The 57,671-nt window shown below is 53.3% G+C and carries 52 protein-coding genes (2 of these 52 cut by a window edge); 12 read left to right on the top strand and 40 right to left on the bottom strand.

What is annotated here, in order from left to right; genetic code table 11:
* Nucleotides 1-182 carry the start of an alpha-glucosidase gene (locus tag KP806_RS19180; RefSeq protein WP_224725353.1) on the bottom strand. 1,489 nt of this gene lie to the left of the window's left edge, so the window shows 182 of its 1,671 coding nt (coding positions 1-182); the start codon lies at nt 180-182; its stop codon lies beyond the left edge, outside the window.
* Nucleotides 183-222: 40 nt separating this feature from the next.
* Nucleotides 223-792, bottom strand: a complete 570-nt coding sequence (locus tag KP806_RS19175) for a carbohydrate ABC transporter permease (RefSeq protein WP_224725405.1) — start codon at nt 790-792, stop codon at nt 223-225.
* Here KP806_RS19175 and KP806_RS19170 point away from each other — a divergent pair.
* Nucleotides 703-1,035, top strand: a complete 333-nt coding sequence (locus KP806_RS19170) for a hypothetical protein (protein ID WP_224725411.1) — start codon at nt 703-705, stop codon at nt 1,033-1,035. The two genes, KP806_RS19175 and KP806_RS19170, sit on opposite strands and share 90 nt — an antisense overlap.
* A 23-nt stretch (nt 1,036-1,058) precedes the next feature.
* Here the strand turns inward: KP806_RS19170 and KP806_RS19165 are convergent, their stop codons facing one another.
* From KP806_RS19165 to KP806_RS19150, 4 genes are all read right to left on the bottom strand, one after another.
* Nucleotides 1,059-1,943, bottom strand: coding sequence for a carbohydrate ABC transporter permease (locus tag KP806_RS19165; protein WP_224725352.1), 885 nt, complete (start codon nt 1,941-1,943; stop codon nt 1,059-1,061).
* A 77-nt stretch (nt 1,944-2,020) separates the two neighbouring features.
* Nucleotides 2,021-3,328 (bottom strand): ABC transporter substrate-binding protein, encoded by a 1,308-nt coding sequence (locus tag KP806_RS19160; protein ID WP_224725351.1) that lies wholly within the window; start codon nt 3,326-3,328, stop codon nt 2,021-2,023.
* A gap of 329 nt (nt 3,329-3,657) precedes the next feature.
* Complete coding sequence (locus KP806_RS19155; RefSeq protein WP_224725350.1) at nt 3,658-4,650, bottom strand: LacI family DNA-binding transcriptional regulator; 993 nt, start codon at nt 4,648-4,650, stop codon at nt 3,658-3,660.
* Between the two features lie 143 nt (nt 4,651-4,793).
* Entirely contained in the window at nt 4,794-5,921 is a 1,128-nt protein-coding gene (locus KP806_RS19150; protein ID WP_224725349.1) for a glycoside hydrolase family 88/105 protein, read from the bottom strand.
* Between the two features lie 152 nt (nt 5,922-6,073).
* Here KP806_RS19150 and KP806_RS19145 point away from each other — a divergent pair, with 152 nt between their 5' ends.
* Nucleotides 6,074-6,919: an AraC family transcriptional regulator gene (locus KP806_RS19145; protein WP_224725348.1), complete on the top strand. Its 846-nt coding sequence runs from the start codon at nt 6,074-6,076 to the stop codon at nt 6,917-6,919.
* Nucleotides 6,920-6,980: 61 nt separating this feature from the next.
* On the opposite strand, the gene KP806_RS19140 is transcribed toward KP806_RS19145, so the two are convergent.
* From KP806_RS19140 to KP806_RS19105, 8 genes are all read right to left on the bottom strand, one after another.
* Entirely contained in the window at nt 6,981-7,472 is a 492-nt protein-coding gene (locus KP806_RS19140) for a hypothetical protein (protein WP_224725347.1), read from the bottom strand.
* Nucleotides 7,473-7,589: 117 nt separating this feature from the next.
* Nucleotides 7,590-8,783, bottom strand: a complete 1,194-nt coding sequence (locus KP806_RS19135) for an MFS transporter (protein ID WP_224725346.1) — start codon at nt 8,781-8,783, stop codon at nt 7,590-7,592.
* Between the two features lie 57 nt (nt 8,784-8,840).
* The gene (locus KP806_RS19130; protein ID WP_224725345.1) at nt 8,841-9,491 is read right to left on the bottom strand and encodes a TetR/AcrR family transcriptional regulator; all 651 of its coding nucleotides are present in this window, start codon (nt 9,489-9,491) and stop codon (nt 8,841-8,843) included.
* A gap of 46 nt (nt 9,492-9,537) precedes the next feature.
* Nucleotides 9,538-10,347, bottom strand: a complete 810-nt coding sequence (locus KP806_RS19125; RefSeq protein ID WP_224725404.1) for a squalene/phytoene synthase family protein — start codon at nt 10,345-10,347, stop codon at nt 9,538-9,540.
* Between the two features lie 170 nt (nt 10,348-10,517).
* Nucleotides 10,518-11,579 (bottom strand): M42 family metallopeptidase, encoded by a 1,062-nt coding sequence (locus KP806_RS19120; protein ID WP_224725344.1) that lies wholly within the window; start codon nt 11,577-11,579, stop codon nt 10,518-10,520.
* Between the two features lie 393 nt (nt 11,580-11,972).
* Nucleotides 11,973-13,520: an L-glutamate gamma-semialdehyde dehydrogenase gene (gene pruA / locus KP806_RS19115; RefSeq protein ID WP_224725343.1), complete on the bottom strand. Its 1,548-nt coding sequence runs from the start codon at nt 13,518-13,520 to the stop codon at nt 11,973-11,975.
* Nucleotides 13,521-13,582: 62 nt separating this feature from the next.
* Nucleotides 13,583-14,485 carry an arginase gene (gene rocF, locus KP806_RS19110; RefSeq protein WP_224725342.1) on the bottom strand — a complete coding sequence of 301 codons (903 nt, stop codon included), beginning with the start codon at nt 14,483-14,485 and terminating at the stop codon, nt 13,583-13,585.
* 5 nt (nt 14,486-14,490) lie between these two features.
* Nucleotides 14,491-15,702, bottom strand: a complete 1,212-nt coding sequence (locus tag KP806_RS19105; RefSeq protein ID WP_224725341.1) for an ornithine--oxo-acid transaminase — start codon at nt 15,700-15,702, stop codon at nt 14,491-14,493.
* Between the two features lie 164 nt (nt 15,703-15,866).
* Between KP806_RS19105 and KP806_RS19100 the strand changes: the two genes are divergently transcribed.
* The 4 genes from KP806_RS19100 (at nt 15,867) to KP806_RS19085 (ending at nt 18,228) form a co-directional block, all read left to right on the top strand.
* The gene (locus KP806_RS19100) at nt 15,867-16,178 is read left to right on the top strand and encodes a hypothetical protein (RefSeq protein WP_224725340.1); all 312 of its coding nucleotides are present in this window, start codon (nt 15,867-15,869) and stop codon (nt 16,176-16,178) included.
* Nucleotides 16,179-16,395: 217 nt separating this feature from the next.
* Nucleotides 16,396-16,878: a DUF2975 domain-containing protein gene (locus KP806_RS19095; RefSeq protein ID WP_224725339.1), complete on the top strand. Its 483-nt coding sequence runs from the start codon at nt 16,396-16,398 to the stop codon at nt 16,876-16,878.
* Between the two features lie 10 nt (nt 16,879-16,888).
* The gene (locus KP806_RS19090) at nt 16,889-17,110 is read left to right on the top strand and encodes a helix-turn-helix domain-containing protein (protein WP_224725338.1); all 222 of its coding nucleotides are present in this window, start codon (nt 16,889-16,891) and stop codon (nt 17,108-17,110) included.
* A gap of 209 nt (nt 17,111-17,319) precedes the next feature.
* Nucleotides 17,320-18,228 (top strand): NAD(P)/FAD-dependent oxidoreductase, encoded by a 909-nt coding sequence (locus KP806_RS19085; protein ID WP_224725337.1) that lies wholly within the window; start codon nt 17,320-17,322, stop codon nt 18,226-18,228.
* A gap of 71 nt (nt 18,229-18,299) precedes the next feature.
* On the opposite strand, the gene KP806_RS19080 is transcribed toward KP806_RS19085, so the two are convergent.
* The 11 genes from KP806_RS19080 to KP806_RS19030 all read right to left on the bottom strand — a co-directional run bounded on the left by KP806_RS19080 (nt 18,300) and on the right by KP806_RS19030 (nt 27,751).
* Nucleotides 18,300-18,467 (bottom strand): DUF1963 domain-containing protein, encoded by a 168-nt coding sequence (locus KP806_RS19080; protein WP_224725403.1) that lies wholly within the window; start codon nt 18,465-18,467, stop codon nt 18,300-18,302.
* A 112-nt stretch (nt 18,468-18,579) separates the two neighbouring features.
* On the bottom strand, nt 18,580-18,981 hold the full coding sequence (locus tag KP806_RS19075) for a DUF1963 domain-containing protein (protein WP_224725336.1): 402 nt from the start codon (nt 18,979-18,981) through the stop codon (nt 18,580-18,582).
* 11 nt (nt 18,982-18,992) lie between these two features.
* The gene (locus tag KP806_RS19070) at nt 18,993-19,787 is read right to left on the bottom strand and encodes a class I SAM-dependent methyltransferase (RefSeq protein WP_224725335.1); all 795 of its coding nucleotides are present in this window, start codon (nt 19,785-19,787) and stop codon (nt 18,993-18,995) included.
* Nucleotides 19,788-20,056: 269 nt separating this feature from the next.
* The gene (locus tag KP806_RS19065; protein ID WP_224725334.1) at nt 20,057-20,356 is read right to left on the bottom strand and encodes a DUF6509 family protein; all 300 of its coding nucleotides are present in this window, start codon (nt 20,354-20,356) and stop codon (nt 20,057-20,059) included.
* 87 nt (nt 20,357-20,443) lie between these two features.
* Nucleotides 20,444-21,376, bottom strand: a complete 933-nt coding sequence (locus KP806_RS19060) for a manganese-dependent inorganic pyrophosphatase (RefSeq protein ID WP_224725333.1) — start codon at nt 21,374-21,376, stop codon at nt 20,444-20,446.
* Nucleotides 21,377-21,516: 140 nt separating this feature from the next.
* Nucleotides 21,517-23,238 carry a methyl-accepting chemotaxis protein gene (locus tag KP806_RS19055; protein WP_224725332.1) on the bottom strand — a complete coding sequence of 574 codons (1,722 nt, stop codon included), beginning with the start codon at nt 23,236-23,238 and terminating at the stop codon, nt 21,517-21,519.
* Between the two features lie 393 nt (nt 23,239-23,631).
* Complete coding sequence (locus KP806_RS19050) at nt 23,632-24,024, bottom strand: type II toxin-antitoxin system VapC family toxin (RefSeq protein ID WP_224725331.1); 393 nt, start codon at nt 24,022-24,024, stop codon at nt 23,632-23,634.
* The gene (locus tag KP806_RS19045; protein ID WP_224725330.1) at nt 24,024-24,251 is read right to left on the bottom strand and encodes a hypothetical protein; all 228 of its coding nucleotides are present in this window, start codon (nt 24,249-24,251) and stop codon (nt 24,024-24,026) included. Before KP806_RS19045 ends, KP806_RS19050 begins: the two co-directional genes overlap by 1 nt.
* A 677-nt stretch (nt 24,252-24,928) precedes the next feature.
* Nucleotides 24,929-25,819, bottom strand: a complete 891-nt coding sequence (locus KP806_RS19040) for a sugar phosphate isomerase/epimerase family protein (RefSeq protein ID WP_224725329.1) — start codon at nt 25,817-25,819, stop codon at nt 24,929-24,931.
* Between the two features lie 19 nt (nt 25,820-25,838).
* Complete coding sequence (locus KP806_RS19035) at nt 25,839-26,696, bottom strand: sugar phosphate isomerase/epimerase family protein (RefSeq protein WP_224725328.1); 858 nt, start codon at nt 26,694-26,696, stop codon at nt 25,839-25,841.
* Nucleotides 26,693-27,751 (bottom strand): Gfo/Idh/MocA family protein, encoded by a 1,059-nt coding sequence (locus tag KP806_RS19030; protein ID WP_224725327.1) that lies wholly within the window; start codon nt 27,749-27,751, stop codon nt 26,693-26,695. Before KP806_RS19030 ends, KP806_RS19035 begins: the two co-directional genes overlap by 4 nt.
* A 134-nt stretch (nt 27,752-27,885) precedes the next feature.
* On the opposite strand from KP806_RS19030, the gene KP806_RS19025 reads away from it, so the two are divergent.
* On the top strand, nt 27,886-28,755 hold the full coding sequence (locus KP806_RS19025) for an AraC family transcriptional regulator (protein WP_318153701.1): 870 nt from the start codon (nt 27,886-27,888) through the stop codon (nt 28,753-28,755).
* A 37-nt stretch (nt 28,756-28,792) separates the two neighbouring features.
* Here the strand turns inward: KP806_RS19025 and KP806_RS19020 are convergent, their stop codons facing one another.
* The 5 genes from KP806_RS19020 to KP806_RS19000 all read right to left on the bottom strand — a co-directional run bounded on the left by KP806_RS19020 (nt 28,793) and on the right by KP806_RS19000 (nt 35,755).
* Nucleotides 28,793-29,545, bottom strand: coding sequence for a C40 family peptidase (locus KP806_RS19020; RefSeq protein WP_224725326.1), 753 nt, complete (start codon nt 29,543-29,545; stop codon nt 28,793-28,795).
* Nucleotides 29,546-29,739: 194 nt separating this feature from the next.
* Nucleotides 29,740-30,783 carry a glycoside hydrolase family 18 protein gene (locus KP806_RS19015; protein WP_224725323.1) on the bottom strand — a complete coding sequence of 348 codons (1,044 nt, stop codon included), beginning with the start codon at nt 30,781-30,783 and terminating at the stop codon, nt 29,740-29,742.
* On the bottom strand, nt 30,783-33,422 hold the full coding sequence (locus KP806_RS19010; protein ID WP_224725322.1) for a transglutaminase domain-containing protein: 2,640 nt from the start codon (nt 33,420-33,422) through the stop codon (nt 30,783-30,785). The genes KP806_RS19015 and KP806_RS19010 overlap by 1 nt, the downstream gene beginning before the upstream one ends.
* 6 nt (nt 33,423-33,428) lie before the next feature.
* Nucleotides 33,429-34,454, bottom strand: a complete 1,026-nt coding sequence (locus KP806_RS19005; protein WP_224725321.1) for a carbohydrate-binding family 9-like protein — start codon at nt 34,452-34,454, stop codon at nt 33,429-33,431.
* 14 nt (nt 34,455-34,468) lie between these two features.
* Nucleotides 34,469-35,755 (bottom strand): alpha-L-fucosidase, encoded by a 1,287-nt coding sequence (locus tag KP806_RS19000; protein ID WP_224725320.1) that lies wholly within the window; start codon nt 35,753-35,755, stop codon nt 34,469-34,471.
* A 101-nt stretch (nt 35,756-35,856) separates the two neighbouring features.
* On the opposite strand from KP806_RS19000, the gene KP806_RS18995 reads away from it, so the two are divergent.
* Entirely contained in the window at nt 35,857-38,163 is a 2,307-nt protein-coding gene (locus KP806_RS18995) for a helix-turn-helix domain-containing protein (protein ID WP_224725319.1), read from the top strand.
* Nucleotides 38,164-38,292: 129 nt separating this feature from the next.
* Here KP806_RS18995 and KP806_RS18990 read toward each other — a convergent pair whose 3' ends face one another.
* The 7 genes from KP806_RS18990 to KP806_RS18960 form a co-directional block, all read right to left on the bottom strand.
* Nucleotides 38,293-39,924, bottom strand: coding sequence for an extracellular solute-binding protein (locus KP806_RS18990; RefSeq protein WP_224725318.1), 1,632 nt, complete (start codon nt 39,922-39,924; stop codon nt 38,293-38,295).
* 41 nt (nt 39,925-39,965) lie between these two features.
* Entirely contained in the window at nt 39,966-40,874 is a 909-nt protein-coding gene (locus KP806_RS18985; protein ID WP_224725317.1) for a carbohydrate ABC transporter permease, read from the bottom strand.
* Nucleotides 40,875-40,889: 15 nt separating this feature from the next.
* A complete protein-coding gene (locus tag KP806_RS18980) occupies nt 40,890-41,852 on the bottom strand; it encodes an ABC transporter permease (protein ID WP_224725315.1) in 963 nt (320 codons plus the stop codon).
* Between the two features lie 700 nt (nt 41,853-42,552).
* Nucleotides 42,553-43,743, bottom strand: coding sequence for a M14 family metallopeptidase (locus KP806_RS18975; protein ID WP_224725314.1), 1,191 nt, complete (start codon nt 43,741-43,743; stop codon nt 42,553-42,555).
* A gap of 169 nt (nt 43,744-43,912) precedes the next feature.
* The gene (locus KP806_RS18970) at nt 43,913-44,665 is read right to left on the bottom strand and encodes a methylenetetrahydrofolate reductase (RefSeq protein WP_224725313.1); all 753 of its coding nucleotides are present in this window, start codon (nt 44,663-44,665) and stop codon (nt 43,913-43,915) included.
* 99 nt (nt 44,666-44,764) lie between these two features.
* Entirely contained in the window at nt 44,765-46,132 is a 1,368-nt protein-coding gene (locus tag KP806_RS18965; protein WP_224725312.1) for a serine hydrolase domain-containing protein, read from the bottom strand.
* A 121-nt stretch (nt 46,133-46,253) separates the two neighbouring features.
* Nucleotides 46,254-47,150 (bottom strand): LysR family transcriptional regulator, encoded by an 897-nt coding sequence (locus KP806_RS18960; RefSeq protein ID WP_224725401.1) that lies wholly within the window; start codon nt 47,148-47,150, stop codon nt 46,254-46,256.
* 119 nt (nt 47,151-47,269) lie between these two features.
* Between KP806_RS18960 and KP806_RS18955 the strand changes: the two genes are divergently transcribed.
* Nucleotides 47,270-48,352 carry a branched-chain amino acid aminotransferase gene (locus tag KP806_RS18955; protein ID WP_224725311.1) on the top strand — a complete coding sequence of 361 codons (1,083 nt, stop codon included), beginning with the start codon at nt 47,270-47,272 and terminating at the stop codon, nt 48,350-48,352.
* A gap of 528 nt (nt 48,353-48,880) precedes the next feature.
* Here the strand turns inward: KP806_RS18955 and KP806_RS18950 are convergent.
* The gene (locus tag KP806_RS18950; protein ID WP_224725310.1) at nt 48,881-49,717 is read right to left on the bottom strand and encodes a hypothetical protein; all 837 of its coding nucleotides are present in this window, start codon (nt 49,715-49,717) and stop codon (nt 48,881-48,883) included.
* A 143-nt stretch (nt 49,718-49,860) separates the two neighbouring features.
* Between KP806_RS18950 and KP806_RS18945 the strand changes: the two genes are divergently transcribed.
* From KP806_RS18945 to KP806_RS18935, 3 genes are all read left to right on the top strand, one after another.
* The gene (locus KP806_RS18945) at nt 49,861-51,720 is read left to right on the top strand and encodes a GH32 C-terminal domain-containing protein (RefSeq protein WP_224725309.1); all 1,860 of its coding nucleotides are present in this window, start codon (nt 49,861-49,863) and stop codon (nt 51,718-51,720) included.
* A gap of 122 nt (nt 51,721-51,842) precedes the next feature.
* Nucleotides 51,843-52,073, top strand: a complete 231-nt coding sequence (locus KP806_RS18940) for a hypothetical protein (RefSeq protein ID WP_224725308.1) — start codon at nt 51,843-51,845, stop codon at nt 52,071-52,073.
* 59 nt (nt 52,074-52,132) lie between these two features.
* Entirely contained in the window at nt 52,133-52,951 is an 819-nt protein-coding gene (locus tag KP806_RS18935) for an SDR family oxidoreductase (RefSeq protein WP_224725307.1), read from the top strand.
* Nucleotides 52,952-53,055: 104 nt separating this feature from the next.
* Here the strand turns inward: KP806_RS18935 and thrC are convergent, their stop codons facing one another.
* Both thrC and KP806_RS18925 read right to left on the bottom strand, forming a co-directional pair.
* Nucleotides 53,056-54,447: a threonine synthase gene (gene thrC, locus KP806_RS18930; RefSeq protein ID WP_224725306.1), complete on the bottom strand. Its 1,392-nt coding sequence runs from the start codon at nt 54,445-54,447 to the stop codon at nt 53,056-53,058.
* 167 nt (nt 54,448-54,614) lie between these two features.
* Nucleotides 54,615-57,671: the 3' portion of an S-layer homology domain-containing protein gene (locus KP806_RS18925; RefSeq protein WP_224725400.1), read on the bottom strand. 306 nt of this gene lie beyond the right edge of the window; the window shows 3,057 of its 3,363 coding nt (coding positions 307-3,363); the start codon falls outside the window, past its right edge — the gene reads right to left on this strand; its stop codon occupies nt 54,615-54,617.

The raw sequence follows: 57,671 nt of genomic DNA, 5'->3' as shown, positions 1-57,671 counted from the left end.
TTGTCGTCATTCGGGGAATCATAAACCGGACAGATCCAAATGACATCGATTCCGAGGTATTGCAAATAATCAAGACGCTGTATAATTCCCTTTAAATCCCCCACTCCGTCACCGTTCGTATCCTGAAAGCTGCGCGGATAAATTTGATAAACGATGCTTTCCTTCCACCACGTGCTTGCCATCCTACGTTCTCCTTTGCGGACTCCCATCCGTATTTTCTTGTTATTTAATGGCTCCTTGCATTAAACCTTTTATGATAAACCTTTGACCGAACAAATAGACTATGAGAATAGGCAGCACCGTCATCAAAATCGCCGGCACCAGCAGCTCCCAATTGTTCATATAGGTTCCGTTAAACACTTTCATTTTGATTGGCATCGTGAAATTTTTCTCTTCGGTTAGAATAAGCGACGGAAGCAGGTAATCGTTCCAGATCCAAAGCACGTTCAAGATAGCAATGGTCATGGATGTCGGCGCCAGCATCGGCAGTACGATCTTGAAAAAGGTTTGCCTTCGGTTGCAGCCGTCCATTAACGCGGCTTCCTCCAATTCGAGAGGAATGGATTTGATGAAACCGTGATAAATAAAAACCGAAAAAGCGCTGCCGAACCCGATATATAAAACAATCAGCAAAGATACAGGCGCCGTATCGATGAAGTGCAGCTTTGCCCCGTAAATATAAATAAGAGGGATCATAATGGATTGGAATGGAATGATCATGGAAGCGACCAATACGGCAAAAAACGCGTTATTAAATGTTGTGCCGTTTCTAACGATGTAGTAGGCCGTCATGGCCGAAAAGACCAAGATCAAAATCACGCTTACCGCAGTAATAAGGAATGTATTTTTAAACGTGACCAGAAAATTCATTTTTTCAATGACATCCCCAAAATGGATGAAATTGACGCTTCCGGGCAACGAAAATGGATTTTCAAGAATTTCGCCATTGGTTTTAAACGAATTTACGATAAGAAGAAAAAAGGGGAATGTGAATATGGCAAACGCCAAGACCAGGAAAAAATAAAGGAGCGTTAACGATGTGACCCTGCTAGCTGCCATTAAGCCTCTACCTCCATTTTCTTGCTGAAATAAACCTGCAGGCCCGTCACGCTCGCCACAATAATGAACAGAACGATGGCCTCAGCCTGTCCAACGCCGTAATTCGTCTCCAGAAACGCTTTATTGACGACATGCATGGAAACCATCGTCGTGCTGCCATATGGCCCGCCTTCCGTTAAGGAGAAGTTGATATCGTAAACCATAAAGGCATTTTTCAAAGTTAAAAAAACTGTTACGACGAACGAAGGAACCATCGATGGAAGGATCATTTTGACCATCCGCTGCCATCCGTTTGCGCCGTCTATTGTCGACGCTTCGATAATGTCCTTCGGAACGCTGATTAACCCTGCAATAAAAATGATCATCATATATCCGGCCGATTGCCAGATCGTTACAATGACCAAAGCCCAAAAAGCCAGTTTCTCATCGCCCAGCCAGCCAAGTCGCAGAAAATCAATACCCCATTTCTCGCCAATGGCCGGAAGCGATTGTACAAAAACAAATTGCCAAATATAGCCGAGCACCAATCCGCCGATAAGGTTCGGAGTAAAGTAGGCCGTTCTGAAAAAATTTTGACTCCGAATATTCGAAGTAACCAAAAAGGCCAAAACAAAACCGAGCACATTGACGAATAGGACGGTTCCTGCCATATATTTGACCGTCAGCCACATGGAGGCCCAAAATTCCTTATCTTGAATTGCCGTAACATAGTTGTCGATTCCCGAAAATTCCAAGGGACTCGTAGGGGACGCCATTTTCATCAAAGTGAGATAAAAACCGTATGCAAAAGGGATTAAAAGGGCAATCGTAAAGGTAATCATCGTAGGCCCCGTGAAAAATAATTGATATCCAAATCGTTTCATTGAATTTTTTTCTTTTATCATGATCTTCTCCCACACCCCAAAAGGAAAATTCAAAGAGGCGAGTGATCGCTCACCCCATTGATCGGCCTGTATTCGTCTTATTTTTTACTTGTGAAATACGATTCAATCGCTTTGGCAAGCTCTTCGCGGGACTGTTTTTTGACGATATACTTTTGAACTTCCGGTCCGAGAATCGTATTCCAGTCTCCAGGGACAATATAATTAGTCGTAAACGGCATCGTCTTGCCTTGCTTGATTGCATCCTGAATAACTGCACCCAGCGGATTCGTAACCGTATAAGGATTATTTTTGAAAGCGGAGATCACTTGAGATTTGTTAACCAGGTAGTCTTGACCGGCCTTCTCATAAACAAGCCAATTCAAGTATTTTTTAGCCGCTTCTTGTTGAGCGGGGGTCGCTTCTTTGTTAATGACGTAAATGTTGGTCGGACCGGCGGCAATTTTATTGTTGAGAGGATTATCGGGATTATTATCTACAGGAACAGGCATAAGTCCGAAATTTTCTCCGGCGACAGCCTTAAGCGAATCGAACGCCCAGTTTCCGTTGAACAACAGGGCGGATTCGCCTTTGCCAACCGAGACGTGCGCATCATCATAGTATTTCCCCAGCGGACGCTCGCCATATTTGTTGTATTCTTGTGACGATAGCAGATCGAGCGTATCGTAATAGCCATTCCAGACTGCATTGCCCGCCAAATCGAATTGGCCTTCTTTCAATTGAGCAATAATTGTATTGGGATCGTTGGCTTGGTTTAAAAATTGCGAGCTGTAATGATTGCTGACAGACCAAGCTTCCGTTTGGTAAGCAACCGGATATTTCACGCCTGATGCTTTAATTTGGTCAAGCAGCCCTTTCAATTTATCACGCGTGTTGATGGAGAACGGGTCAAAAGCACCGCCGATCGCTTTTTCGACGACTTGCTTGTTATATACGAGTCCGAAACCTTCAATCGAGAATGGGAAGCCGACAATTTCACCTTTTGCGTTTTTGACTGCATCATTCGTTTCATTGACCCATTTTTCGCCCGAGAGATCGGTACCGAAGTCTTTATATTTCTCGACTACCGCGTTTGGCTCCATCATGGCAAGTGTAACGGTTTCGCCGGATGCGGATAGCTTGTCCAGGATGCTGAGCGTATCGCCAACCGCTCCGGTATGCTGCTCAACGATGATGTCCGGGTTCGCAGCCATAAAATCTTTTGCCGCTTGTTCATTTTGGGCAGCAATCTCACCTTTGCCGTTGGTGATGATGATGGTTACCTTCCCCTCGTCGGGCTGATTAGTCGCATCCGTTGAATCGGTTGCAGGCTCCTGGCTTGCTCCTCCACATGCCGCCATGGCAACGGAAAACAAAACTAGCAGGGTCGATACGAATTTTTTTCTCAAAAAAACCCCTCCAAATGTTGATTTAGTTTATGTTAGACCAATAAAGGTCTTCACATACGTAGTTGGGATCGGTTTCAATCAAGTGCAGCGTTCGAGATCGAATCTCAAACTGGCTGAGCTCAGTATAGCATCTCTTGATATCGGTTACAATAACCAAATTCTATCTAAATTATTGATTTTTCACTAAAAACGTTGATTTTATACGGTGAACAGTCGATGTTCTTCGCCTTTACGTAATTGAAATCAGTTCCAATGATTGATGTAAAAAGGAGCGAATCTGCGAGATCCGCTCCATACGATTACGTTGAATGAACTGCTGCCTCATAAAATCAAGTGGAATGCCGAACGACCAGTTCAAACGGCAGCTCATAGGTGACTGGCGCCGTATCCGGATTATTCAGCAGCTCGAGCAGTACCTCCATCGCCTTTTTACCTATTTGATCTATGGGCTGGCGTATGCTCGTTAATCCGGGATCGAGCAATTCAGCCAGCGGCTGATCATCGAAACCGATAATAGCCAGATCATCCGGGATAGTCAGATTATGCCTTTTCGCAGCGAACATTAACCCCGCAGCAACCTCATCGCTTCCAGTGAATACCGCTGTCGGGCGCTCCTTCATCTCAAGAATGAGCTTTAATACCCGTTTGCCGTCTTCAATCGTATGCTGGTTGACCAGAATCCAATTCGGATTAATTTTGATTCCGGCCTCTTCCAGAGCTCTTTGGTAGCCTTGATTGCGGTCTTTATCTTTACCAAACTCCGTAAATAAGCCGCCCGTGCAATAAGCGATTTTGCGGTGTCCTTTTTCAATTAAATGCTTTACCCCCATGTATGCGCCTTTATATTGATCCAGGCGAATGATGGGCACGGATTTCACATTTACATATTCGTTGCACAGAACGATAGGGCCGAATTGGGTAAACGGCTCAATGACTTCCCAATCATTCTCAATCGAAGTCATGATTAAACCGTCCGCCTGCTTCGTCTTCAGCAAATTCAGAAACGCCAATTCCTTTTCTTTATCTTCGTTGCTTTGGCAAATTAAGGTTTGATATCCGTTCTGATAGCCCACCTTCTCGATCGCATCGACCAGATAAGAGAAAAAAGGATTGACGATTCTTGGTACAATAACGCCGATCGTAGTCGATAATTGTCCTCTCAGTCTTCTAGCCGAAAGGTTTGGAGTATAACCAAGCTCCTCCATCGCTTTCAGCACCAGTTCTTTCTTTTCCTTTGAAATATGCGGATAATTATTGATAACGCGGGAAACGGTCGATTTCGACACGCCCGATAACCGGACTACGTCCGAGATATTAGCCATTTAACGTCACTCCAATAAATATAGAAACCAGTTTCAATCATTGTATCAGAAATAGAATCAGAAATCTATTGGAGCTGCTCACCTGGCGCTTAACAGAAAAAGACCCGGCCAACAATGGCCGGGCATGCGTTATTTTTTCATCCTTAAACCGTCTTTTGAGCCAAACTCATTTCCACGCACATCAGAATAAATGCGCCTGCTCCGTGCAGGTCGTTCTCGCTGGTTGGACGCGCAATATAGTGCGCATAATCTCCAATCCCCGTACCGATACAAATGTTGCCGATGACCACGTTGCCGTTCTCGTCGAACTTCAGCGTATCGATCACGCCTTGATATCCCTTCCAGGCATATTGCAGATAGCTGGCGTCCAAATAACCGAACCGAACCGCTTTCGCAATAGCATGAGCATACAAGGCGGTACAAGAGCTTTCCAGCCAGTTATCCGGCCGGTCGCCTTTGTCGACAACCTGGTACCATAAGCCGGCGGCCGGATCCTGGAATTTGATCAGAGCGGCGAGAAGGTCCTGAAGAATAGCGACCAGCTCCGCTTTGTCCTTATGATCCTCCGGAAGGTATTCGAACATTTCCAGCAAAGCGACAGGGTACCAGCCGATCGCGCGGCCCCAGAACTCCGGAGCGCAGCCGGTAACGGGATCGGCCCATTTCGCTTCTTTGGTCTCATCCCATCCATGATACAGCAAGCCGGTAACAGGATCCTTGGTATGCTTCTCCACCAGAAGCGCTTGATAGGTCATCATGTCAAAATATTCGCTTTCGCCGAACGTCTTGCCGAATTGAACGGCGATCGGCCCGCCCATGTAGAGCCCGTCCAGCCACATTTGATTCGGGTAGTGCTCCTTATGCCAGAACCCGCCCGACGGATTCGTCTTCCAGGACTTTAACAAAGGCACCAGCGTGTACAAAGCTTTTTTATAGCGCTCGTCACCCGTTTGCTCGTAGAGGTTATACAGCAGCACGCCCGGCTGGATATCGTCAAGCTCATCGGGCTTGAACTTCTTGATGCTGCCGTCGGCGAGCACCTGGCTGTCCACCCAGCCTTTGATGTAATCATAATATTTTTGATCCCCGGTCTCCCGCCAGCATTTCTCCATGCCAGACAGAAAAACGCCTTGATGGTAGTGGAAACGGTCCGGCGGCAGATTCTCCGGCTCAAATTTGGACATTAACGCCTCGCAAGCTTTTTCGGCCCACTGAATGGGGGTCAGCTCCTCTTGCAAGGTCTTCGTTGTATTCGGCTCTGAAGCATTCATCGTGTTAACTCCTCCTTCATTATTCATAAGCCTATATTATCACTGGAATGTGTACATTTTTTGCGGATATGGAGGAATTCTTCTTATATTTTGCGGAAAATAGACAGCGGCGTATAATAGTAGACACACCTGAATGAGAGGCGGAGCACGGAATGGGGGATATTCACTTCGATAACGGCGAGGGAACCTTTCTGGTGTCCCACCGGAAGGCGTTAAGCCATCATATGCCGATCGGGCATTTTCACAGCACGTACGAAATTTACTATTTGATGTCCGGCAAACGGGAATTTTTTATAAAGGATCGGACGGTGGTGATCAATGAAGGGGATGTCGTCATCATCTCTCCGAATATTTTGCATCGGACGACCAATGCCGAAATGCCGAAGCATGAGCGGCTCATCGTCAATATTCACGAGACGCAAATGGCTTCGGTGAACAGCTCCTGGATGGACACTTTGAAGCCGCTGCTCGAGAACGAATACATCATCGTAAACGGTACCCTGCATGACCGGCTGGCCATCGAGTCGCTTGCGCACAGCATCATACAGGAGATGCAGGAGAAAAAGCCCGGCTTCGAGCTGTATGCCCAGACTTTGGTGCTGCAGCTGCTCCTGATTTGCTGCCGGCATGTCCTGCAAAACATCGTGAAGCCGCCCGAAGCTCCGAGCCCCATGCATGAACGAATTTCGGAGGTTGTCCGGTATATTAACAGCCACTATATGGAGGAGCTATCGCTCCAGCTGCTTGCAGAGAATTTTTTTGTCAGCCAGTATTATTTGAGCCGTTTTTTCAAAGAAGCGACGGGCTTTACGTTTGTAGAGTATTTGAACAGCGTCCGGATCAAGGAGGCGAAGAAGCTTCTGGAGCATTCGTCCATGAAGGTAAGCTTGATCTCCAAAAAAGTAGGCTTTGGCAGCGTGACGCATTTCGGAAGAGTGTTCAAAGAGGTCACCGGATTTGTGCCGCTGTACTACAGGAAGGGGAGGCAGGTTCGTTAGCGCCAACACGAAGAAACGCGGCGGATCCAGGATCAGGATCCGCCGCGCTTCCTCCGTTATATTACTGCAAGGTCTTCCAAGCACCCGCCTGCCGCATCCAATCCGCGGTTTCCAAGCCCAGGTCGCCCTCGGCCACCAGCAGGTATTGCCCGTTGTCGATCGCATCGCCGCAGCTTCTCGCATGTTTGTCCGGGATGCCGATATCCTCCAGCACCTCATCCGTATCCGGCCCTTTCGTCGATCCGAAGGCGCCGACACCGACTACGACGCCCGGAGAACCGGTGCCCGCCACGGTGTTCGCTCCCGCATACCCGCCTGCTGTAAACGGGGCTACCCCCAGCGGAGCGTCATCGGCCGTTCCGTAGCCGCGCGCGTCGCGTATCGAGTAGACCTCCTCAACCGGAATGTCCGACTGGGCTGCCAGAATCGGAGCCGACTCCGCATTTTGCACCAGCAGCCTGACGCTGCTCGCCCTCGTACAGCCTTCCTTCAGGCGTTTCGCCGCATCCAGCACTCCCTCTTCATTATCAAAAAATCCGATGGTCACCGTCATGGTGAGCCCTCCTCCCGTACTTGAGCTAGTATGAGCTTACACGGATATTTACCCCGGGACTGCGGCTTTGAATCCGGAGGCCGGTGGAGGGCGGAACGTCAGCGCTGAAGCTGTTATTTATTTTTTCTCCGTCGCATAATAAATCATCGCAATGGCCGGTAAAGCTATTCCAATCCACATGGCCGCTTGCCAGCCGCCCGTCGCGTATGCCCACCCTCCAGCCGCAGAACCAATAGCACCGCCGGCAAAAAAGATGGCCATGTACAACCCGTTAAGCCGGCTTCGAATGTCCGCACCCAACGAGAAAATAGACCGTTGGCCAAGGACCAGATTGGCCGATACTCCCATGTCCAATAGAATCGCGGAAACTCCCAAGGTTATTAATGCGAAGGTGGAGCCTCCCTGGACGACAAGGGGTAACACGCAGGAAATGATGACAAAAGCTAACGCTAATCCTGTCGCCGGACGAATCCAGCCTCTATCGGCAAGACGGCCCGCTACAGGTGCGGCTGCGGCCCCCGATACTCCAACCAATGCAAAGAGCGCAACTTCTTTTTGCGATAAATGAAAAACCGGGCTGGTCAATAACAAAGGAACCGTCGTCCAAAACAAACTGAACGTTCCGAACACAAACGCATGGTAAATGGCTCTGCGCTGCAGAATTGGCGTTGTTTTGAGCAAATGCAGCATAGAACCGAGAAGCTCCCGGTATCTTATGGCTGTCGTCGGACGTCTTGCGGGAAGCGCCGCGGCGAGTACGAGCGCCAGCGCAAAAATGACAGCGGCGGATAAGTAGTATACGGCGCGCCAGCCCATCAGCTCCGTCACCATACTGGAAATGGGACGGGCAAGCATGATGCCGAGCAGCAAACCGCTCATGACATTCCCCACATTCCGTCCGCGCGAAGCCTCCGGCGAAAGATGCGCAGCGTATGGCACCAGTACCTGAGCCGCTACCGAGCCAAGGCCGATCAACAGGGCGGCGGTGAGAAAAAGGGCGGCACTTTCAATGAAGGCTGCGATCATCAATACGATTGCGGTAATCATCAGCGACGCTACGACGAGCTTACGGTTTTCAAGTATATCTCCCAAAGGCACGATGAATAATAATCCAATACCGTAACCGATTTGAGAAAGCGTAACGATTAGTCCGGCTGCCCCCGGAGATAACCCGAGCTCCGAGCTGATGGGTCCTACGAGAGGCTGCGCATAATAGAGATTAGCGGCAATGACTCCGCAAGCGGCGGCAAGAATAAAGATAAGCCACGGCGAAACCGACGGTTCACTTTTTTGAATTGCGATTGCATTCATGATCAGTTCTCCTTTACCTTTTTATCGGAACGTTCGTTCCAGAAATATTAAAAAAATTTATAGCATTTCAATTACGGCGTTTATCATGTCGTCAATCTTTTTGGGGTCGGGCTGTACCTTGGACATGATGCTGATGCTCTGATTAAGGTTAAGCAGCAGATGCGACAGAGATCTGATATCTTTGTTCGGGTCAATTTCTCCCGTCTGCTGTCCCTTGCTTAACAGGTCATAGAAATTTTGCTCCAGTTCCTCGAAACCTTCCCTTATTAGCTGGCGCAGTTCATCATCCGGCGAATCCAGGCCGATGGTTGCGTTCGTAATCAGGCATCCTTTCGGCAATTGCTCATCAAATACGGATGCGATATGCTGATCGAAATACTGCCGGATTCCAGTTTTGGCAGAGGCGGCATTGATTAAAAGATTTCTTTTCTTTTGCCTGATTTTCTTGTAATGACGGATGGCTTCAACATAAAGCGTCTGTTTATCCTCGAAGGTTTCGTACAGGCTTGATCGGCTTAATTCCATGGCTTTTAACAAATCCGGCATGCTTGCCGCTTCATAACCTTTTTCCCAAAAAACTAACATGGCTTTATGAAGGACATGCTCCTTATCAAACTCTTTTGTGCGTCCGATGGGAAATCCCTCCTTCTCTTTAGATTCAGTATACTCTTTCCGGAACGATTGGTCCAGTATTTTTTTGATGACCATGCAAAAAAGCCCGGAGCTCGCTGTCCGAGTCCGGGCTTATATTCAATTAGCTGAGGCTGTTGACCAGCTTCAACACGGCATCTCTCGTCAGCTTGTTGCCGCCAACCGAGATGAGATTAACGGTTGCGTGCGCCAGCTTAAGCGGAATTTTGCAAAAGTCGAGCGCAGGGCCGCCCCTGAGATCCTCGATGTAAGAGTCGGCGATCTTCAAATTGCGTCGGGTGTACTTCAGCATTTCCTTTGAGCCCCAGCCGTCCGGATAGAAGTCTACGCCTCTCTCCAAATCCTCCGTCCGGTTGCGCAAAATGTTGACGGCCTGCAGCCCGCGTCCGAACGCGACCGCCTTCTTCATGTCCGACTTCGTTCCGTCAAACCAGAACCAGATTTCGGACAGCATTTCTCCGACCATTCCTGCAACGCTGTACGTGTATCCGTCCAAATCCGCTTCCGTCCGGATCGTCCAGCCGGCATGGACCCATTCCGCCATCTGCTTCGCCATCTTGGCGATATACCGGTACACGACAGGAGTGACGGTTGGCGGACAATAGAGCGCCCATTCGTCCAGTCTCAACGAAACTTCAGGCAATAGCTCACGATGCGGAGCGAGCAGCTTTTGCGTTTGATTGATAGCATCCCCGGATTGAAAAGCATCGTGAACGCCCTGCAGCAGCCCAATCTTCAGCTCGTCCGCGAGCGTCTCATGATCCTCGATTTCATCAATTGCCCTCATACACAAATATGCGGAAGCAACCGCTTCCTTCAAGCCCGGTACCAAGCGGTTAATCGGTATAAAAAATGTGCGGCTCGTTTTTTGCAACATGCCCATCGCATCGATCACGATAAATGCCCCTTCCATAAAGCAGCTCAACTGTTTGCTTCTTTTACTCTTATCTTCCATGATAACATATCTGAATGATGAAGTGGACAGGCCGGGCGCTCCGGAATAAGGCTATTTGAAGAATAATACCCCGGTATTGCGCGGCTACTTGTTCGATTCCAGTTTTTCGAATGGATGGCAGCATGTATTTACCCCTCCTCGGAATCCTGTACATAAGCGATGAGCAATGCCGCCGTATTGACGATGGCGTCCATATGGGTGCGTTCCATTCCGTGGGAGGCATGGACGCCCGGCCCGAGCAGCGCTGCGCGGATATTGCCGCCGCCCCTGAGCGCCGCGGAAGCGTCCGAGCCGTAATGCGGATAAATATCGACTGCGTAAGGCAGCTGTTCACGCTTCGCCAATTCGATAAGGCGCGAGGTCATCAGGTAATCGTACGGCCCCGTCGAATCCTTGGCGCAGATGGACACATCGCGCTCGGTCGCGGACAGGTCATCTCCGATCGCCCCCATATCCACGGCTAGAAGCTCAGTAATGTCCTCGGGAATATGGGAGCTTCCATGCCCGACCTCCTCGTACGTGGAGAAAATAAGCTTCACCGTGTGGGCCGGCGTTTGCCCGCTGCGCTTCAGCTGCTCCAGCAGGCCAAGCACGGCCGCTACGCTCGCTTTATCGTCCAGATGGCGGGACTTGACCCAGCCGTTCGATAAAATCCGGGTTCGCGGCTCCCAAGAGATAAAATCTCCCACGGCTATGCCGAGCTTTTCCGTATCTTCCTTCGACTTCACCAGCTCGTCGATCCGTATTTCCATGTTTGCTTCCTCGCGCTTCCAGTCCCTTGCATCGGGATAGACATGGACGGAGGCTTTGGTCGACAGCACCGTTCCCTCATACTGCCGGCCGTCGCGCGTATGAATCAGGCAGTATTCGCCTTCGATCGTATGCATCGCATATCCGCCGATCGGGGTCATGCGGAGCATGCCGTTTGGCTTGATAGAGCGCACCATCGCGCCTAACGTATCGACATGCGAGGAAATGCCGATCACCTTGCCGGGGGCTTGTCCCGGAATCGTCACGATTCCGTTGCCTTTCGGCGTCGCTTCGAGCTTGAAGCCGAGCCGAGCCAGCTCCTCCCCCAAATGCTTCATGATCGCCATGCAGAAGCCGCTTGGGCTCGGTATGCCCAGCAGCTGTTCCAGCTGCTTGGTGATGTAATCCCGGTCAAGCTGATGATGCAGCGGTTCGGCCATGCCTCCAGCTCCTTCTTTCGGTAAATGGTTACTTTTTTCCAGTATATCATTATTGGCGGTTGAGTTTCATTGTGACCCGGGAACAATCAACGCCAAATATTAGCGTTATTGCCCTCGAAAGTTACTCCTGAGATAGCAGCAGCGATAGATTTTATCGTTGTTAGGCCCTGCGTGCGCCGAATATGGCCGAGTTGCTCCTGATGGAGCGTTACAGCGATAATTATTATAGCTATTACCCTCGAAAGCTACTCAAAAAACGGCATCAGCAATAGATTTTATCGTTGTTAGGCCCTGCGTGCGCCGAATGCGGCCGAGTTGCTCCTGATGGAGCAACCAAAAAGCCGCCCGCCCCGCGCTTCACGCGCATGGCGAACGGCTTGGTCGCTGCCCTGGTCAAAATCGCTCCGACACCACCTTGGCCTGTGTGAATAAAAGCAGATAGTCGCGTCCCCCCGCCTTCGAATCGGTACCCGACATATTGAAGCCGCCGAACGGATGAACGCCTACCAATGCACCCGTGCATTTCCGGTTAAAATAGAGGTTGCCGACATGAAACTCCTCCCGCGCCTGCTCCAGCCTGCTGCGGTTCCGCGAGATAACAGCACCCGTCAAGCCGTATTCGGTGTTGTTCGCGATATCGAGCGCCGCGTCGAAGTTCGCCGCCTTGATGAAGGCCAGCACCGGGCCGAAAATTTCCTCCTGCGAGATCCGGGCATATGGCGCGACGTCCTTAATAATCGTCGGCTCGATGAAATAGCCGCTGCTGTCGCCCGTTTTGCCGCCATGCACGATAACGCCTTCGCTCCGTCCAACCTCGATATATTTTAAAATGCTGATATACGCTCTCTCGTCGATGACCGGGCCGACCGCTGCCTGCTGCTCATGCGCTTTGCCGACACGCAGCTTCTTCGTCCGCTCGACCACCTTCTCGACCACCTCGTCGTAGACAAGCTCATGCACGACGGCGCGCGAGCAGGCCGAGCATTTCTGGCCGGCGTAGCCGAAAGCGGAAGCGGTGATCGCCTCTGCCGCCAGGTCGAGATCCGCGTCCTCATCGACGATAATCGTATCCTTGCCGCCCATTTCGGCGATGACTCGCTTGATCCATTTTTGGTCCTGCTGGATGGCCGCCGCCTTTTCGTTGATGCGCAGCCCGACCTCGCGGGATCCGGTAAAACAAATAAAACGCGTCAAAGGATGCTCTACGAGAAAATCGCCCACCTCGCTGCCCGCACCCGGCAAATAGTTCACTACGCCGTCGGGCAGACCCGCGTCCTCCAGCAGCTCAACGAACTTCGCCGCGATAACCGCCGTTGGGCTTGCCGGCTTCAGCACCACCGTATTGCCCGCGACGACCGCCGCCATCGTCATCCCCGCCATAATGGCAAGCGGAAAATTCCAAGGCGGAATGATCACGCCGACGCCAAGCGGGATATAGACCAGCTCGTTGTCCTCCCCAGCGATCGTCACAAGCGGCTGGCGGTCCGCCAGTCTTTCCATTTCCCGCCCGTAAAACTCGAGAAAATCAATCGCCTCAGCCGTATCGACGTCCGCCTCCACCCAGGTTTTACCCGCTTCATACACGAGCCACGCCGAAAATTCATGCCTGCGCCTCCGGAGCAGCGCCGCCGCTTTATAGAGCACCTTCGCTCTGGCCAAACCAGGCACCCGCTTCCAGCTGTCGAAAGCGGCCGCCGCCGCCTGTATCGCTTCATGCGCCAGCTCCGTGTCCGCCTGCGATACGATTCCGATTAGCTGCTGGACATGCGACGGATTTATCGATTTGCGTTTATTCGTCGTTTCAATGCGATTTGCCCCAATCTTCAGCATATACTCACGGCCAAGCTCCGACTCGACCTTCCGAAGCGCCTCTTGGAAATCGTTAATATTATCTGTAATGGAAAAATCGGTAAAAGTCTCGTTCGAAAATGGCTCCCGCATCTCGTCTCCCTCCTGTCATAACGGATTTTTTACTTCTGGCACTGTTACCGGCCGGCCGGGCTTCACAAAATTTGCTCTCCCAGCAGGGAGGCGATCAGATCGACGGCCAGCTTGGCGGTCTGGTTATTGTGGTCGAGGCTCGGATTTACCTCTACGAATTCAGCGGATGTGACCAATCCGGATTGATACAGCAGCTCCAGCGCCAGATGCGCTTCCCGGTAGCTGAGCCCGCCGATCACCGGCGTTCCCGTTCCTGGCGCCTCGCGCGGGTCGACGGAGTCGATATCGAAGCTGATATGCAAGCCGTCCGTCGACTGCCTCATATGATGAATCACTTTGTCCATAATGCGCGAAATGCCGATACGGTCGACGTCATGCATCGTATAGCATTTGATTCCGAGCGACCGGATGTACGACTTCTCGCCGGGATCCAGTGACCTGGCTCCGATAATCGCTACGTGCTCGGGTTTTATTTTTGGATAAATGCCTCTAAGGTTCGCCAGCAGCGGAATGCCCCGGCCCAGGCTGACGCCGAGCGACATGCCGTGAATGTTGCCCGACGGGCTCGTATTTTCCGTGTTCAAGTCGGAATGGGCATCGAACCAGATGACGCCGAGATTGGCATAATGCTCCGCAAGCCCGGCGATCGTGCCGATCGAGATGCTGTGGTCGCCGCCAAGCACCAGCGGAAAATCCCCCGCGGCCGTGATATCCGCGACGATGTCGCCAAGCTGACGTGTCACCTCATGCACTTCAGCCAAATATTTGGCGTTGCTCGTCTGGATGGTCGGCAAATATTGGGGAACTTGAATATCCTTCGCCATCTTATAGGAAATCTGAAGCTCGCTCAGTTTGCGGGTGAGACCGGAAGCCTGCAAAATATGACGCGGACCAAGCTCCGCCCCGGACACGCCCGCTCCTTTGCCGAAGGGGACGCTGACAATCGACACGCTCTGCTTGATCATCCCGGTCAACCTCCCGACTGCCCGACGTCTGCAAAGACAGCTTGTATCCGCTCAAAAGCCCAATCGATTTCCTCCTCCGTTATCGTCAGCGGCGGCGCCAGCCGGATCACGCACTCATGCGTCTCCTTGCACAGCAGCCCCAGCCCCATCAGCCTCTCGCAATAAGCCCGCGCAGGCGTAGAAAGCTCGATGGCGATAAACAGGCCGCGCCCTCTTATTTCCGTAATATCGGGATGCTTCAGAGCGGCCAGCTTCGCCATGAAATACGCTCCCAGCCGCTCGGATCTCTCCGCCAGCCGTTCCTCCTCGATAACGTCGAGCGCCGCCATCGCAACCGCGCAGCTGAGCGGGTTGCCGCCGAACGTCGAGCCGTGCGAGCCTGGCCCGAACACGTCCATGACAACGGCGTCCGCCGCGATTGCCGATACCGGCAGAACGCCTCCCCCTAGCGCCTTGCCCATTACATAAACATCGGGCGTTACCTGCTCCCAATCGCAAGCGAAGCGCCGTCCGGTCCGGCCGAAGCCGGTTTGAATTTCATCGGCGGCCAGCAAAACCCCGCGAGCCTTGCACAGCTGCGAGAGCCCCGCCAGGAAACCGTCCGGCGGAATGCGGATTCCCGCTTCCCCCTGAATCGGCTCCACGAGCACCGCGGCCGTATGCTCGCCTATCGCCGCCTCCGCCGCTGCCAGATCGCCGTAAGGGACGACGCGGAAACCGGGCGTAAACGGCCCGAAGCCTTCCTTATACTCCTCCGTGGACGAGAACGAGGTCACCGCCAGCGTCCGTCCGTGAAAATTACCCTCAAACGCGATCACTTCGGCCCGGCCCTCCGGAATCCCCTTCACGCGGTAACCCCAGCGCCTGACCGCCTTGATCGCCGTTTCCACCGCCTCGGCCCCCGTGTTCATCGGAAGCACCCGCTCCTTGCCCGTAAAAGAAGCCAGCTTTTCGCAAAAAGCTCCGAGCGCTTCGTTATGGAACGCGCGCGAGGTAAGCGTTACTTTATCTGCTTGCTCCTTCAAGGCCTGCAAAATCCGGGGATGGCGATGTCCCTGATTCAAAGCCGAATAGGCGCTGAGCATATCCATATACCGCACGCCTTCGGTATCCCGCACCCATACGCCCTCGGCCTGGCTGATGACGATCGGCAGGGGATGATAATTATGGGCGCCGTATAGATCCGCACGTTCGATTGCTTTTTGTCCCCTATTCATCGCCCGCTCCTTTCTGCACCCTGTGCAAAAAATAGCCCTTTTTGAATGTTATGCGAAAACGGGAAGACAAATAACAGCGGGATTTCAGAATACGTGATACACTGATGGGAGTTTGCGTTTTTTCCTGCAATGGTGCAGCGAAATCAAAAAGGGGAACGATCGAAGTGAAAAGCAAAAAAACGTTTTTATTCCTGCTCATCAGTCAAATTTTATTTGTGCTTGGTTCCGTGGCGTGGTTTTTCTTCGCGGTCATGTCGGTCATGATGTTCGATACGCCGGGCTCGGAAAATATCGTTTGGGCGCAGCTGCTGTTTCTCGCCATTTGGGTGTACCCGCTCGCGCTGCTCGGATCGGCTATCATCAGCTGGATACTCTACCACTATCAAAAAATGAAAACGGCGGTCGCCGTCGGACTTATTCCGGCGCTATGGCTGCTGCCGATCATTGGTTTTCTTTTGTACGCTAACCTTAGCTAACCGGTTACGGTCGGCATTTCCCACATGGAGACAGAGCACCATGCACAAGGCTGCCGGTTTACCGGTAGCCTTTTTGGCGTGCTGCGGCATCCAGGTAAGGATGAAGATCGAGAGTCAAAACAACAATAATATATTTAAATTCAGCATAAATTTATTGTAAAACGATAAACATTATGTTAAAGTCGAATTAAATTTAATCCTAAGTGGGGGGCTTTTTATGAACCGAGCGACAACACTCTTTTTGAAAGCAGCTGTTATTCTTATCGGAATCCCAGTTCTTGCTTTTTGCATTTTTGCAGTGCCCGAGGTCGCGAATTTTGCGGTGGAATTGTATCCGGATATGGCTTATTTGAAATACCTCTTTTTTATCGATTTTTATGCAGCGGCGATCCCTTTTTACATTGCTCTGTATCAAGCGTTTAAGCTTTTAAGCCATATTGATAAGAACGAAGCTTTCTCGGATTTGTCGGTACGGGCTTTAAAGAATATAAAAAACTGTGCAATCACAATCAGCATCATTTTTGCGGTCGGCATGCCGCTCTTCTATCTCATGGCGGAGAGAGACGATGCCCCAGGGGTCATCATCATCGGAATGGTCTTGATATTTGCCTCCATGGTGATTGCCGTTTTTGCTGCCGTGCTCCAAAGGCTTTTGAAAGAGGCTATTGATATCAAATCGGAAAATGATTTTACGGTCTGAGGTGACTAACATGGCGATTATAATCAATATTGACGTGATGCTGGCCAAAAGAAAAATGAGCGTAACCGAGCTTTCGGAGAGGGTTGGAATCACAATGGCTAACCTTTCGATATTGAAAAATGGAAAAGCAAAAGCGATCCGGTTATCCACCTTAGAGGCAATTTGTGCAGCTTTGGATTGTCAGCCTGGAGATATTTTGGAATATAAAAGGGACGAAGACCCCAGCATGTGAGTAGGGATCGTCCGTCGGGAATCCGTTTTATTGTATGATTGACAGTTCATTGGAATTGCGGTTATTATAGACACACGAAGTCCGTGATTAGAGCGGCTGATCAAGTTGCAATGCCCATTCCATCGAAGGGATGGGCATTTCGCAGCAGCGATTAATTAAAGACATAATATATCTTTAATATCTTTAATATAAAACGGAGGATAGAACTTATGAGCTACGATTGTGCCATTGTCGGGGGAGGGCCGGCGGGGTTAAATGCAGCGCTGGTGCTCGGCAGAGCAAGAAGAAGCGTTGCGCTGTTTGACAACAACCGGCCGAGAAACGGCGTGACGCACGCCTCACACGGATTCATTACGCGCGATGGAGTACAGCCGGCCGAGTTTCGGCGCATTGCCTACGAGGAGGTTCTCCATTATCCGTCGGTCCGGCATTGGCAAGCCGAGGTGGCAGATATAAAGAGGACGGAGCATGGCTTTTCCCTTCGCACAGCGTCTGGCGAGCACGTGCAGGCACGCAAAGTGATTTTGGCTGCCGGACTGAGGGAGGTGTTTCCCGAGATCGAGGGGCTTCGCGACTTTTACGGGAAAAGCTTGTTTAATTGCCCTTTCTGCGATGGCTGGGAGCTGAGAGATCAACCGCTTGTGGTCGTGTCGGAGCAGCCGGCAGTGTTCCATATGCTCAAGATGCTGCTGGCCTGGAGCCGGGACGTCGTTGTGTGCACAGGCGGCCGCGATATTTTGACTGCCGAACAGCGGCAGCAGCTGGCATCCAGGGGCGTGCGGATCATAGATACTCCAATCGCAAAATTTTCCGGGCAAAACGGCTTGCTGGAACGGGTGCATTTTACGGATGGCACGCATATTAAACGAAGCGGAGGATTCGTCGCTCCCTCCCTGATTCCCCATGTCAGCTTCGATGAAGAGCTGGGCTATGAAACCTCAGAGAATGGAGGAATCGTTACCGATGCCGTTGGCCGGACCTCAGCAGCCGGAGTATACGCAGCCGGGGATTCGGCTTATGTGATGCCTTCCCAATTGATTTATGCCGCGGCCTCCGGCAGCAAAGCGGCGATGGGCGTAGTGGCGGACTTGACGGAAGAGGACTGGCAGCGTTTCTAGCGAGAATTCGTTGTGAAAGGCTGCCATGCCGGCAGCCTCTTTACTCTTTAAAGCTGAAAGCGATCCTTTTATTAACCACACTGCATCTCGCAAATCACCCGATCAAAACGCAGCGCCTGAAGATCATCCTCATGGATCCAAAAATATATTCGGACTACGTCACCCCACATGATCCCTGTCTTCTTTTCCTCGGAATCGATTTGCAGGAGCAGGCGCCACTTTAAAGCCGAGTTCACCATCCGCTCGCGCAGCTCAGAGTTATAGCTGTCATCCCGGGGATATTGCCCATATGCCATTTCGCAGCATACCTGCATATCGCCCTGAATTTAATCGGGATGCCCCAGGAGACGGTTAATATAAACCTCTTCTCCCCATTGCTCCCTTAGCTCCGGCAAAAATACACTCCAATATTTCTCGAAATCCTCCGATAACGCGGCATGTATGAGGGTCACCGTAGAAGTCTTTGTCCTCGAACATCGGCTCTGCGGCGTAGAAAAAGGAAAGTAAGCCGCTTCCCGGAAGAGCCAGCTCCGACGGACATTCCTCCAGATTAATTTGAGCGATAAAAGTCATTTCGGAAACTTTCCATCTCGGCCAATTCACCTCTCCGGGAAGATCCGGGTTCCCTCCAACCTTGCTGCTTCCAACAGGGAGCGAATCATCCGGTACAGGCTCCAGCACCAATTTGGCCGACGGATAAATCCAAGATGCTATTGCCTGCTTATACGGTTCCAGACCCGCCTTTTCCAGCAATAATCGATTCTTTAGTCATCTTTTTTAGCTCCATTCTTCTTTGCTAGAAACAAAACGACTGCCTGAGGTTTATGTATAGTTCCGCCCTTCTTCTCAATGGCTTCTCCGATTTCTCCTAACAATCGACTTCGTATATCTTCCGGAAGTAACCGATGTCTGGAATTCGTATTTAACAACGAAACGTATTCGCGTGCCGAATAAGGGTCGTCCCATCTGTACTGTTTTACTTCAAGGTCCTTATATAGCCCCTCCTTCAAAATGGCATTCGATCGTTCCTCAATGATTTGCTGCATGGACGGGTTTGTTGAATCATCGAGCTGAGGAGCACACCTTCTATAGATGTCACGAATTTGGTTAGATAGGTTATCGTATGAGGGAACATGGACGGTCCAAAAAAACGCGATCGAGCCCTGGCTGCCGAGCAAGTCAAAAACCTTTCGGTAACCGTAATCTTGGGGCTGGATGAAATGAAACGCCGTTCCGGATATGGCCAAATGAAAGGAAGTCCCTTCATTCTGCCAGGTCTCAAACGGAGAATGAATGATTTTAACAGTTGGTATGTCTTTGAATTTTTCGCGAGTCAGGTCCGCCAAATGTTCGCCTAATTCAATGCCGGTTATATGACAATACCCGGATTGAACAAAGCCTTTCGTCGCCTGACCTGTGCCGCAGCCGATTTCGAGTATTTTGTCGTACGGGTTTAAAGAGGAATATTCCAATATGTCTGTAAAAAGCTGCTCCGGATAGTCGGGCCGGTACTTGTCGTACTCCCTGGCTATTTCATTAAAGGTGTTTTTTCGTTCCATGCGGCCCCTCCCCCTGTTTACTTTTGTGATAAAAATAAAACTCCCACCCGCAAGGGACGAGAGTTATACTTTTCAGGAAAATATTGGTTTGAAGAGATGTTATCACAGGGGAACGAATGAAGCAATACTTTTCAACACAATTTTTCAACACAATCGCCCCTAAACCCAACCCAACGCTAGCCAACGAACTCCATAATCGCTAATTGATCTCAGAACAACGCATTGGAATTTTACCGAACTCAGGCAGCGTTATTGCTCGAATAGGAGGGCTAAATGAACTCCGCTTCGGACACATGCTCCCCGCAAAACGCCAGAATCTGCTGCTCCTCTTCCTCATCCATCTCAAAATCGAGGTACTTGTTCGACGTGGTCGTCAAAAATTCGTATTTTGCGATGCGCCGGCTATCCTCTTCTACGACGTAAATGACGCGCAGCGACACGCCGTCCTCATGATGCAGCTCATCCTCTTCGTCCACGGCCAGATCGAGAATGAACTCGTATCTCGTTCCGCTTAATATTCCGAACGGGTCCTTCATCAGCTCCACGCTGTACTCGGTGATCTCAAACATCGGCAAACCTTCCTCCATAAAATGAAATAAAAGCAGCCCGGAGCTTGTAGCACAAGCCCGGACTGCCGATTTGCGAACGCTCGCCTCTTACAGGCTGCTGAGCGTTTCGGTCATAACTGGTACGATTTGCGATTTACGGGATACAACGCCTTTCAGAAGCGCTTGGTTGTTCTCCAGCGTTACGTTGTAAGCTTTCTCAACCGCCCCGGCTTGAGCGCCCAGCGCGAGGGCAACGGAATCGTTGTTCAGGATGTCCGTTACGACAAGCATGAACAGGTCAAGACCTTTTGTCGCGATGATGTCGTTAAGAGCCGCTTCCAGCTCCGCTTGGCGGGAAAGCACGTCGTTCACGTCAACCGCGTTCACTTGCGCGATTTCCACTTTGTAGCTGCCCATCGAGAATTCTTTGGCATCAAGCGAGATCAGCTGGGCGATCGTTTTGTCGCTCAGGTCGGCGCCTGCTTTGAGCATGTCCAATCCGTAGCTTTCAGCGTCTACGCCGGCGATGGCCGCAAGCTCGCGAGCTGCCGCAACGTCCTGCTCCGTGCAAGTAGGCGATTTGAACAGAAGGGAGTCGGAAATAATCGCGGAAAGCATCAGGCCGGCAATTTCCTTGCGGATTTCAACGCCGTTTTCTTTGTACAGCTTGTTCAGGATTGTAGCTGTGCAGCCAACAGGCTCAGCGCGGAAATAAAGCGGCGCGCTCGTCTCGAAGTTAGCGACGCGGTGGTGGTCGATAACCTCAAGAATTTGTACGCGGTCGATATCGTTAGCGCTTTGCTGGCGCTCATTGTGGTCAACCAGAATAACCGTATCAGTCTCGTCTGCTACGTTCTCGATCAGACGCGGCGCAGCAACGCCGAAGTAGTTAAGTGCATATTGCGTTTCGCCGTTAACATCGCCGAGGCGGATTGCTTCCACGTCAGCGCCCAGCTTGGTTTTCAGCTCTGCATATGCGATAGCCGATGTAATCGTGTCGGTGTCCGGGTTTTTGTGCCCGAAAATAAGCGTTTTAGTCATTTCGAGTACTCCTTATTCGTTTTATTTTTGACTAGAGTCATTATACACTAAAATCCATTATAACTTTAAGCGCACCTTATTCCTATACCTTTACAGTGATTTGACTTATCAATTTTGTGAATGAAACACGGCCTTCCGGCTTATACAATAAAGCGCTTATTCAGCTCCGTCAGCTCGTTTGACATCGTCCGCATCGATTCCGCCGAAGTGCTGACCTCGTCCATCGAAACGATTTGCGCTGCCGAATTCGACGCGATGCCTTCAAAGTGCAGGGCAGCCTGACGCGAGATCCGCTCCATCTCCTCGACAGAAGCCGCCACCTCCTCGGACTCCGCGGACACCTGCTCGGATGCGGCGGATACCTCCTGCAGCTGCTCGTTCACTTTCTCCAGTCCCGTCAGTATCGAATGGAAGGAGGCTCCTGCGTCCCTGACCAAGTGCAGGCCGGCGCTTATTTTCGCGCTGTTCGATTCCATACCGGAGGACAGCTGGGAAGTTTGCTCGAGCACTGTCGCGATCAGCTCGCCGATCTGCGCGGCCGATTCATGCGATTGCGTCGCGAGCTTCCGCACTTCAGCGGCTACGACCGCGAATCCTCTGCCGTGCTCGCCCGCATGTGAAGCCTCGATAGCCGCGTTCAGCGCGAGCAGGTTCGTTTGCTGCGCAATGGCGGAAAGCACGTTTGTAATTTCGCCGATTTCTCCGGACCGGCTCTCCAGCCTTTTCGTGGCCTTGAGCATATGAGCCGCCGTATCGTTCACCGTTTCCATCTCCGACATCGCTTGTTTGATCAAGGAATGTCCCTTCCCTGTCTGCTCCATCGTCTCCTGCGCCACATCGGCGACGATTGCCGTGGATTCGGTGATACGGAGCATACTGTCTGTCATGCCCTCGACCGCCTTCGTCATATCCGCAGAACGAAGCACCTGCGTATTGGCTCCGTCCGAAGCGTCCTGCATGCTTAACGCGATCAGGCGGCTCGCCTCCGTCGTGCTTCTCGCATGCTCCGAGACGCCCTCCGACGCCTTAAGCAGCCGCTCCGAGCTGTCCCGCATGCCGCGGATGACCGTTCGTGTGTTCGTAACCAGCTGCTGGAACGTTTGCGCCAAATGGCCGATTTCGTCCTTGCGCGTCATAGGAATGACGACTGTCATATCCCCTTCGCGCACCTTGGCGACCTGCGAGGTCAGCTGCAGCAGCGGCCTGGTCAAATAGTTTGCCAGCAGCACGACGAGCAAAATGCCGGCCGCGATAACGCCAAGAGTCACGTACAGAGTCGTTTTCCTGTTGCTGTCCATCAGCGCGTAAACGGCCGTTGCGTCAAAATCCGCTCCGACAACGCCGATCATCTTGCCGTCCGCGCCTGTCAGGGGCACGTACGCGGTTATCGTGGCGCCGTAGTCCGGATCGTTCGTCAGCTCGCCGGTTTGCGGCTTGCCCTCCTCGAACGCCTTCACCATGCCCGGGTACTCGTTCTCCTCCGGATCGCCCATCGCCGAAAAATCCTCACTGTCCACGTCAAGAGGCGCGCCATCCACCATATAGTAGTAGATAGATTTGCCGTCCTGTTCTTTTTTCGCCAGGGTGTACAAATATTTCAAGCCGTTCGTTTCACGGAGCTCATTAAGCTGGGCGCGGAGCTTCGAATAATATTCCGTTTCACCAGCCTCCACGCTGAGCTTCGCATATTCCTTGGGATCGATCAGCTTGGCCGCATTCTCGGCGACAAGCCGCGCCTGCGCTCCGAGCGAGCTCTCCACCAGCCCCGTCGACGACCGGTAAATCGTAATGCCAAGCACCGCCCCAGCCGCCAATATCAGACAGGAGAAAAATAAAACCATCCTCGTCAACAAACGATTCAACGCCATACCCCTTCCCATGTTAAGAAGCTTAACCTAGCATTATTTTACAAGATTCGACGGCGTTATGGCTATTCCCATTATGAAAAAAGTCCCACAATTCTAATGAAAAAAACCCCCTTTCGGAGGAGGCCGCTGAAAAAGTCCCTATGATGTAAAAAGGTACAGTTTTTTATACGAAATTCATGGAGGGAGCTCCGAAAACAACAAGTTCTTCAGCGGCCTCAATAAGGTGCTCCTCTCTTTGGGTGATGTTGTTCCGACAAACAGCATTCTACCAAAGATCAGGGCACTTTTTTATGTCTTTATAAGGCGTTACTTTCGTAATTCAGGGTAAACTCGACGATGTAAATGACCACAACAAAAATCCCGCACTCCAACAGCAAGAGGCGGGAATTAGATGTTTAGCACATTTATATTCAGCTCTTCTTTCACGAATTTCATATCGTGGTCTCTTGAAACAAGACATAAGTTTTCAATCACAGCCGAAGCAATAATAAGAGCATCGGGCGTTTTTAGTTTCCGTCCTTGCTCCCTTTGAGTCCTCCGTAAGGATCCGGCTGTTTTAGCAATTTCTGATGAAACTTCAATGACTCGCCCATTCCCAAATAACTTTGCTGCTCGTAAATGTTCGTCATCCTTTAGCCCTGCAAAAACCTCACACTCTGTTATGACCGAGAAATACATCTTCAATCGGTCACGTGAAGCCTGTTGAATAAACTCAATCACACGAGATTCGTTACTCAATATTGCAATGGCTATGTTCGTATCCAACAAGTATCCCTTCATCAATCCCATTCCTTACGAGCTCTATTCACATCACTCATTAATTCATTTGCCCGTTCTTGCGACAGTGTTCCTGCAGCCTCCAACAGATCTTCAATACCCATGTCATCTTCTTGTATTTCAAGCGTTTCATTTTGAAGATCAATTAGGACTTTTTGGTTACTGACATTTAGCTTTTTCAAAATACTTTTTAACTGGATGACTGTCTCATGGTCCATTTTTTTGGCCATAACCACCATCACTCCCTACTCGTTCTTCATCTCAGTATACCATATCTAATACAATGCAAAAAGAAGCCTGAGCAAAGAGGCCGCTGAAAAAGTCCCCATGATGTAAAAAGGTACAGTCCCTCAAAAAATAGGAGGAGGCTGTACCTTTTTCATTGTCTAATTAAGTCATCATAGGGAGATGGTGATTCGAATGATTCAACAGCAACAGACGCTGATCGTAAGTCCATACATAGAGCACTATCACTTAATTGTTCCACGTCGGAAATCGTAGAGCGAAATAGCGAAATGTGAGTCCGCCAAGTAGACACTCAAAGCACCGGCATCGCACACTTCAGCCGCAGCGCCTGTATCCGCCAGCTCTTTAATGGTTTGTGGTACGTTATGGCGCCGCAAACTGCGATGGACCGTAGTTCCGCTAATGCTGCGTACGAGGGCGAAAAACTCGGATCGACGGACAACAGATCCGTTATTCGGCGGAAAGTTAGTATCCAGAGAGTCAATTTCGGCGAATAAAGGAACGTGGGTCCGCAGAATGGTGAAATCGGCGATTTTGAGCGAGATAGCGGAACGCGAGTCCGCAAAGCCAGCCGACGCTCAACGCACTGGCATCTCCCATCAGCCGAGCGACCCTGTTCCGCCAACACATCAATGGTTTGCGGTACGTTACGGCAGCACCCCTACCCTCTAAACGCCTTCAGAAACTGAACCGCCTTGCGGATATCCGCCTCCGGATCGGTTCCGACCTCACGCTCGATCGTCAGGTAGCCCGTATAGCCGATGTCCTGAAGCGCGCGCAGGTAAGCCGGCCAGTCTACGCTGCCTTCGCCAAGCGGAACCTCGCGGAAGCCGGAGCCGGACTCCGCCATAGCCGCAATGTCGGCGTGATCCATCGATACTTCGTAGCCGTACTCGCCATAAACGTCCCGGGGATCGACGGGGCCGAGCTTGACGCCGTCCTTGGCGTGGGTATGCACGATATAATCCTTCAGCGTGTACACGCCCTGTACCGGATCGTCGCCCGTCACCATAACGAAGTTGGCCGGATCGTAGTTAACCGCAACCCCTTTTGTGCCAAGCCCGTCGAGGAAGGACCTCAGATGGGCGGCCGTCTCCGGTCCGGTCTCGATCGCGAAATAGGCGCCCATTTCATTCGCGAACCGGCTAAGCTCCTCACAGGCGTTATGCATCGTCTCGTAAATGCGGCTGCTGCTGTCGGCCGGCACGATACCGATATGCGTCGTAATAATGTTGGTCCCGAGCTCCATGCCGAGCTCCATAATACGCTTGGATTTATCGATTCTGGCGCGGTTTTGCTCCGGGTCCTGAAAGCCATGGCCGCCGGGGTCGCCGACGAGCGCGGATACCTCCAGCCCGAGCGAATCGATGTACGACTTCCATTCCTTTCGCGCAGCTGCACTCAGCCCGTCCGGATCCAGCTCCCCGTGCACGGCGTAAATTTGAACGCCTTCCGCTCCGACCTGCTTCGCCTTCAGCAGCCCTTCTTTGACCCCCGCTTGAAAACTGTCCGCGATGACGCCGATTTTATTCGATACGATTGGCAACGTCACATGATCCGCTCCTTTGTAGCTAAATTTCGTTCCACAAACGCTTTACATTTTCAAAGCCCAGCCTCGTGCCGGTCTTGCAGTTCTCCATCCCTTCGAACTCGATGGAAATATAACCGTCATAGCCGCTCTCCTTCACGATGCGCAGCACGCGCGGCATATCGATGTCGCCGTGTCCGGCGATGGCGCCGCGCAGCCAATTGCCGCCGGACGTGCCGAACCAGCCCTCTCCGAGTGTCGCCGTTCCCTTGCGGTAATAAAAATCCTTGACGTGCACCATGGATGCGATCCCGATGTTCGCCTGAACCGCAACGGCCGGATCCTCATCGACGCACAGAAAATTGCCGACATCCAGCGTTGTCCTGAAATTAGGCCGGTCCACAAGTCCGACGAGCGCCTGCACGCGGTCGCTGTGCTGGATATAATAGCCGTGATTCTCGACGCTGGTCGTAATGCCAAGCGGAGCCGCATAATCCGCGATGATCCGGCAGGCTTCCGCGAGCCGCGGCAGCTCCGAGAGAAAGCGGGCGATCGTGAGATCCGGCGACGAGGCGACGTCATGGCGCATTTTCTTCACGCCGAGCGCGGCCGCAATATCGACCTCCCGTTTCAACCGCTCGATCTCCGCCGCGAACTCCTCATCGGCAAGGCCGGAGAAATTGGCGCCGACAGCGTAGTTCGACAGCTCGATGCCGCTTTCCTCCGCCTGCTGCCTGATGACCCCGATCAGCTCGGGCTGCTCCGTCAGATTAAAGCCGAGCGGTACAATTTCCGCATGCTCGCCGCCGATCGATGCAATATACGAGATAACATCGCGGACCGACATCTCCCCCGACTGCAGCGCCTGATACAAACTGTACGTGCTGACCCCCAGCTTCATAGCCGCACCTCCGCCCCTTTGGCTGCCGATTCGTAAATGCCCGCCAATATTTTCATGATCTCGACTCCGTCCTCAACCGGGCTGATCGGCTGCTTGCCCTGCCGGATGCAATCGACGAAGTGGTCGATTTCGTTCTGGAAGGCGCCTGCAAAATGAAAGCCTTTATGATCGGTCTGCGGAAATACGTTCAATATCGTATCGTTCTGCTCCGTGACGATCACCGTCTCCGGATCGATCTCGAAGCCGCCTTTCTCGCCGTACAGCTTCACTGCCGTTTCGTCCGACTTCGCATGAAGCGTGAAGCTGACGTCCACGAGCAGCGACGCCCCGTTCTCGAAACGGACCAGCGCGTTCGCCATATCCTCGACCGTGTTATGCTCCGCATCGTAGTCCGCCGCTTTATAAAACGACAGGTTGCGGACATTCGAACGGTTGCCCAGCTTGCGGTAGGTGTTCGCGCTGACCGTAACCGGCTTCGGCCGGCCCATCATGTACCAGCACAAATCGATGACGTGTACGCCGATATCGATAAGCGGTCCGCCGCCGGAGCGCTCGATGTCGGAGAACCAGCCACCAGGATTCCCGAGGCGCCTGAGCGTAGAAGCTTTGGCGAAATAAATGCCGCCGAACTCCCCCCTGTCCGCCATCGCGCGCAGCAGCTGGGCATTCGCGTCATAACGGCGGACGAAGCCGACCTGCAGCAGCTTGCCGCTTTTTTCTACGGCTTCCTGCACCTTAAGAGCTTCCTCTACCGTACGGCAGAGCGGCTTTTCCACAAGAACGTGCTTGCCGGCTTCAAGGGCGGCGATGCTGATTTCCGCATGCGTATTATTCCACGTGCAGATGCTGACCGCTTCAACGCCCGGGTCTGCGAGCAGCTCCCGGTAATCTGTGTAAATGTGAGCGGCGCCGTATGCTTCGGCCGCTTTCGCCGCGCGTTCCCCGTTCAAATCGCAAACGGCATATATGTTTGCATTCGGGTTGTTCCGATAAGAATCCAAATGGCAAGACGAGATCGAGCCTGCTCCGATAACCGCAACCTGTACCGGCTTCATCAATAAATCTCTCCTTTGAGCGTTTTTGCGTCCCTGTACTTTCGTATTATAATGAATTCAAGCATCAGCTCCATGCAGACGTGTGCGGTTTGTTTGTACGATTGTGCTATCAGAGAGGAGGGGAGTTTGCTAACGTGGAAAAATACGAATCGCTTCGCGAGCCGATGGACATGCCCGATCCGCAATTTCCAATCAAGCTTCACCGCATCGGCTTCAGCCAGCAGGGAGGCGTTCTGTTTCCCCATCATTGGCACCGGCATCTTGAATTTTTGTTCTTCGTAAAAGGCGAAGCGCTCATCGAATGCGGCTCCGCTTCGATGAGCGCGTCGGCCGGCGACCTGATCGCGGTCAACAGCAACGAGCTGCATTACGGCGTAAGCGCGTCGCCCGAATTGTTTTACTATGCGCTCATCTTCGACGTCTCCCTGCTTCACAGCCAGTCGGCCGACGCTGCGGAGACGAAGTTCATCACCCCGCTTACGCAAAACCGGCTGCTGCTGCGCAATTATATCGGCAGCGACGAAAGTGCGGCGGCTTGCATGCATGCGATCATCCGGGAGCTGGAGCAGCGCGAAATCGGCTACGAGCTTGCGATCAAATCCGAGCTGTACCGGCTGCTTACCCTGCTGATCCGCGGGTACGTCGGCACCGTGCTGACGCAGGACGAGCATGCCGAGCGGATGAAAAACGTCGAGCGTTTCGCTCCGGTGTTCGACTATATCGACCGCCATTTCAAGGACGAGCTTTCGGTCGAGCAGCTGGCCGGCATAGCCGGACTCAGCCGCTTCCACTTCAGCCGGTTGTTCAAGGAGCTGTGCGGACGCACGGTGACGGAATACATTACGACGACGCGCCTGAACATAGCGGACGATCTGCTCCGGCGCAGTCCGCTCAGCGTTTCGGAGGTCGCGGCCGCTACCGGATTTAACGATATTTATTATTTCAGCCGGACGTTCAAAAAGCACAAGCATGTTTCACCTTCGTCGATACGGGGTAATCGATAAAAAAAGACCCCGTCCCAAAAGGAACGGAGCCTCGAAATTACAATACTCTACGCGCGCTTACATAACGGCCTGCCCAATAGCCGGAGGTCAGGCTGCTGATCGTTACACCGTCCACGGAAGGCGTGTTGTGGATGATTTTCCCGCCGCCCATGTAGATGCCGACATGGTTAATAACTTTGTTGTTCGAGCCGATCGTATCGAAGAAAACCAGATCCCCTTTGCGGAGATTGCTTTTGCTCACAGCCGTACCTTGGCTTTTCTGAAGCCTTGTCCCCCACTTCAAATCCACTCCGACCTTGGCGAAAATAAATTCCGTGAATGACGAGCAGTCAAAGATCAGGCGGCTCGTATTCCGCGTGCCGTAATCGTAGCTGACGCGCCCGATGTAGCTTTGGGCCAGGCTGATGACCTTATCCGCCTTCGTACTGCCGCTGGAAGGCACGCTAGTGCTTGGTGTGCTGCTTCCCGTGCTGCCGCTGTTGTAATTCGTATATTTGGAGCTTGCCGATATGTAGCCTGTCCGTCCGTCTTTAGTGCTGACCTTCAGCCAGTAGCTGTTCACCTTGGAAATGACGTTAATTTGTTCTCCCTTCGAGAGAAGGCGGATCTTCGTACCGCTTGTGCTTGCCGCGGCTCTCAGATTGACCCCGTAAATGACCGTCGTCTCATAGGTTACGGCAGCTTCCGCCTTGGAGGCGAACGGAACCGGCCCGATACTGAATGTCGATAGTCCAATCGTTACACAAATTCCAGCGATGATGACCTTTTTGCCCAGATGCGATAGACTCATATACTTGTTGACCTCCCATAGTTGAGTTGGTAACAAATATATCAGTTTTGGGCTTACCTAAATTATTCCTATGAGAATAAAAATCTAGTAATACTAGCCATTTGAGGTCTTTTATGAGAATATAATGAGAATTCTCTAATCCTAAATTATCCTCTATTAGCAGCTGGTTCCTCCGGCCCAAAAGATTACCTTCGTCACGCCCGCTCGTTCAGCCCCCGGTAAATGGCATCCAGCAGCCGGTGCGTCCTGTCGCAGCCGTATTCCCAGAACATGATGCCGGCAAGCCCGCTCTCCTTGACGTAGCTGCACTTGTGCAGCAGCGATTCCTCGTCATCATACGAGATGAAGCTGGAGCCGTTGTAGAGATACGGAGACTTGGCCTCGTTGTCCCAATGCCGTACATAACCGTTCTTATCGATGTAGTCCGACGCAAGCGCCGTGAAATCGGGCCCGTACCCGCCCGTGCTGCCCGCCATTTGGTGAAGCCCGCTGCTCCGGTCCGGAACCTGCTGCCAGATCCTCGAATAGAACGCCGCTCCGATGACGATTTTCTCCTTGGGTACGCCGGCGCGGACGAACAGATTGACGCTAGCGTCCGTGCTGATGCGGAACAAATCGCCGGTCGGCGTATACAAATTCGTATGATGCCCCGTCAAAATTTGAAACCCTCCGCGCATGTCGTAGGTCATCAGCTGGACGAAGTCCAGGTATTGCTGCACCTGATCCATCTCCGTGCCGTCCACGTAATACTGATCGGCTCCGGCCGCAATCGTAAGCAGATAATGCCGTCCGTCCTCCCCGCCTTTGCGGTCCAATGCTTCCCGCATCGCCTTCAAGAGCAGCGTAAAGTTAGTCTTGTCGTCCGGACTTGACGCGATGCCGGCTTCCCCGTAGCAAGGGTATTCCCAGTCCAGATCGATGCCGTCGAACGGAAGGTTGTTCAAGACGCGCACCGACGAAGCCGCCATCCGCGCTCTTCCCGCTTCGGTGGATGCCGCTTCGGAAAAACCTCCGGCGCTCCAGCCGCCGACGGACAACAGCAGCGTAAGATCAGGATGCTCGCGTTTGATCTCCCAAAGCCGCTCTTTATGCTTCAAATGCTCCGTCACAATCTCATCGCCGCGGACATGTCCGAAGGCGATATTCAGGTGCGTCAATTTCTCTAAATCTTCCCGTGTAATCTCGGCCAGATTAGCATCTGAGATGTAACCCGCCGCAATATATTTTGATTTCTCCATCAGCTATCGCTCCCCTCTTCCGTTTGCTGCCGGTATACACCGGCCAAAATTTGCAGCGCTTCCTTCCCCATGCCGATCTTATAGCCCGACGCCGCGTAACGAATTTGGTCCCGGCCGTCCAGCACGAGCAGATGCGGGAAGCCCGCTTCGTTAGCGGTGGGCCGTTCGAAAATGTCCGGCAGCGGAGCGGAGGCGGCATCTCTGACGCTTACCGTGCAAGATGGCAGCGCCGAATTGCCGGCCGCGTCAGAAGGCGCCGCCTTCTCAGACAGGCCTGCAATAAGAACGAGCGGAGCCCCGAGCTCCGAGTAGGACGAAGCCAGCTCGCCGAGCTCACGGAGCAAATGCTTGGTCGGCTCCCGTTCCGGCTCCATCCAGGCAACGACTGCTCCGCCCGCTCCCGTAAGCTCTCCGAGCGTTTTTACGGTTCCGTCCGGCAGCGTCAGCATACGGCCGCTATCGACGGAGCCAAGGACGGGAATGTCCGCCGCCGCCGCCCGGAAGGTCATCGGAACCTCCGTCAGTTCGCCGGCCCGGACCGTGAAATAAGTAAACCGCCCCAGAACCGTCCCGTCCTTCAGACGGATGCCCGAGGTCATCCGGTAGGAGCCCGGCTCGACTTCAAACGGTTCCTCATCGAGATCCGATTTGCCGTACGGGAACGTCAGCGTTTTATAAATCCCATTTTCCAGCCGGGCGAACGTAAAATTTTCGGAATACGAGGGTGCAGGCGCTTCCGCATCCGCTCCGGTATCCTTAAGCAAGCGCAGCGTGCCGCTCTTCTTCTTCTCCGCCGGCAGACCGGCTCCGCCCGCGAATACCGCCGTCTGCCAGCGCCCGTCCGTCATGTACTGCGGCGTCTGTTCGCTTGGATGCAGACGGGCCGGAATGCCGAAGCTGCGGCAAATCGCCACGAACAGAATGTCCAGGGACACGCGGTCCCCCTTCCCGAGCCTGAAGGTGCCAACCGGATTGCCCTTCCCTTTCAGATTCGGCAAATCCCCGCGCACCTCCCATTCCGTATCCAGCCTGCGGGCAAGCACAGCGGGATCCGCCCGGAACGCCGCGGCTTCCTCCGCAGTGAATGCCTCCTGGAAAAACTGCCGGTACGGCACGATCATCTCGTACAGCACGCGCGGACAGAGTAAATATGGGATGAATAGTTCATCCGGCAGCAAGCCGCGCTGCGACAGGGCTCCGGTCAGATGGTCGTCGAGCGCAGGACGGAACGTATCGATCAGATCCTTCTCGTTCAAGCTCTCCAGCAGCCGGAGCGGCCACTGTCCGTATTCGCCGGAGCGCTCCTGAAGAAACGCGGCGATTTCCCGGCCGTTCCCGCGCGCCTTGCGCAGCACGTCCCATACCCGCTCCTCCGGAAGGCCGGCGGTCCGGGCAAGCTCCGCAGCCTTTTCCTCGTTCAGGAAGGTCTGCTCGTACCCCGAACGGATTTTTGTTCCTTCCTCGAGACGGGCATGATGGAGCTGAAGCTTCTCCTCCGGAAGCGGCCCGGCAGCCGCTCCCTCCAGGCTTGGCGGCGGAACCATATCAAAGTCTGCGATCCCCGTCTGCTGCTCCGTCCGGTCCAGCACAATATCGATGCGCTCGCCGCCTTCCGCCGCAAGCTTCCGCTCTCCCCACCGTCCATCCTTCACCGCGCGGATCATCAGATCCCCGAACCCCGTCTTGAAGGCCGCCTCGCCTTGCCCGTTCGTCGGCAGCGTTGCAATCGGGTACATTTCGGCAAAATTGTACAGCTCAAAATGAACGTCGGCTCCGCTCACCGGCACTCCCTCTTCGTCCTTCACCGCAACAGTGACGGTACGCACAGGCGCATAGCCGGACAAAACATTGATTTCCGTAAACCATTCATCAGCCAGCGTAATGTCCTCGGGACCCGGATAATTGGCAAAGATCCGCGTGTTGATCAACATAGCGCGCCGGGCAGGCGGCGTAAACCAGCCTTGATTCAGCCGCGGCTCCGGCTCGCAGGCGCCGATATAATACCAGGTGCCGTCGGCCCAAGCCTCCACCCATGCGTGGTTATCGTCGCAATGCGCCCAGCGCGGCGTATACACCTGGCGGGCGGGAATGCCGATGCTGCGGAGCGCGGCAACCGTCAGCGTCGACTCCTCCCCGCAGCGGCCGCGCGCTGCGCGGATCATCGTAAGAGGCGAAGCCGTCCGCAAATCGCTTCCCGTATACGTCGCCTTCTCGTGGCACCAGTAGTTCGTCTCGAGGATGGCGTCCGCCATCGACAAATTCCTCGTGCGCTCTGCCAACTCCCGGTGCAAAATACCGCGCGAATCCTCGATATTTTCCGTATTGACCCGGTACGGCAGCACGAAATGCAAAAACAGGCGATCGGGCACCCGCTCCCCCCATGGAGCCTGCTTGCGGATGGCCAGCGTCTCGCGCACATGGCTCAAAAACAGCTCGCCGTCGTAATCGGCCAAATCGTTGACCGGCATAAAAGCAAACAAATATTTGAGCGCCCACATCTCTTCCTCGGTCAAAGGCTCCCGGAAAATGCCGAACAGCTCGTCCGCCCTCGCCTGAGCGATCTGCTGCTTCTCGCGGAATTTGCGCTCGATCAGCTCCATCGTTCCCTGATCCATTGAGAATACAGAGGTCCGTAACATTCGGCTTCACTCCCTCCACAGCTTGCCGTCTTCCCGGATGCAGAAGGTAGACCTTCCATCCGCCGACGGCGCTGAAATTTGAAATAACGTGCGTGTCGTCTCGATGACCGGCGTAATGCTCCACCGCTCGTCATCCTTCATCAGCCGTCCGGCGTCGCTCGTGAACTCGCCATGGCTTGCGAAGTAATTGCGCTCCCGGTAATAAAGCTTGCGCAGCTCCCACTTGATAAGCTCATCCGGCGGCAGCCCGAACGAATCCGGTCCTTCCGCATCCGCAAACACGACATAGCCCCACAGCTCCGGATAATGCATATTGATCAGGCCCATCGGGGACCATACCCAGTTATCCTCCGGGTAAGGCTTCCCCGTGTCCGGATTAACGACCTTGCGGTATTCGCCGTCCCGCTCCTCCACGCGCCATTCGACGCGGGAGAAGTTGACGCGCCAGAACTCTCCCGGCTCGGGACGGCGCCCTTCGGCCGCGCACTCGCGCAGGCTGCTCCAGGGCAATGCCGCCTCGACGGTCCACTTCCTATTCGCCGCCCCCGGCCGGTTCAGCTCGCCGTCAATGTGCACCGCCGTCTTCAGCCCGTTAATGTCCCATCCGTTCACCGGAGGCCCCCCGTCGCGGTAAGGCTTGACCAGCAGCAAATCCCAGACGGTGTTCAGCGCATTGATCTCAAACTCGTAATACTGATGCGAATCGCCGTCAGGATCGATAAAAATTTCAAAATCGTTATCGTAAAAAATAACCGAATCCCGCTCCGTAAGCGTCGCCCAAATCTGGTCCTCCATCAATTCCGCGGCAAAATAAAAATACTCGTCGTCCCAGAGCATCTTGACGCGGGTCCGCTTCACCGGCTTCGGCCGAAGGTCGCCTTCGATGTCGACGAATTCGTCCGTCCAGTCGGCCGCGGCCCAAAACGGCTTGTCGATGCGGCCGTCGATGACGGCCGGCCCTACGGCGCGCCGGCATATATAATGCTTCGGAGCGTATTCGATTACCGGCTCCGGCACTGCACTGTGCTTCATGTGATCCCCTCCAGCTAGTTATGCGTGACGACGGCGCCCGAGCCGCCGTACATGCTCAGCTCTTCGTCGAATTCGAGCTTGAGCACGGTGACCTGATTGTGCGCGTCCTCCGGCGTCATCTTAATCCATGTCGTTCCTGGAATTTGGAACCATGGCACGCCGCCGTGGATTTCATGGGTCAGCTCCTTGCCCGAATGGAGCGCGGTAATTTTTTGAATCGGATTATTGAGGCCTTTCAGGCATACGTTCTCTTTCGGATCGTCATAAACAAACAGATATAACGTCTTTCTGTCCTTCGAGACGGTGCTGCCGCCCGCGTAATAACGGGTCATGATGCCTTCGTCCGTACCGTAGACCGCTTCCGCATGCGTCCGGATCCACTCGCCGAGACCGAGCAAAATATCCTCCTGCCGCTTGTCGACCGTTCCGTCCTCCATCGGTCCGATGTCGAGCAGCATATTGCCGCCCATCGAGATGCAGTCGCAAAACATGCGGATAATCTGGTTCAGCGATTTGTATTTGTTGTCCGTCCCGACATAGCCCCATGAGCCGTTGATCGTCGTGCAGAACTCCCACGGCCCCTCCGGCCTCGTAATTGGAAGGCCCTGCTCCGGCGTCTTGTAATCCCCGTGGCCCTGCAGGCGAGAGTTGATGATGAGATCGGGATTAAAGGACCTGAGGTACTGCTTGAAATCCGGCAAATTCCACTGTGCGGCGCTCCGCTCCCAATCCCCGTCGAACCAAAGCAAGTCGACCTTCCCGTAGCCTGTCATGATTTCACGCAGCTGGTCGTTGTTGAACTGCAGAAACCTCTGCCATTTCGCTTCGTCCTGAACGCCGTCAACGGGACTCGAATACTTGTTGACCGTACTCAAATCCGCAGGCACCTTCCCGCCTTCGAATACGCTCGGATAATCGGGATGCGACCAGTCGATGAGCGAATAGTACATGCCGAGGCGAAGCCCTCTTGCCGTAACGGCTTCCGCGTATTCCTTCACGATATCGCGCTTTGCCGGCGTCCGCTTCACGACGTTCAGATCGCTGTACTGCGTATCCCACAGCGCCACCCCGTCATGATGCTTCGTCGTCAGCACCGCGTATTTCGCCCCTGACCTCTCGATTAGATCGGCCCAATGATCCGCATCGAAACGGGAAGCCGTGAAGCCTTCCAGCTGATTCATATAGTCCTCATAAGTGATTCGGCCGTTATAAAAGGACCAGGATTCGGCGACTCCGTCGACGGCATAAATGCCGTAGTGAATGAAAATGCCCAGCTTGGCATCCTCGAACCATTTTTGCATAACGCTTTTTGCTCCTCTCTTTTCTCCTATGTCCAAAAGATATTTTTCTGGTATGATAACAATCAAACAAAAAGACGAGCAGACTACAGGGGGCAGAAAACGTGAAGCGGAACTATTTCAAATCCAGGCTGTTTTTAAAATATATCTGGTCCTACTTGTTCATCCTGCTGATCCCGTTAATTCTGATGACGATCTTTATCTACCAAAACGCGGTTTCCAATCTCCGTTCCGAAATCGAGCAATCCCGGCTCAATCAGCTGACGCAGACCAAAACGATTATCGACGGCCGGATGAAGGAGCTGGGCGAAATCGCCTCGCGCGTCTCCTACGACCAGCGGCTTACTCCCTTCCGGGTTCACGATTCCTACTACAGCGGAGAAGCCATAGAGGCGCTCGACCAGTATAAAGCGACGAGCTCCATCATCGGCGAGATGTTTCTGTATTTCCACAAGGATCCGAACATCTATTCCGCGAAGGGCCTGTCGAGCCTGGACGTATTCGCAAGCAGCTTCAGCTTCCGGAGCTGGAGCAAGGATGATATCGTTCAACAGCTGAACGATGTCAAATTTCCGACGATGCGTCCGGCCGATACCGTCGTCCGAAGCTCCCATCTGGAGGAGACGATGCTGGCCTACCTTGTTCCGATCACGCCCAACAGCCCGAGTCCGCACGGCACGATTCTGTATTTGATCAAGGAGTCTGAGCTGTCGGGCTTGATCGATTCGGTGCTTGGCAATTACCAGGGCTTGACCTACATCCTGGACAACAAGGGGCAAATTCTCGTCGACAACCGGCAGGGAGAAGCTTTGACGAATGCCGAAGCGAAGTCGCTGTTCGGTCTCGCCCCCGGCATCCATGAGAAAATATTAAGCGGCAAGCCGCACTCGGTCGTATCCGTCACGTCGGAAAATAACGGCTGGACCTATGTGACCGTCATGCCGAGCTCGCAATTTTTCAGCAGCGTCGTGCATGTCCGCAGCTTCATCGTCCTGCTGTTCTGCGCGGTCGTGCTGGTCGGCGCGGCGATTGCCCTCGTGCTTGCCAGAATGCAGTACCAGCCGATCTCTACACTGGTGGAGTTTGCAGCCTCCAAAACGAAGCCGAAGCATCCGGAGGATACATCCGCCCCAGCCGGCAACGAGCTGGACCGGATCCGGACCGCGCTGACGGAATACAGCTCCCGCGTCGATCTGCAAGAGCCGTACGCCCGTAATCATTTTCTGTCCATGCTGCTCAAATACGGGAATGCGCAGAGCCTGACGCCGGATCTTCAGGAAGCGTTCGGCATCCGCTTCGACCGTTCTCACCACTTTGTCATGGTTATCGGATGGAGCGACAGCGGTGATTCGCAGGATGACATCCGGGAGCGTCAGGATATGATCGAGCTGCTGGCCCAGATCGAATTCCCGGAGCTGCATGCGCATGCCTACGGCGTCGAGCTGCCGCAGCCGGATCAGCTCGCGCTGATGGTCAGCTTCGATTCGGACGGGGCGGAGCCGGCGCACGCAGAGGTCCGTCAAATCGTCGAAGCCGTGCGCGGCAATTTGCTGGAAACGCATGACGCCACCCCCATGATCGGTGTCGGAACCTGCTACGACAGCCCGGATCAGCTCAACCAGTCGTTTATCGAAGCCTGCTCCGCATTCGAAATGCGCGCATCCGGCGGCCACGGCTCCGTTACGTATTTCGAGAAGCTGCTCCATACGCCGGACCATACGTTCTGGATTCCGAATAACACGCTGATGAAGCTATCCCAGAGCCTGAAGCTCGGCAGCTATGACGTAGCGGCGCAAATCATCGTTCCCGCCGTCAGGAGCCTGCAAACCGCGGAGGCGTCCGCCTTGCTCAAGCGCTGCATATGCTTCGACCTGCTGAACACGATGCTGAAAACCGCGTCCGAGCTCGGCATCCATAATCTGATTCAGGAAATGACTCCGAATATGATGTATACCCATTCGCTGGACGAGCTGGAAAGCGGCTTCCTGAATCTCGCTTCCCGCATTTGCAATCAAGTGGAACGCATCAACCGGAAGGAAGAGCAGTCCCAGATCGACCGGATCGTAGCTTATATCGATGACCGATACAGAGACCATACGCTCAGCCTCGAGGCGGTCGCCTTCGAATTCGCGATCTCGCCTTCGCATGTCAGCCGTTCCTTCAAGGAAAAGATGGGCCTCAACTTCATCCAGTATATTTGGCAAAAAAGGCTGGACGAGGTGATGCATCTGCTGAAAACGACGAACGACCCGCTAAAGGACATTATCGTTCGCGTCGGCTATCTCGACACGCCGAACTTTATCCGGAAATTCAAGAAGGAAACCGGCCATACGCCAGGCCAATACCGCAAGCTTTATTCGGAGAACGGCCAGCTTGATACGGCCGCCGCGGATCCGGACGAAGAAGCTTAAACCGGTTTTCGCCTTTCGCCGTCCCGCTTCGGCAAATCACGTTATACGTAGAACAGGCCAATCCCGGTCGCCATAGAGCATGACCGGGGTTGGCCTGCTTTCGCTCGATTTACCCCTGACGGGACGGGCTTATTTGCCCGTGTTCCAGCGGTCGTACGCGCCTTGATACAGCTCCACGATGCGGTCGCCGCCCATTTTTTTGATTTGGGCTGCGTACTTGTCCCAATTTGCCAGCGATTCCTGGCCGGTTACGAATTTCGCCTCCATCTGCTGAACATACGTATTCAGGTCGGACAGCAGAGCGGAAGCCTCGGTTTGCTCCTCGTTCGTCAAATACACGTTAGGGAACGGCGATTTGCCGATCGGCGCCAGCTTCTCCGCAGTTTCCTTCTCAATCCATGAGTCGAATTCGCTTCTTAGCCCTTTACTCAGCTCGCTGGAGTTGATGCCCGGCGTCAAAATGCCGTAGTTCGGCGTAATCGTGCCGCGGTACTCCTCGCGGTCGCCGCCGCCCGGTACCGGCAGCCATTCCTTCTCGTGCGTTTCCTTGTTTTTGTATTTCCAAAGCACGTTTTCCGGACCTTGATTGAACAGCGTAGCGCCTTCATAGCTGTACAGGTAGTCCACCCAGCGCATCGTCGCCTCCGGCGCCGGATTGCTGCTTGTGATCGCGAACGTGCCGTTCGCCGAAATGCCGGGATGCTTGCCGTATACCGGAGTATCCGGGATCTCGCTTTTCACCGGCGTCATAAGCGGATTGTCGCCGCTTGGCTCGCCGCCGAGGGTGAAGTAAGGGAAATAGTCGTTGAACACGGCGATTTGATTGTTTTTCCCTTTCGCTTTTTTCTGATCGTCCGTTTGCGAGAACGTCTCGTGGTCCAGCAGCTCTTCCTGCCATAGACGGTTCATGAAGGTCAGATAACCCTTGTAGCCTTCCTCCTGCGGCGAATAATGCACCTTCCCGGCTTTATCCACGTAGGTAACCGTGTCGTACATGCCCCAGAAACCGAAGAAGTACATGCGCAGGTCGTCCAGCTTCACGGAGGTGAGCGGAATTTCATCCGGCTTGCCGTTGCCGTTCGGGTCTTCCTCCTTCACCCGTTTCAGGAAGGCGTACAGCTCCTCCGTCGTTTTCGGCAGCTCCGTTACTCCGAGCGCTTTCAGGAATTTGCCGTTATACCACATCGGGCTGCGGTACCACACGGCGGCTTGGTCGATGTACGGCAAGGCGTAAATATGACCGTCAGGCGTCGTAAACGATTTGCGGATATCCGGATTTTCGTCAAAAATCTTTTTCAGGTTCGGTGCGTAACCTTCGTCGATATATTTTTCAAGAGGAATGAGTACACCTTGGGAGCCATAGGTGACCTGCTCGGCCGGCTTTAGATCCGCTGCATAAAACATGTCCGGCAAATCTCCGCTCGCGAACACGAGATTTTTCTTTGTGGCGAAGCTGTCGAGCGGCGCATTCTGAAATTGCAGCTTAATGCCCGTCAGCTTTTCCATCTCTTGCAGCACGGTCATTTTGTTCCAATCCGCGACGCCGACGTCCTGGCTCATCAGCTTTAGCGTGACCGGCTCGCTGACGATCGGAAAACCTTCCTTGCTGACTCCGGAAGCCCCGCTCTCAGCCGGTTCTGTGCCGTTCGTGCTGCCGCCGTTTGCATTCCCTTCGTCGTTCGGCGAGCCGCATGCCCCCAGCAGTGAAGCAAGAAGCGTGACACCGAGCAGTGCAGATGAGACTTTCTGTAGCTTTTTCATCCGAAAACCCTCTCCCTTTTTTAGATGGTTTATGAGCAAGATCAGCCCTTAACGGAACCGATCATGACACCTTGCACAAAATAACGCTGAAGGAACGGATAGATGGCGATAATAGGCGCCGTAGCCACGATAATGACGGCATATTTGACGAGCGCCGCGATTTCCGCTTTGTTGTTGAGAGCCGACGCCGTCGAAGCGTCGAGCGCTCCGCCGCCCTGGGCCGACATCTCCTGAAGGACAAGAATTTGCCTGAGGACGAGCTGCAGCGGATATTTGTCGGCTTCGTTCAAATAGATGAGCGCCGAGAAGTAGCTGTTCCAGTTGCCCACCCCGTAAAACAAAGCCATAACTGCGATAATCGGCATCGATAACGGCAGCACGATTCTTGCGAACAGCCGCATGTTGCTGCAGCCGTCGATCTGTGCGGCCTCCTGCAGCTCCTTCGGTATCGAGGACTGGAAAAACGTCCGGGATACGATAATGTTCCAGATCGAAGCCGCCGAAGGAATGACGATCGCCCACATCGTATTCACCATTCCGAGTTCTTTAACGAGCAAGTAAGTCGGCACCAGGCCGCCGCCGAAAAACATCGTCACCATGAACATGCCCATAAAAAAGTGTCGTCCGGCAAAATCCTTGCGGCTCAGCGCATACGCAGCCGGCAGCGTTACAAATAGATTAATCGCAGTTCCTACCACCGTATAAAGAATCGTGTTGCCATAACCCGTCCATATGCTCGAATTTTGGAACACGCGTTGATAGCCCTCGAACGTAATTCCCTTCGGCCAAAGCCACATTTCGCCGGAGCCCACCAGCTTAGGATCGCTGATCGAGGCGCTGATCATATAAATGACCGGATAGGCCACAATAATAAAGGCCAAAAATACGTATACATAATTGATAGTCAGAAATAGTTTATCCCGACCGGATTCTTTTACCGCGCTTATCATTTCTCCCGCCTCCTGCTACCACAAGCTGTTTTCATTGGTGCGCCTAACAATCTGATTCACGGCAACCAGAATGATCGCGTTGATCACGGAATTGAACAGGCCGATAGCCGTCGAGAAGCTGTACTGCGCATCTACCAGACCCGAACGGTAGACGAAGGTGGATATGACATCCGACGACTCCATGTTCAGCGAGTTTTGCAGCAATAGAATTTTCTCGAAGCCTACCCCAAGCAGACTGCCCATGCTCAAAATCAGGAGAATCGTCATCGTAGGGACAAGCGTCGGAATGTTTATATGGCGGACGCGCTGGAAGCGCGAGGCTCCGTCGATAATCGCCGCTTCATGCAAGCCCGGATCCACCGCGGACAGCGCCGCCAAATAAATGATGGTGCCCCAGCCCGCGCTTTGCCACACTCCCGAGAATACATACATCGTTTTGAACCACTTCGGATCCGTCAGGAAATCCGGCGCGTCGAAGCCCAGCCATTCGATCAAATGTACGACAATGCCTGTCGAGGGCGAAAGAAATGTAATGATCATCCCCGCCATGACGACGACGGAAATAAAATGCGGCGCGTACGTGACCGTCTGGGCCGTCTTTTTGAAGAAGCCGCTCTTCAGCTCGTTGAAGGCCAGCGCCAGAATGATCGGAATCGGAAATCCGACAGCCAATTCATACAGGCTAATGCTGAGCGTATTCCAAAGCAAGTCCCAGAAGTAATAGGATTCAAAAAACCTCACAAAATGATCGAATCCCGTCCACGGACTTCCCATGATCCCTTTGGTAGGAATGAAGTTCTTAAACGCGATTTGGATGCCATACATCGGACCGTACGAGAAAATAAGAAAATAAAAAAACGCAGGGGCAATGAACACATAAAGCTGCCAGTTTTGGAGCACCTTTCTTAAGCCGCGGCTCTTCACCCGTTCCGGCCTTGTCAGCGCGCTTCCCGTTAGTATACCTTTAATCTCCTGCATAGAATCCCCCTTTCCGGTTTCATAAATGACGCCTCGGCTGCTGCGAATGATTTCGATCGAGCCGGCGCTTACATCTACAACCATAGACCAAATATGAAAAAACCGTAAATATGTCATTTTCGTTCCGGGAATGAAAGCGCATTAATTATGGGCTAAATCGATGTAGTCGAACTAATCCGAGTTTTCTGACAACAAAGAAGATGTGTCATTTTTGTGCCGAAAACCCTGATATATCGCGGTCTGCAAAAGTTACCACTCCTGTTTTCCTTTTTCGTCCGGGCTCTTCGTGCGGGGAAAAAGGGGGAAAACAAAATCAACATGTATGCGTTTACATGAATGTTGATGGGTTGTCGCCGTGCATGCTGAGCCGTGCATGCTGAGTTGAAACCGATAGTGTCTTAGACTTGCCTCTGCGTGACCACGTGATCCGGCCAGCTCATAGCCTGGGAAATAACTGTACTAGGTACAGCTAATTGTGCCATTTATCCCCAAGTAACAAAAATAACTGGATTTGGTGTATCTAAAATCTCGGCAGAGTAACGATACTCGTCGTTCTGCTCGAATTAGATACATCCAATCCAGTTATTTTCATCATTTTGAGTTAAAGGCTGAAAATAGATACATGAATTACAGTTACTGAAAATCGGACTTACAAACAAACAAAGGCTGTGCAGGATTCCATCCCGTACAGCCTTTCGGTTTACATATAGAGTGCCGCAAGCAATATGCCCAGGCTCTTCTGGTAAATTTCCTCCAGCTGCGTCAGCGGCAGCGGATTAACGCCCCTGCCCACCTCAATCGTAAAGCCGGGCCGCCGCCAATCCTGAATAAACCAATCCTTCAGTCCAGCCGAGCTGTCCGCATATCTGATCGGCTGATAGCCGCTTACCCGGGCGAATTCATTTACGATCGGTTCCGCCTCGGGAGGCTCGAGCCCTTCAAAGCCCCAATAAATAACCTCGCCCTGCGTGTGAAATGCCAAGATCCGGCTGAAATTACTGTCGCGCACGAGCTCCGCCATCGCCTGCGATTCCGGTTCGGTAAGCGGCTCCGTTCCCGCGTAATCCCGGGGAGCAGGCGATCGCGGGCCGCGGGCCGCTTCCCGTTCCCATAGAGCAGGATATTGATTGTTTAAATCAACGCCGCGAATATTCGCCTTCCAGCCGCTAAAATCGTAGCTGCCGCCATTAATTTCCAGAACCTCGCTGCGGAAAGGCTCCGCAACCGGCACCCCGCCGACGACCAGATCCACCCCGTCCGGATTGACCATCGGGACAAGGGACAGCGTTGTCGTCAAATAAAAGGGATTCATCGCCAGTCCGCGAATGCTTCCGCCGCCTGTCAAAGCGATTAAATATTCGTTCAGAAACCGGATGAGCACCGGGGTCGTGATCCACTCGTTGCCGTGGTAGGAAGCATTCACATGCACCTGCTTGGGCCCCCGGCCGATCCGGATTTCCGGTATAGACTTTCCCATGACCGAAGAACCGATAGACTGCCGTCGCATAAAAGGATACAGATCGGCCAGCCGATTCAGATCTTCCACCATATCGGCGTAATCATACGGCCTTGCCGTCTGTACGACCAAGCCCGTCACGCGGCTCGGAATCTTGATGATCTGGCCGATGCGCAGAGCGTTCGGCTGCACATCGGGATTCAGCAGCATCAGCGAATCAACGGGAACGCCCTTCGTCCCGGCAATCCTCCACAGTGTATCCCCAGAGACGACCCGGTAGTCTGTCGTAACGTATCCCGGAATCTCTACCGTCTGTCCGGGCATTAATGCGCCCGGATTCAGGTCAGGATTGGAATCAATGACCAGCTGAACCGGCATCCGGAACAGCTGGCCGTATGCCCATAACGAATCTCCCCTCCGAACGGTAATGATCATAACCCCACCCCCAAAGCGTAAACGGCTGTCGCTGGTCACGAACCGTTAGCTGCAGCTTTGCGCAGCTCGGTTCTGTGCCGTCCTTTGGCAGCTACTGCTCGTTACATGCCTATTCGCCCATTTGATATAGTGTATGGCGGGGATGCGCCGATTGTTCTCGGAATATCGCTTATACCGGCACTTGTTCGAACACGCCTTCCAGATAAGCCTCCAGATCTACCTTAATCGGCATAAAATAAATATGATTGCCCGTTTGCTTCGTAAAAGCCAGCGCCCTTCTCGAAAATTCGATATTCCATTCCAAGGTAGGCGCGAAGTCTATCGGAAACACGACACGGTTTCTCGTTTCCCAATAACGCTGCGACTTTTCGGACACGACCGGCGATACGCCCCAAAATACTTCCGTGCCTGCCAGCATTTCAGCGTAAAGCTCCATCAAGCGCAAATCAAAAAACGGCTGCGTAAAAAATCCGTCGGCTCCGGCGTCCAGCTTCCTCTGTACATATTCGTATTCGTCACGGATGCTGCCGCGATACTGATCAATGGCCGCATATACCTTCAAATGCGGATGCTCCTTCTTCAGCTTCGCAATCAGATCGACACACGTTGTCGGATACACCGTCCGTCCGCCGTCTTTCGGCACATCCCCGGTGACGACAAGCAGCTCCTTGATCGCATACGCTTCCAAGGCATCGAGGAACGGAACCGTATCCGTGCAGTCAAAGTCCATGGCCCGTATATGCGGGATGCTATGATTGAAGAAGCTCTTCGCCATACAGGCGGCATCCCAGCTCCTCAGGTCAAATCTGGTCAAATCCGGTATATTAATCGTATTGATCGAGGGGAAGCCGCTCTTGATCAGCGACAGCTCCGACTTCAGCGCCTTCTCGTCTCTCGGTACGAGCTCTATTGAAATTCTCACTTGTTAGTCTCCTTACTCCGCTATGCATACTTGTATATAAATTCATAATAACGAATTTATATTCAATATACCAATAAGGATAATAGTGTCAACTTATTATTATTTCTTATAATTGAACAAAATATCCTCAGCTTCGCGGTTACTCCTCTCGCAAATCGCGGTTTTTACGCCGCCGAACATTTCGATGCGGAGCTTCTTGAGCTCTCCGTCATCTGTATAGGTAACCTTGCCTTCTACCCCGTTCGGATAAAATAAAAGAATGCCGGACTCTTCCCTATAAGGGAAAAGCTCAACTTTAAACCAAGTCCGCTGAGCCAAATACAGCTTCCCGTTCTCGTAAGACAAGCTGAACGGCGCATCCGGTGCGTCCGGTGACGAGTAGCTGCCGGCCGCCGCCTTTAGCACGCGGTCGTGCACTCGGATCGTTTCATAGCTTGGCGGCGGTGCAACCTCTTCGCCAAGCGCAATTCGGGCAAGAGCGGTGCATATCCTTCCAACCTCGTTGGAAGCGAGATTGGACAGCACGATAATCGTCAGGTCCTCGTCCCGGTAATGCTTCATTTCGGACATAAAGCCGTTAATGCCTCCGCCGTGCCCAGCGACCCTGCGGGATCTACCATTAATTTCTTCATTATATAGGAACAGACCGTAACCATAATGTTCCATGTAAGGGGTTGTCATGCGCACGTAGGTGGATTCCTTGATTAATCGATGAGTGTGTAGGGAAAGTCCCCAAATATACAGGTCTTCAATAGTGGAATAAAGGGCTCCCGCGCCGGACGGAATAGACATGTCGATAAATTCCGCATTAACGACGCTTCCCCATAATTCATAGCCGGAGGCCCGGTTCTTGACAAGCTTGCGGGCGGAGTCATGGCCGGACTGAATCATTCCGAGCGGCTTCAAAATCGTACGATAAATGTAATCCTCGTAAGACAGTTTCGAGACGCGTTCAATTATTCCGCTTAACAGGACGTATCCGGAATTGCTGTAATCGAACCTCTCACCGGGCTCGAACAGAAAGGGCTTGTCCGCGAAGGAGGCGATCGTCTCCTCGATGCCGGAAGCAAGCCTGATGTTGCTCCAATACGCTTCGGAGCTTGTAAAGTTCGGTATTCCGGAGGAGTGGGTGAGCAGATGATGGATCGTAATGCGGTCACCATCGGGAAATTCAGGCATATATTTGGATAAGGGATCATACAGGTCGAGCAGCTTCTGGTCATACATCATCAGGATAGCCATCGCCGTAAACTGCTTGGTTATGGAGCCAATGCGGAACGCCGTCCGGGGGGTGTTCGGGATGTCGTGCTCGAAATTAGCCATCCCGTATCCCTTGCATAAAGCAATTCTCCCTTCACTGGCTGCCAAGACGCAGCCGTTCAAATAGCCCTGCCGGGACAGCGTCGTACAGTAATCGTCCAGACGCCGGCTCAGCACTTCATTCGAGAGCAGACCCGCTTTATGCATCAAATCAACCTCCGTTATCCAAAAATTAACTTTTTGCAATTTCATCATACCGTACATATGTTCGGTTTGCAAACTTTTTTTGGACTCGGAGACTGCTTCCGGAATTTCCAGGCGCGTCCGCTTACGGCGCCGAACGGAAGCTTTCGATAAACTGCTTCGAGCGCGCCGGCAAGTAATGATCCTTTAGCCATAAAATGCCGACATCGGACTGAAAATCAGCGTCCTCGATGTCGAGCATTTTGACGACTGTCGTCGGGAAGGAAGACATGACCGACTTCGGGAAGACGGTCGCGCCGATTCCCCCGGCGATAAGCGACATGATGATCGCGACGCTCGAGCATTCGCAGACGATATTAGGCTCAAAGCCGTGGCGCTTGCATTCATTCACCACTTGCTCGTGCATGCGGGTCGTTTTGTCTGTCTTTAATGTAATAAAAGGGAAATCGGCCAGCTGCTTCATGCTGATCGCCTGCTTTCCGGAATACTCCGTCCACGAGCTCGGGATGACGGCGACGAACGGATCGGACGGCAGCGGCAGCACGCAATACTGCTGAGGATGCGTCTGCGCCTCGAAAGGCAGCCTTGCGACGATCAAGTCGATCGCCCGTTTTTCCAGCTGCTCGCCCAAATAAAAATGGTCGCCTTCGGATATTTTGAACGTGACCTGCGGATACTTTTCCCGAAACTGCTCGATGCGCTTCGGCAGCAGGGAGATGCAGGAGACGACGGAGCCGATCGACAGCACGCCGCGCACGCCCTCCTCCATTCCCTTTACTTCCCGCAGCGATTCGTCGAACTGCAGCAGCAGCGATTCGGCTTTTTGCTTGAGCAGCTCACCCGAGGCCGTCAGCGTCAGCCCTTTCCCTCCCCGGTCGAACAGCTTTACGCCGAGCTCTTCCTCCATCAGCTTAAGCTGTCTGCTGAGCGGCGGCTGCTCCATGTTAAGCAGCTTCGCGGCGCGTGTAACCTGTCCTTCCTGAGCAATCGTCAAAAAATATTTGAGCTGGCGCAAATCCATTCGCTTCACCCCGTTCATCCATACCGTAAAAGTATGACACTTCAATAAAATAGATATTTTAAATATAGCGCATGAAGTGTTAGCATTCAATTAAGGATAAGTAAAGGGAGATGAACCGCTTGCTTCAATCACTTACAATCGAACTGACCAAAACGAAAAAACAACAACCGCCGGCCGATCAGCTCGGATTCGGCAATTATTATACGGATCATATGTTTATTATGGATTATGAGGAAGGCAAAGGCTGGCATTCGCCGCGCATCGTGCCGTATCAGCCGATCGTGCTTGACCCTGCGGCAAAGGTTTTCCATTACGGGCAGACGATTTTTGAGGGCTTGAAAGCGTATAAAACGGATGACGGCCGGGTGCTGCTCTTCAGACCGCAAAAAAACTTCGAACGGATGAACCGCTCCAACGAACGCCTGAGCGTGCCCGAGCTTCCTGTCGATGACGCCATCGAAGCGCTGAAGCAGCTTCTGACGGTCGATCAGGACTGGATTCCGTCGGCGCCGGGGACATCGCTCTACATCCGTCCGTTCATCATCGCGACGCAGCCGCAGCTGGGCGTAGCTCCTTCGACGCATTACTATTTCATGATCATTATGTCGCCGGTCGGCGCTTATTACAAGGAAGGCGTCAATCCGGTCAAAATTTTCGTAGAATCGGATTACGTCCGGTCTGTAAAGGGCGGCGTCGGCGAGGCGAAAACCGCGGGCAACTACGCGGCCGGCCTTAAAGCGCAGGAAGTCGCTAAGGAAAAAGGTTATTCCCAGGTGCTGTGGCTCGACGGCGTGCACCGCAAATACATTGAGGAAGTCGGCAGCATGAACGTGTTCTTTAAAATCGCAGGAACGGTCTATACGCCGGCGTTGAACGGAAGCATTTTGGCCGGCGTGACACGCGGCTCCATCATTGAGCTTCTGAAGCACTGGAACATTCCTGTCGTGGAGCGTCCGATCACGATCGAAGAGCTCTACGAGGCGGACCGTAACGGCCAGCTCGAAGAGGCGTTCGGCACCGGCACCGCGGCTGTCATTTCGCCGATCGGCGAGCTCAACTGGAAGGATGACGTGCTGCTCATTAACGGCGGCAATACCGGCGAGCTGTCGAAGAAGCTTTACGACACGCTGACCGGCATTCAAGTGGGCAAGCTGCCGGACCCGCTCGGCTGGATGGTTGAAGCAACGGTCGTCCGCGCGTAGCTCGGAAGGCTCCGTATAGTTACCTTCTAATAATGAACGGTTACCATTGATGCCCGCTTATTCGAGCGCCGGCCTCGGGGTAGCCGTTTTTACATGTTTGTTACTTTCTGCTAATCTTGCAGCCATTTATACATCCATTTAGCTTGCAACCAGAGTGCACTTTGCACATCAGATCGACAGACTTCTATCTCTCTCAGCAACCAGACTGCACATCGTACATCAGAACGACAGACTTCTATCTTTCTCTGCAACCAGACTGCACTTCGTACATCAGAACGACAGACTTCTATCTTTCTCAGCAACCAGACTGCACTTTGTACATCAGAATTCCCGAATTTTCTCGCCCCCAACCTACTTTGGCCGAAATCCGATGTAAAAATGCACCAGAACTCGCGTCAGCCTCTCTCATGTCAGGTTTCCGCTGCACTATGTGCATCAGAAAACTAACTTCCCGTAACTCAACAGCTAGACAGCTTCATCAGAAAGATAGATTTTATCGTTGGACTGACATACAGCAGCATATAAAATTTACTCATCGAACTCATCCAGATTACCCGCTTCCCTCCTCAACCCCATGCTCAGCAGCTGCTTCTTCGCAATCTCAATCAATTCCCATTGATGATGAAAAAGTCCCATAGAGCGGAGATCCCGTATGAGCCCAAGAATCTCAATCTCCGAAGCCGTCGACATGTAGTCGCGGACATGCTCGGGAGCCGGATTCTTTTGGCGCTTAAGCGGAAACCGCTTCAATGACGTTGTATCCTCCGGGACACCTGCAATTCCGATTCCATCCCATGTATGAAAAACAACCTTTTTCAGTCTCCCTATATGTAAATCCCTCAAATAATCAAATACATCCCCAAACGGCTCCAGTCCAAACGCCTCGATCACCTTCTGCGCTACACCACGCCCTTGTTCGTAATAATAATCAGGCTTACCCGTAATTAATGACGGATACCTTTTCGCCAATGCCGTGAAATCGTTCTCGGATATGCCTGCGTGTGCCAATTCGATTGCGATCGGATAATAGCAAAGCAGCCGCAAAAAATCTTTAAAATCACGGGCTACGATTTTGACCGGGTCATCAAAACTCATTGGCTCGACTCTCACAATATAAGCTTCCTCCAATGAATCCGCCGTGCTGAAATCCGTCAAAAATGCGAAATGAATGCCGTCCGCCCCCGGCCAGGCAAAGGAAACCGCATCCAGAGGCGTATTTAAATAATGAATATCGTCATATCCGAAATATAAACCAAGAAAGTCCTTTCCTGCGCTAAAATCGATATACTCCGACTGTCTAGCCATTTCGGATACCCGTTCCAGCAAGAGCGGCTTACCATCATAAGTTTTACGTTTAAATGGCATTCAATCACTCCCCACATTTTCCCACGCTATACGTCCATCTTACTGAAATAATCTAACGTCGGAAACCGAGTAAAGTGAATTTTTTTTAGGCGGGGCGGCGGTACAATGGCAGAAGACTCTAACGAATCGGAGGAATTGCCATCATGAAAACCCGCTCTAAGCGCAACAGTACGATCCTGCTCTCATCCCTCATTCTCGCTATCGTCGCGGCGGCGGCCATTTTGACGGTGAATCGCGACCAAAGCGGGCAGCAAGGCGGAAGCGCCGCGCCCGAAGGCTTCGCCTATAATGCCGACCCGTCCTATTACACCGAAAAATACCGTCCGCAATACCATCTGTCGCCGGAAACCAAAAACATGAGCGATCCGAACGGCATGGTCTATTTTGAAGGGGAGTACCATCAGTTTTACCAGAGCAGCGGCCAGTGGGGGCATGCCGTAAGCAAAGACCTGCTGCACTGGGAGCATCTGCCGCTCGCCATCGTCAGGGATGAGCTGGGCGACGCTTGGTCCGGCAGCGCCGTCGTCGATTGGCAGGACACGACCGGCTTCTTCGGCGGGAAGCCCGGGCTTGTCGCGATTTTCACGTCTGTCAAAGACGGCATCCAGTCGCAAAGCCTGGCCTATAGCAGGGATAAAGGACGGACATGGATCAAATACGAAGGCAATCCGATCCTCCCGAATCCGAACGTCAAGGATTTCCGCGACCCGAAGGTGTTCTGGCACGAGCCCTCCGGAGCATGGGTGATGGTCGTTTCCGTCGACAAAAAGGTATGGTTCTACCGCTCGCCCGATCTGCTGCACTGGGAATGGAGCGGCGAATTCGGCCCGGGACACGGCTCCCACGCCGCCGTATGGGAATGCCCGGACCTGTTCGAGCTTGAGGTCGAAGGCACCGGCGAGAAGAAATGGGTGCTCACCGTCAGCATCGGCAACAATACGCAAACGAAGGGCTCCAAAGCCCAATATTTTATCGGCACCTTCGATGGCCAAACGTTCAAAAACGACAATCCGCCATATGAGAAGCTATGGACGGATCATGGCAAGGACTTTTACGCGGCTGTCTCCTATTCGGACATTCCCGCGGAGGACGGCCGCCGCATCTGGCTTGGCTGGATGTCGAACTGGCGTTATCCGTTCTCCCTGCCGACCGGGACGTGGAAAGGGAATATGTCGATCCCGCGCGAGCTGAAGCTTCGCAACACCGGCGCGGGCATCCGGCTCGTGCAGGAGCCGGTCAAGGAGCTCGAACGTCTGCGCGGAGCAGCCCGCAAGCTCAAAAAACAGACGCTAACCGCGGGTCATCATCCGCTGGAGGGGCTGAAAGGCACCTCGTTCGAAATGGAGCTGACATTTACTCCGCAAGACAATACGAAAGCGTTTGGCGTCAAGCTTCGGAAAGGGACCCGCGAGGAAACCCTCCTGCGCTACGACACGGCGAAGCAGGAGCTCGTGCTCGACCGTACGCGCTCGGGCGAAAGCTCGTTCGAGGCCGGCTTCGCGGAGCAAATGGCCGCCCCGCTCCCGCTTAAGGATGGAAAAATCAAGCTCCGGCTGTTCGTCGACGACAGCACGCTGGAGGTGTTCGCAGGTGAGGGCGAAGCGGTCATGACCGCCATCCTCTTCCCGAATCCGGTGAGCAGCGGGCTTGAGCTGTTCGCCGAAGGCGGGAAGGTAACGCTGGACAAAGGCGTTTACTACCCGATGCGTTCGGTTTGGCGGAATGAGAATCCGGACGGCAAAGCTCCGCTGCGCATTTTGTTAAGCCAGAACAAGCTGCATCTCGGTGAAGGAAAATCGCAAAGGCTTGAAGCCGACGTTCTGCCTTACGGAGCCAAGCAGCAGGTCGTTTGGAAAATAAGCGATGCCGGAGTAGCCGAGGTGATCCCAGACGGAGACAGCGCCGCTACCGTTACGGGCGTTAAGGAAGGCGCTGCCGAGCTCCAGGCGATGACGGCGGATGGTACGGTCATGAAAAGCATCAATCTTTTCGTGGAGAAATGAGAGAAAGTCCGGAACGCTTTGGCGGTCCGGGCTTTTTTTGGGTGACGAATATGGAAAAATGTTTGAGCGGTGGCGGAATCTGGGTAAATAGGGGGGACGACCATGAAAAGAGGTGAACGAGCATGAACGAATTCGAGAAGGACGCTGACCGGGCGGAGCGCAAGGGAAAAAGGGATCATCCCGAGCAGTATCCGACGGAGAAGGAAAGCCTGTTCGACATGTACAAAAGCCAGCAAACGGTCGATCCGATCCCGGTCGAGGATCTGAAGCTTCAAGTGGAGGACGAGAAAAACAAGGAAGAAACGAAACACCGGTCCTCAAGCGAGAACAAGTACAAAGGCGGACAGGAATAATCCGGCATGATGTTGGCAAACTAATTTGGTTCAATTTGTATTCAATGGAGGGATACTAAATGGGCGTTACAAAGGAAAAATCGCAAGAGTACGATCAAATGCTCCGCGTAAAAGATAAAGTCGCCGTCATCACCGGCGCGGGCTCCGGAATCGGACGCGCCGCCGCTCTGAGGCTCGCCAGCCATGGCGCCAAAATATGTCTGCTCGATCTGAACAACGACCGGACCGAGGACGTGGAGGAGCAAATCCGCGAGCTCGGCGGCGAATCCTTATTCGTGGACACGGATGTGTCCGATCCGGAGCGCGTCCGGCAGGCTTTTGAAGCCATTTCCGAAAAGTTCGGCCGCATCGACATCGTTTTTGCGAACGCGGGCATTAACGGCACGCTGTCCCCGATCGAGGATTTCCCGCCGGAGGAGTGGGACCAGACGCTGACGACCAATTTGAAGGGCACCTTCCTGACCGTCAAATATGCGATACCGCATATGAAGCAGTCCGGCGGCAGCATCATCATTACAAGCTCGATCAACGGCAACCGCAAGTTCGACGGCTTTGGCTTTGCCGCCTACAGCTCCTCCAAAGCCGGACAGACGGCCTTCGCCAAGATGGCTGCGCTTGAGCTGGCCCGCTACAAAATCCGGGTGAACGTCATCTGCCCCGGCGCCATCAAGACGAATATCGGGGAAAGCACAGAACCGACGCCTCAGCTGGACAAAATAAAAATACCGGTCGAATATCCCGAAGGCAGCCAGCCGCTCGAGCACGGGCCTGGGCAGCCCGAGAATGTCGCCGACCTGGTGCTGTTCCTCGCTTCGCGGGAATCCAGCCATATTACCGGCACCGAGATCTACATTGACGGAGCCGAGACGCTTCTATAAAACCCGTTCTTAGAATTTCAAAAAAAGGTATGCTCCCGGCGCGGACCATCAGGCTCCGCAGCCGGTGCATACCTTTTTATCATATCTCCATGCGTTGCCGCCGCTTAGCCGTAAAACGCGACAAGCTCGCGAACGACGGCTTCAAGCGATCCGTCGACGCGCGTCTGGCGCTGCGGCTTCTCGAACAAGGCCCGGATTTGTTCCGGGAAGGACTGCTCGATGCCGCACAGCTCGATCGCTTCATTGAACTTGGCAGGATGCGCTGTAGCCAGCGAAACCGTAAGATGCTGCCCGTCGCCGTATTTGTCGGCGGCCGCTACGCCGCATGCCGAATGCGGATCCAGCAAATAGCCGGTTTTTGCCTCGTAGCTCTTGATCGTGTCCAGGCATTCCGCCCCTTGAACGCCGTGCGCCCCGAATTCGGACTGCACTTTGCTCAGCGCTTCACCGGAAATGACAATTTGTCCTTCCGTCTTGAACTGCTCCATCAGGGTACGGATTTGCGCAGCGTCCTCGCCGAGCACGTAGTACAGATAACGCTCGAAGTTGCTCGCCACCTGAATATCCATCGACGGGCTGTAGGTCGTACGGAAGTCGCCCGGCTTGTAAACGCCCTCCAGAATGAAGCGCTCCAAAATATTGTTCTCGTTCGTTGCGAGGATCAGTTTGCCGACGGGAAGCCCCATACGCTTGGCCAGATAGCCTGCAAAAATGTCCCCGAAATTGCCGGTCGGCACGCTGAAGCTGACTTGCTTCGCGCCCGTTTGCTTCGCCACCTGGAAGTAAGCGTAGAAATAATAAACCGTCTGCGCCAAAATCCGCACGAAGTTAATCGAGTTAATCGCCGCAAGGTGGTGGCGTTCCTTAAAGTCAAGATCCGCGAACAGCTCCTTGATCATCCGCTGGCAATCGTCAAAGTTGCCGTCTACGGACAGGTTCAGCACGTTGTCCTCTTGTACGGTCGTCATCTGCAGCTCCTGCACCTTGCTTACCTTGCCGTGCGGATGCAGAATGCAGATTTTGATGCCATCCTTGCCCTTCACGCCCTCGATTGCGGATGCGCCGGTATCGCCGGAGGTCGCGCCGAGAATGTGGATTTTCTTATTTTGCTTCGCAGCTACGTACGTATATAGTTGGCCCATAAACTGCAGGGCGATATCCTTAAACGCAAAGGTCGGACCATGGAACAGCTCAAGCAAATACAAATCGTCCTTCAGCTTGCGGACCGGCGTTACCTCCGGATGGCGGAACGTCGAATAGCTCGCGTAGACCATGTCCTTCAAATCCTGTTCGGGAATTTCTCCGTTCGTGAAATACGAGAAGATCGCCAGCACCAGCTCCTGATAGCTGAGCTCCTGCCATTCCTTCAGCGTCGCTTCGGAAAATACGGGAATCTCATCCGGGACGAGCAGGCCGCCGTCATTGCCCAGCCCCATCATGAACGCGTCGATAAATCCGATTTTGCCAACGTTGCCTCTTGTACTAATGTACTCCATCTGTAAATAGCCTCCTACTTGCTAACAATTGATCATCGAATATAGTTAATTAAATCATAACATCGTTTCCGATAATAATCGAATGTTTTCCTATCAATATAACAATTTTCCATAAAAAACGTACCGTTCGAGGGCAATGGCCCTTGACCGGTACGTCGTGCCGCTATTTAAGCGAAAGACGCGACGATCGCCGCGATTTCCGCTCTAGTAATCGTTCCCTTCGGCCGCAGGGTGCCGTCTTCGTAGCCTTCGATGACGCCGGCTTCCGTGAGCGCCTCGATCGCTTCCTTCGCCCAGCCGGATACGCTTTCGGCGTCGGTAAAGCTGTCGGCTTCCCCTGCTTCCGGCAGCCGGTCCTTGACCGCACGGTACAAAATGACAAACGCCTCTTCCCTCGTCATCTCCCGGCTAGGTCCGAAGGTGCCGTCCGGGAAGCCGCTTACCAGGCCAAGCGCGTAAATGCCGTTTATATATTGGCTGTACCAGAGGTCGGACGGAGTATCCGTGAACGGTGCTTGTCCGCTGTCCGGCTCAAGCCCTAGCAGCCTGAATATAACGGCTGAAAATTCCGCCCGGCTCATCCGTTTGTCCGGCTTAAAGCTTCCGTCCGGGAAGCCGCCTAAAATGTTCTTTTCGGCCAGCTTGTTGATCGGTCCCAGCGCCCAGTGCCCGGAAATCTCGGCAAAAGCGGGCTCCTGCCCGGTTTCACCCGGACCGGTTGACGGCTCTTCTCCGCCTTCCCCTTCCTCTCCCTCATCCGGCGGGGTTACCGGTACCGTTACCGGACCGGTCGCCTTCGGTGGAACGGCGATCATGATCCAGCTGATCTGCGGATCGGAGCTCGAGGCGCCGGCGTCAGCCGACCGGTGCACCGTAAGCTCCAGCTGGCCCGCTTCGACGTTCACGCCGTCGTACGCCAGAACGTCGCGGGCATTCGTAAACACGTAGCTGGACGTCAGGGTCGTACCGTTCAGGATAATATCGGCCTTGCGGTTGCCGTTCGAGTACTGCGCCCATGGATCGTACAGGCCGACATAGACGTCGTACTCTCCGTTTTCAAGCTCGAATTTGTAAGTCAAATCGTCGCCGGAATTGCCTAGCAGATAACGCAGGGAACCGAATAAATCCCCGGAGCTCGTTCCCGAAGCATTCGTGCTGTCTCCGACATAACCCCAGGTTTGTCCGCTCGCCGGATCGTACTTCTGGTCGATCACATCGCCGTTAAGCACGTCCTCCTTTCCCATCAGACCGGTCATATCCAAATAATCCGCCGTCGCTGCGCCGCCGGCGTGAACGAAATACGCTTTGCCGTCCGGAACGACGTACAGACGATGGTCCAGTTTTTTATTCGCCAGCTCAGGCAGCACGCCGCTGATAAGCACAGGACCCGGCTTCAGGAAGCTCTCATCCGTCACGCTCCAGGTAACGGGCGTATCGATCGTCCGGCCATCCGACAGCGTTACGTTCAGCGAAGACGGCAGCTGCGGCGCTTCTCCAAGCTTCGCGCTGGCAGGCAGCTCCGTGTTGACGGTTACCCGTCCCATGCCGTCCAGCATGCCCAGCGTCCACTCGTCATGCCAGCGCAGGGCGATTTCATCGTTTTGGCCGAATTCGATCGGCAGCCATACGTAACGGGAGTCCGCCAAATCGCTGCTTTTCCACCGGTCGCCCATGTAGATGAACTTACCGGCTTCCGGATCTACCGGAATGACATTCGTGCTTTGCGAGCTGAAGGTCGTCGAGCTTCCGGGCGCCACCTCTCTCATTGTCTTCCAAGGCCCCATAATGTTATCCGCCACCGTATATTTGCCTACGTTCGGATCCCAGCCTGTCGCGCCGGAGGTGATTAGATAGTATTTGCCCTGGTATTTGAACATCGCCGGCGCCTCGCGCTGGGCAAGCGGGAAGACACGCACGTAGTCGGTGCCGTAAACGGCTTTGTATTCGCTGTCGCGCTTGCCGTCCCCGTCCTGGTCCCAGCCGACGACGTCGGTATACGATTCGTTCAGCTTGGAGATGTAGATCGTGAGGTTCTCCTCACTGGAATAGATCAGGTAAGCGGTGCCGTCGTCGTCCTTGAACAGCGTCATATCGCGGGCCATGCCCGGCTGGTTCGGCTGCCCGTCGTCCGTCGCTCCGGCCGGGACTCTGTCCATCCGATTGCTTTCCTGATAGACGAACGGCCCTGTCGGCGAATCGCTCAGCGCGTAGCCTGCCTCCGCTTTCGCGTAGTTGGCGTTTGACGTGGCGGACGGACCGTCCGTATGCATCCACATGACGTATTTTTTAGTCGTATCGTTATAAATGACCTTAGGACGCTCGATGATCCGGTTCGTCCCGATATCGTTCAAGATGTCCGCTTTGTCCTCTCTTCCGGCGTAAAGCCCGGAGATAAGCGGGTCGGTTTCAAAAGAGACCATCGACTCGATCGCGGTAAGCGCGAGCCCCTTATCCTCCCAGTTGTACAGATCCTTCGAAGCGTAAACCCGCACGCCCCGCGCCGGCAAGTAGCCGTTCGTTTTGTCTTCGCCGTACCAGTAATACGTTTCCGTTTTCTCATCGTACATGATGCCGGCCCCGTGAGCCTGGATGACAGCGCCGTTCGTGTCCCTCCACACTTCGCCCGGCTTGAAGGATGTATTCGGAACGTTAAGCGCCAGCGCTGCGATCGCTCCCGACAGCTTGCTGATCGCCGCGCGAATTTGCTCCTGAACCGCAGGCTCTGCGATATCGGCCCCGCTGTCTTCGAGCGACTTCAGCAGCTCATCTGCTTCAGCAATAGCCGCGTTCAAGACCGATACGCTGTAAGGCGTGTAACCCGTATTGCCGCTTTCCGTCCGGGCCTCCTCCAGCTTGCTTGCGAGCTCCGCCAGCGGTACGGTTCTATTCTGCCTGACGATCAAATAGTTAATAAGCGGGTCGTTGTGAACCGTAAGGGCGGCCGATTCCGGTCCCTGAATATGCACATTCAGCTCGCCGTCGCTGACTCCGATTTTCCGGTACGTTTTCTCGGTTAGTGTACCAGAACCGCCTATGGCGAGGTCGCCTCCCGATACGTTCGTTTCCTCCAAAAACAAGTTCACGCTTCGTCCGCTCCACGGATTCTGGAAGCCGAAGGTGATATCGTATTCTCCCGCCGGCAGCTCAAATTTATATTCAAGCGACTTTTCCCTGACTTGAGGGCCGTTATAATATCTTAAGCTTCCCGTTTTTGCGGACTGGTC

Source organism: Paenibacillus vietnamensis, assembly GCF_020169515.1.
GTDB lineage: Bacteria > Bacillota > Bacilli > Paenibacillales > Paenibacillaceae > Pristimantibacillus > Pristimantibacillus vietnamensis.
The sequence above is the reverse complement of the archived record's forward strand: the minus strand, read 5'-3'. Positions and strand labels throughout refer to the sequence as shown.

Excerpts from the sequence above, each read along its gene's own strand:
- KP806_RS19175 (WP_224725405.1), bottom strand. The coding sequence starts at position 792 with ATGACGGCCTACTACATCGTTAGAAACGGCACAACATTTAATAACGCG.
- KP806_RS19165 (WP_224725352.1), bottom strand. The coding sequence starts at position 1,943 with ATGATAAAAGAAAAAAATTCAATGAAACGATTTGGATATCAATTATTT.
- KP806_RS19155 (WP_224725350.1), bottom strand. The coding sequence starts at position 4,650 with ATGGCTAATATCTCGGACGTAGTCCGGTTATCGGGCGTGTCGAAATCG.
- KP806_RS19150 (WP_224725349.1), bottom strand. The coding sequence starts at position 5,921 with ATGAATGCTTCAGAGCCGAATACAACGAAGACCTTGCAAGAGGAGCTG.
- KP806_RS19145 (WP_224725348.1), top strand. The coding sequence starts at position 6,074 with ATGGGGGATATTCACTTCGATAACGGCGAGGGAACCTTTCTGGTGTCC.
- KP806_RS19140 (WP_224725347.1), bottom strand. The coding sequence starts at position 7,472 with ATGACGGTGACCATCGGATTTTTTGATAATGAAGAGGGAGTGCTGGAT.
- KP806_RS19135 (WP_224725346.1), bottom strand. The coding sequence starts at position 8,783 with ATGAATGCAATCGCAATTCAAAAAAGTGAACCGTCGGTTTCGCCGTGG.
- KP806_RS19130 (WP_224725345.1), bottom strand. The coding sequence starts at position 9,491 with ATGGTCATCAAAAAAATACTGGACCAATCGTTCCGGAAAGAGTATACT.
- KP806_RS19125 (WP_224725404.1), bottom strand. The coding sequence starts at position 10,347 with ATGGAAGGGGCATTTATCGTGATCGATGCGATGGGCATGTTGCAAAAA.
- KP806_RS19120 (WP_224725344.1), bottom strand. The coding sequence starts at position 11,579 with ATGGCCGAACCGCTGCATCATCAGCTTGACCGGGATTACATCACCAAG.
- pruA (WP_224725343.1), bottom strand. The coding sequence starts at position 13,520 with ATGCGGGAGCCATTTTCGAACGAGACTTTTACCGATTTTTCCATTACA.
- rocF (WP_224725342.1), bottom strand. The coding sequence starts at position 14,485 with ATGATCAAGCAGAGCGTGTCGATTGTCAGCGTCCCCTTCGGCAAAGGA.
- KP806_RS19105 (WP_224725341.1), bottom strand. The coding sequence starts at position 15,702 with ATGAATAGGGGACAAAAAGCAATCGAACGTGCGGATCTATACGGCGCC.
- KP806_RS19095 (WP_224725339.1), top strand. The coding sequence starts at position 16,396 with ATGAACCGAGCGACAACACTCTTTTTGAAAGCAGCTGTTATTCTTATC.
- KP806_RS19090 (WP_224725338.1), top strand. The coding sequence starts at position 16,889 with ATGGCGATTATAATCAATATTGACGTGATGCTGGCCAAAAGAAAAATG.
- KP806_RS19085 (WP_224725337.1), top strand. The coding sequence starts at position 17,320 with ATGAGCTACGATTGTGCCATTGTCGGGGGAGGGCCGGCGGGGTTAAAT.
- KP806_RS19080 (WP_224725403.1), bottom strand. The coding sequence starts at position 18,467 with ATGGTGAACTCGGCTTTAAAGTGGCGCCTGCTCCTGCAAATCGATTCC.
- KP806_RS19070 (WP_224725335.1), bottom strand. The coding sequence starts at position 19,787 with ATGGAACGAAAAAACACCTTTAATGAAATAGCCAGGGAGTACGACAAG.
- KP806_RS19065 (WP_224725334.1), bottom strand. The coding sequence starts at position 20,356 with ATGTTTGAGATCACCGAGTACAGCGTGGAGCTGATGAAGGACCCGTTC.
- KP806_RS19060 (WP_224725333.1), bottom strand. The coding sequence starts at position 21,376 with ATGACTAAAACGCTTATTTTCGGGCACAAAAACCCGGACACCGACACG.
- KP806_RS19050 (WP_224725331.1), bottom strand. The coding sequence starts at position 24,024 with ATGAAGGGATACTTGTTGGATACGAACATAGCCATTGCAATATTGAGT.
- KP806_RS19045 (WP_224725330.1), bottom strand. The coding sequence starts at position 24,251 with ATGGCCAAAAAAATGGACCATGAGACAGTCATCCAGTTAAAAAGTATT.
- KP806_RS19035 (WP_224725328.1), bottom strand. The coding sequence starts at position 26,696 with ATGAAGCTGGGGGTCAGCACGTACAGTTTGTATCAGGCGCTGCAGTCG.
- KP806_RS19030 (WP_224725327.1), bottom strand. The coding sequence starts at position 27,751 with ATGAAGCCGGTACAGGTTGCGGTTATCGGAGCAGGCTCGATCTCGTCT.
- KP806_RS19020 (WP_224725326.1), bottom strand. The coding sequence starts at position 29,545 with ATGAGTCTATCGCATCTGGGCAAAAAGGTCATCATCGCTGGAATTTGT.
- KP806_RS19015 (WP_224725323.1), bottom strand. The coding sequence starts at position 30,783 with ATGGAGAAATCAAAATATATTGCGGCGGGTTACATCTCAGATGCTAAT.
- KP806_RS19010 (WP_224725322.1), bottom strand. The coding sequence starts at position 33,422 with ATGTTACGGACCTCTGTATTCTCAATGGATCAGGGAACGATGGAGCTG.
- KP806_RS19005 (WP_224725321.1), bottom strand. The coding sequence starts at position 34,454 with ATGAAGCACAGTGCAGTGCCGGAGCCGGTAATCGAATACGCTCCGAAG.
- KP806_RS19000 (WP_224725320.1), bottom strand. The coding sequence starts at position 35,755 with ATGCAAAAATGGTTCGAGGATGCCAAGCTGGGCATTTTCATTCACTAC.
- KP806_RS18990 (WP_224725318.1), bottom strand. The coding sequence starts at position 39,924 with ATGAAAAAGCTACAGAAAGTCTCATCTGCACTGCTCGGTGTCACGCTT.
- KP806_RS18985 (WP_224725317.1), bottom strand. The coding sequence starts at position 40,874 with ATGATAAGCGCGGTAAAAGAATCCGGTCGGGATAAACTATTTCTGACT.
- KP806_RS18980 (WP_224725315.1), bottom strand. The coding sequence starts at position 41,852 with ATGCAGGAGATTAAAGGTATACTAACGGGAAGCGCGCTGACAAGGCCG.
- KP806_RS18975 (WP_224725314.1), bottom strand. The coding sequence starts at position 43,743 with ATGATCATTACCGTTCGGAGGGGAGATTCGTTATGGGCATACGGCCAG.
- KP806_RS18965 (WP_224725312.1), bottom strand. The coding sequence starts at position 46,132 with ATGCATAAAGCGGGTCTGCTCTCGAATGAAGTGCTGAGCCGGCGTCTG.
- KP806_RS18960 (WP_224725401.1), bottom strand. The coding sequence starts at position 47,150 with ATGGATTTGCGCCAGCTCAAATATTTTTTGACGATTGCTCAGGAAGGA.
- KP806_RS18950 (WP_224725310.1), bottom strand. The coding sequence starts at position 49,717 with ATGCCATTTAAACGTAAAACTTATGATGGTAAGCCGCTCTTGCTGGAA.
- KP806_RS18945 (WP_224725309.1), top strand. The coding sequence starts at position 49,861 with ATGAAAACCCGCTCTAAGCGCAACAGTACGATCCTGCTCTCATCCCTC.
- KP806_RS18940 (WP_224725308.1), top strand. The coding sequence starts at position 51,843 with ATGAACGAATTCGAGAAGGACGCTGACCGGGCGGAGCGCAAGGGAAAA.
- KP806_RS18935 (WP_224725307.1), top strand. The coding sequence starts at position 52,133 with ATGGGCGTTACAAAGGAAAAATCGCAAGAGTACGATCAAATGCTCCGC.
- thrC (WP_224725306.1), bottom strand. The coding sequence starts at position 54,447 with ATGGAGTACATTAGTACAAGAGGCAACGTTGGCAAAATCGGATTTATC.